Source organism: Candidatus Flexicrinis affinis (genome assembly GCA_016716525.1).
GTDB lineage: Bacteria > Chloroflexota > Anaerolineae > Aggregatilineales > Phototrophicaceae > Flexicrinis > Flexicrinis affinis.
Genome location: JADJWE010000007.1, coordinates 115343 through 173013, shown reverse-complemented (window position 1 = coordinate 173013; position 57671 = coordinate 115343). Strand labels below are relative to the sequence as shown.

General features: G+C 63.3%; 57 protein-coding genes (2 of these 57 running past the window's edge). 24 read left to right on the top strand and 33 right to left on the bottom strand.

Annotated features, from left to right (window positions below; translation table 11 throughout):
* Nucleotides 1-1563, top strand: the 3' portion of a protein-coding gene (locus IPM16_18355; protein ID MBK9125064.1) for an FHA domain-containing protein. Its footprint begins 489 nt before the window's first position; only the last 1563 of its 2052 coding nucleotides appear in the window; its start codon lies off the left edge, out of view; its stop codon occupies nt 1561-1563.
* A gap of 46 nt (nt 1564-1609) precedes the next feature.
* Nucleotides 1610-2821: a DNA replication/repair protein RecF gene (gene recF / locus IPM16_18350; GenBank protein MBK9125063.1), complete on the top strand. Its 1212-nt coding sequence runs from the start codon at nt 1610-1612 to the stop codon at nt 2819-2821.
* 5 nt (nt 2822-2826) lie between these two features.
* Here the strand turns inward: recF and IPM16_18345 are convergent, their stop codons facing one another.
* Entirely contained in the window at nt 2827-3693 is an 867-nt protein-coding gene (locus tag IPM16_18345; protein ID MBK9125062.1) for an LLM class flavin-dependent oxidoreductase, read from the bottom strand.
* Between the two features lie 196 nt (nt 3694-3889).
* On the bottom strand, nt 3890-4444 hold the full coding sequence (locus IPM16_18340) for a GNAT family N-acetyltransferase (GenBank protein MBK9125061.1): 555 nt from the start codon (nt 4442-4444) through the stop codon (nt 3890-3892).
* Between the two features lie 232 nt (nt 4445-4676).
* On the opposite strand from IPM16_18340, the gene IPM16_18335 reads away from it, so the two are divergent.
* The 3 genes from IPM16_18335 to IPM16_18325 all read left to right on the top strand — a co-directional run bounded on the left by IPM16_18335 (nt 4677) and on the right by IPM16_18325 (nt 8609).
* A complete protein-coding gene (locus IPM16_18335; GenBank protein ID MBK9125060.1) occupies nt 4677-5759 on the top strand; it encodes an endonuclease/exonuclease/phosphatase family protein in 1083 nt (360 codons plus the stop codon).
* A 135-nt stretch (nt 5760-5894) separates the two neighbouring features.
* Entirely contained in the window at nt 5895-7091 is a 1197-nt protein-coding gene (locus tag IPM16_18330) for a BMP family ABC transporter substrate-binding protein (protein ID MBK9125059.1), read from the top strand.
* 57 nt (nt 7092-7148) lie between these two features.
* The gene (locus IPM16_18325; GenBank protein ID MBK9125058.1) at nt 7149-8609 is read left to right on the top strand and encodes an ATP-binding cassette domain-containing protein; all 1461 of its coding nucleotides are present in this window, start codon (nt 7149-7151) and stop codon (nt 8607-8609) included.
* On the opposite strand, the gene IPM16_18320 is transcribed toward IPM16_18325, so the two are convergent.
* Nucleotides 8599-9399 carry a class I SAM-dependent methyltransferase gene (locus IPM16_18320; GenBank protein MBK9125057.1) on the bottom strand — a complete coding sequence of 267 codons (801 nt, stop codon included), beginning with the start codon at nt 9397-9399 and terminating at the stop codon, nt 8599-8601. The two genes, IPM16_18325 and IPM16_18320, sit on opposite strands and share 11 nt — an antisense overlap.
* 93 nt (nt 9400-9492) lie before the next feature.
* Here IPM16_18320 and IPM16_18315 point away from each other — a divergent pair, with 93 nt between their 5' ends.
* Nucleotides 9493-9876, top strand: a complete 384-nt coding sequence (locus IPM16_18315; GenBank protein MBK9125056.1) for a DUF1992 domain-containing protein — start codon at nt 9493-9495, stop codon at nt 9874-9876.
* Here IPM16_18315 and IPM16_18310 read toward each other — a convergent pair.
* From IPM16_18310 to IPM16_18275, 8 genes are all read right to left on the bottom strand, one after another.
* Nucleotides 9863-10048: a twin-arginine translocase TatA/TatE family subunit gene (locus tag IPM16_18310; protein MBK9125055.1), complete on the bottom strand. Its 186-nt coding sequence runs from the start codon at nt 10046-10048 to the stop codon at nt 9863-9865. The genes IPM16_18315 and IPM16_18310 overlap by 14 nt on opposite strands.
* Before the next feature lie 52 nt (nt 10049-10100).
* The gene (locus IPM16_18305) at nt 10101-12041 is read right to left on the bottom strand and encodes a hypothetical protein (protein MBK9125054.1); all 1941 of its coding nucleotides are present in this window, start codon (nt 12039-12041) and stop codon (nt 10101-10103) included.
* Between the two features lie 33 nt (nt 12042-12074).
* Nucleotides 12075-12755: a GNAT family N-acetyltransferase gene (locus IPM16_18300; GenBank protein ID MBK9125053.1), complete on the bottom strand. Its 681-nt coding sequence runs from the start codon at nt 12753-12755 to the stop codon at nt 12075-12077.
* Entirely contained in the window at nt 12752-13534 is a 783-nt protein-coding gene (locus IPM16_18295; GenBank protein ID MBK9125052.1) for a hypothetical protein, read from the bottom strand. The genes IPM16_18300 and IPM16_18295 overlap by 4 nt, the downstream gene beginning before the upstream one ends.
* Nucleotides 13535-13540: 6 nt before the next feature.
* Nucleotides 13541-14812: a sigma-70 family RNA polymerase sigma factor gene (locus IPM16_18290; GenBank protein ID MBK9125051.1), complete on the bottom strand. Its 1272-nt coding sequence runs from the start codon at nt 14810-14812 to the stop codon at nt 13541-13543.
* Nucleotides 14813-15059: 247 nt separating this feature from the next.
* Complete coding sequence (locus IPM16_18285) at nt 15060-16508, bottom strand: Gldg family protein (GenBank protein MBK9125050.1); 1449 nt, start codon at nt 16506-16508, stop codon at nt 15060-15062.
* Complete coding sequence (locus tag IPM16_18280; protein ID MBK9125049.1) at nt 16508-17233, bottom strand: ABC transporter permease subunit; 726 nt, start codon at nt 17231-17233, stop codon at nt 16508-16510. The genes IPM16_18285 and IPM16_18280 overlap by 1 nt, the downstream gene beginning before the upstream one ends.
* Nucleotides 17230-18153: an ABC transporter ATP-binding protein gene (locus IPM16_18275; protein ID MBK9125048.1), complete on the bottom strand. Its 924-nt coding sequence runs from the start codon at nt 18151-18153 to the stop codon at nt 17230-17232. Before IPM16_18275 ends, IPM16_18280 begins: the two co-directional genes overlap by 4 nt.
* Nucleotides 18154-18283: 130 nt before the next feature.
* On the opposite strand from IPM16_18275, the gene carA reads away from it, so the two are divergent.
* From carA to IPM16_18260, 3 genes are all read left to right on the top strand, one after another.
* Complete coding sequence (gene carA, locus IPM16_18270) at nt 18284-19426, top strand: glutamine-hydrolyzing carbamoyl-phosphate synthase small subunit (protein MBK9125047.1); 1143 nt, start codon at nt 18284-18286, stop codon at nt 19424-19426.
* Nucleotides 19423-20745: a glycosyltransferase family 39 protein gene (locus tag IPM16_18265; protein ID MBK9125046.1), complete on the top strand. Its 1323-nt coding sequence runs from the start codon at nt 19423-19425 to the stop codon at nt 20743-20745. Before carA ends, IPM16_18265 begins: the two co-directional genes overlap by 4 nt.
* Nucleotides 20746-20897: 152 nt before the next feature.
* Nucleotides 20898-22157: a DNA double-strand break repair nuclease NurA gene (locus tag IPM16_18260; GenBank protein MBK9125045.1), complete on the top strand. Its 1260-nt coding sequence runs from the start codon at nt 20898-20900 to the stop codon at nt 22155-22157.
* Between the two features lie 186 nt (nt 22158-22343).
* On the opposite strand, the gene IPM16_18255 is transcribed toward IPM16_18260, so the two are convergent.
* A complete protein-coding gene (locus IPM16_18255; protein MBK9125044.1) occupies nt 22344-23699 on the bottom strand; it encodes an MFS transporter in 1356 nt (451 codons plus the stop codon).
* Nucleotides 23700-23839: 140 nt separating this feature from the next.
* Here IPM16_18255 and IPM16_18250 point away from each other — a divergent pair, with 140 nt between their 5' ends.
* From IPM16_18250 to IPM16_18235, 4 genes are all read left to right on the top strand, one after another.
* Nucleotides 23840-24937 (top strand): glycosyltransferase, encoded by a 1098-nt coding sequence (locus IPM16_18250; protein MBK9125043.1) that lies wholly within the window; start codon nt 23840-23842, stop codon nt 24935-24937.
* Entirely contained in the window at nt 24934-25692 is a 759-nt protein-coding gene (locus IPM16_18245) for a class I SAM-dependent methyltransferase (GenBank protein ID MBK9125042.1), read from the top strand. Before IPM16_18250 ends, IPM16_18245 begins: the two co-directional genes overlap by 4 nt.
* Nucleotides 25689-26153, top strand: coding sequence for a ribonuclease HI (gene rnhA / locus IPM16_18240; GenBank protein ID MBK9125041.1), 465 nt, complete (start codon nt 25689-25691; stop codon nt 26151-26153). Before IPM16_18245 ends, rnhA begins: the two co-directional genes overlap by 4 nt.
* Before the next feature lie 97 nt (nt 26154-26250).
* Nucleotides 26251-26865: a nitroreductase family protein gene (locus IPM16_18235; protein ID MBK9125040.1), complete on the top strand. Its 615-nt coding sequence runs from the start codon at nt 26251-26253 to the stop codon at nt 26863-26865.
* Here the strand turns inward: IPM16_18235 and IPM16_18230 are convergent.
* Nucleotides 26862-28160: a hypothetical protein gene (locus tag IPM16_18230; GenBank protein ID MBK9125039.1), complete on the bottom strand. Its 1299-nt coding sequence runs from the start codon at nt 28158-28160 to the stop codon at nt 26862-26864. The two genes, IPM16_18235 and IPM16_18230, sit on opposite strands and share 4 nt — an antisense overlap.
* A 160-nt stretch (nt 28161-28320) precedes the next feature.
* Between IPM16_18230 and IPM16_18225 the strand changes: the two genes are divergently transcribed.
* From IPM16_18225 to IPM16_18215, 3 genes are all read left to right on the top strand, one after another.
* Entirely contained in the window at nt 28321-29361 is a 1041-nt protein-coding gene (locus IPM16_18225; protein ID MBK9125038.1) for an NAD(P)-dependent oxidoreductase, read from the top strand.
* 317 nt (nt 29362-29678) lie between these two features.
* The gene (locus IPM16_18220; protein MBK9125037.1) at nt 29679-30110 is read left to right on the top strand and encodes a hypothetical protein; all 432 of its coding nucleotides are present in this window, start codon (nt 29679-29681) and stop codon (nt 30108-30110) included.
* Between the two features lie 139 nt (nt 30111-30249).
* Nucleotides 30250-32052: a threonine--tRNA ligase gene (locus tag IPM16_18215; GenBank protein MBK9125036.1), complete on the top strand. Its 1803-nt coding sequence runs from the start codon at nt 30250-30252 to the stop codon at nt 32050-32052.
* A gap of 148 nt (nt 32053-32200) precedes the next feature.
* Here the strand turns inward: IPM16_18215 and IPM16_18210 are convergent, their stop codons facing one another.
* Nucleotides 32201-32506, bottom strand: coding sequence for a hypothetical protein (locus IPM16_18210; GenBank protein ID MBK9125035.1), 306 nt, complete (start codon nt 32504-32506; stop codon nt 32201-32203).
* A gap of 118 nt (nt 32507-32624) precedes the next feature.
* Here IPM16_18210 and tsaE point away from each other — a divergent pair, with 118 nt between their 5' ends.
* Genes tsaE through IPM16_18195 form a run of 3 tightly spaced genes read left to right on the top strand, consistent with a single transcriptional unit; the run spans nt 32625 to nt 34416 of the window.
* Nucleotides 32625-33125, top strand: coding sequence for a tRNA (adenosine(37)-N6)-threonylcarbamoyltransferase complex ATPase subunit type 1 TsaE (gene tsaE / locus IPM16_18205; GenBank protein MBK9125034.1), 501 nt, complete (start codon nt 32625-32627; stop codon nt 33123-33125).
* A gap of 2 nt (nt 33126-33127) precedes the next feature.
* Nucleotides 33128-33805 carry a tRNA (adenosine(37)-N6)-threonylcarbamoyltransferase complex dimerization subunit type 1 TsaB gene (gene tsaB / locus IPM16_18200; protein ID MBK9125033.1) on the top strand — a complete coding sequence of 226 codons (678 nt, stop codon included), beginning with the start codon at nt 33128-33130 and terminating at the stop codon, nt 33803-33805.
* Nucleotides 33802-34416: a GNAT family N-acetyltransferase gene (locus IPM16_18195; GenBank protein ID MBK9125032.1), complete on the top strand. Its 615-nt coding sequence runs from the start codon at nt 33802-33804 to the stop codon at nt 34414-34416. Before tsaB ends, IPM16_18195 begins: the two co-directional genes overlap by 4 nt.
* On the opposite strand, the gene IPM16_18190 is transcribed toward IPM16_18195, so the two are convergent.
* The 17 genes from IPM16_18190 to IPM16_18110 form a co-directional block, all read right to left on the bottom strand.
* On the bottom strand, nt 34417-35094 hold the full coding sequence (locus IPM16_18190; GenBank protein ID MBK9125031.1) for an HAD hydrolase-like protein: 678 nt from the start codon (nt 35092-35094) through the stop codon (nt 34417-34419).
* The gene (locus IPM16_18185) at nt 35078-36823 is read right to left on the bottom strand and encodes an acyl-CoA dehydrogenase family protein (protein ID MBK9125030.1); all 1746 of its coding nucleotides are present in this window, start codon (nt 36821-36823) and stop codon (nt 35078-35080) included. Before IPM16_18185 ends, IPM16_18190 begins: the two co-directional genes overlap by 17 nt.
* A 3-nt stretch (nt 36824-36826) precedes the next feature.
* The gene (locus tag IPM16_18180) at nt 36827-37786 is read right to left on the bottom strand and encodes a phosphoglycerate dehydrogenase (GenBank protein MBK9125029.1); all 960 of its coding nucleotides are present in this window, start codon (nt 37784-37786) and stop codon (nt 36827-36829) included.
* Nucleotides 37783-38469: an acylneuraminate cytidylyltransferase family protein gene (locus tag IPM16_18175; protein MBK9125028.1), complete on the bottom strand. Its 687-nt coding sequence runs from the start codon at nt 38467-38469 to the stop codon at nt 37783-37785. The genes IPM16_18180 and IPM16_18175 overlap by 4 nt, the downstream gene beginning before the upstream one ends.
* Entirely contained in the window at nt 38466-39209 is a 744-nt protein-coding gene (locus IPM16_18170; protein ID MBK9125027.1) for a sulfotransferase domain-containing protein, read from the bottom strand. Before IPM16_18170 ends, IPM16_18175 begins: the two co-directional genes overlap by 4 nt.
* Nucleotides 39209-40174 (bottom strand): glycosyltransferase family 2 protein, encoded by a 966-nt coding sequence (locus IPM16_18165; protein MBK9125026.1) that lies wholly within the window; start codon nt 40172-40174, stop codon nt 39209-39211. Before IPM16_18165 ends, IPM16_18170 begins: the two co-directional genes overlap by 1 nt.
* A 9-nt stretch (nt 40175-40183) precedes the next feature.
* On the bottom strand, nt 40184-41113 hold the full coding sequence (locus IPM16_18160; protein MBK9125025.1) for a sulfotransferase domain-containing protein: 930 nt from the start codon (nt 41111-41113) through the stop codon (nt 40184-40186).
* Complete coding sequence (locus tag IPM16_18155) at nt 41110-41991, bottom strand: hypothetical protein (GenBank protein MBK9125024.1); 882 nt, start codon at nt 41989-41991, stop codon at nt 41110-41112. The genes IPM16_18160 and IPM16_18155 overlap by 4 nt, the downstream gene beginning before the upstream one ends.
* On the bottom strand, nt 41988-42764 hold the full coding sequence (locus IPM16_18150) for a 3-deoxy-manno-octulosonate cytidylyltransferase (protein MBK9125023.1): 777 nt from the start codon (nt 42762-42764) through the stop codon (nt 41988-41990). The genes IPM16_18155 and IPM16_18150 overlap by 4 nt, the downstream gene beginning before the upstream one ends.
* Nucleotides 42765-42856: 92 nt before the next feature.
* Nucleotides 42857-43882 carry a sulfotransferase gene (locus IPM16_18145; protein MBK9125022.1) on the bottom strand — a complete coding sequence of 342 codons (1026 nt, stop codon included), beginning with the start codon at nt 43880-43882 and terminating at the stop codon, nt 42857-42859.
* Nucleotides 43879-44904, bottom strand: coding sequence for a sulfotransferase (locus IPM16_18140; protein ID MBK9125021.1), 1026 nt, complete (start codon nt 44902-44904; stop codon nt 43879-43881). Before IPM16_18140 ends, IPM16_18145 begins: the two co-directional genes overlap by 4 nt.
* 104 nt (nt 44905-45008) lie before the next feature.
* Nucleotides 45009-46313: a hypothetical protein gene (locus IPM16_18135; GenBank protein ID MBK9125020.1), complete on the bottom strand. Its 1305-nt coding sequence runs from the start codon at nt 46311-46313 to the stop codon at nt 45009-45011.
* Nucleotides 46314-47633 (bottom strand): ABC transporter ATP-binding protein, encoded by a 1320-nt coding sequence (locus IPM16_18130; GenBank protein MBK9125019.1) that lies wholly within the window; start codon nt 47631-47633, stop codon nt 46314-46316.
* Nucleotides 47634-47642: 9 nt separating this feature from the next.
* On the bottom strand, nt 47643-48599 hold the full coding sequence (locus tag IPM16_18125; protein ID MBK9125018.1) for an ABC transporter permease: 957 nt from the start codon (nt 48597-48599) through the stop codon (nt 47643-47645).
* Between the two features lie 115 nt (nt 48600-48714).
* Complete coding sequence (locus IPM16_18120) at nt 48715-50223, bottom strand: PD40 domain-containing protein (GenBank protein ID MBK9125017.1); 1509 nt, start codon at nt 50221-50223, stop codon at nt 48715-48717.
* Nucleotides 50224-50248: 25 nt separating this feature from the next.
* Nucleotides 50249-51745 carry a PD40 domain-containing protein gene (locus IPM16_18115; protein MBK9125016.1) on the bottom strand — a complete coding sequence of 499 codons (1497 nt, stop codon included), beginning with the start codon at nt 51743-51745 and terminating at the stop codon, nt 50249-50251.
* Between the two features lie 41 nt (nt 51746-51786).
* Entirely contained in the window at nt 51787-52638 is an 852-nt protein-coding gene (locus tag IPM16_18110; protein MBK9125015.1) for a phosphatidate cytidylyltransferase, read from the bottom strand.
* A 157-nt stretch (nt 52639-52795) separates the two neighbouring features.
* On the opposite strand from IPM16_18110, the gene IPM16_18105 reads away from it, so the two are divergent.
* Nucleotides 52796-53710, top strand: coding sequence for an aldo/keto reductase (locus IPM16_18105; GenBank protein MBK9125014.1), 915 nt, complete (start codon nt 52796-52798; stop codon nt 53708-53710).
* A 65-nt stretch (nt 53711-53775) separates the two neighbouring features.
* Here the strand turns inward: IPM16_18105 and IPM16_18100 are convergent, their stop codons facing one another.
* Nucleotides 53776-53931: a hypothetical protein gene (locus IPM16_18100; protein ID MBK9125013.1), complete on the bottom strand. Its 156-nt coding sequence runs from the start codon at nt 53929-53931 to the stop codon at nt 53776-53778.
* A gap of 61 nt (nt 53932-53992) precedes the next feature.
* Between IPM16_18100 and IPM16_18095 the strand changes: the two genes are divergently transcribed.
* From IPM16_18095 to IPM16_18085, 3 genes are all read left to right on the top strand, one after another.
* Nucleotides 53993-54856, top strand: a complete 864-nt coding sequence (locus IPM16_18095; protein ID MBK9125012.1) for a sulfurtransferase — start codon at nt 53993-53995, stop codon at nt 54854-54856.
* A 108-nt stretch (nt 54857-54964) separates the two neighbouring features.
* Entirely contained in the window at nt 54965-55417 is a 453-nt protein-coding gene (locus tag IPM16_18090; GenBank protein MBK9125011.1) for a SufE family protein, read from the top strand.
* A gap of 84 nt (nt 55418-55501) precedes the next feature.
* The gene (locus IPM16_18085; protein ID MBK9125010.1) at nt 55502-56053 is read left to right on the top strand and encodes an inorganic diphosphatase; all 552 of its coding nucleotides are present in this window, start codon (nt 55502-55504) and stop codon (nt 56051-56053) included.
* A 212-nt stretch (nt 56054-56265) separates the two neighbouring features.
* On the opposite strand, the gene IPM16_18080 is transcribed toward IPM16_18085, so the two are convergent.
* Nucleotides 56266-57342, bottom strand: a complete 1077-nt coding sequence (locus IPM16_18080) for a cytochrome c (protein ID MBK9125009.1) — start codon at nt 57340-57342, stop codon at nt 56266-56268.
* Nucleotides 57343-57588: 246 nt separating this feature from the next.
* Between IPM16_18080 and IPM16_18075 the strand changes: the two genes are divergently transcribed.
* On the top strand, nt 57589-57671 hold the start of the coding sequence (locus IPM16_18075) for a copper oxidase (GenBank protein MBK9125008.1). 955 nt of this gene lie beyond the right edge of the window; only the first 83 of its 1038 coding nucleotides appear in the window; the start codon lies at nt 57589-57591; the stop codon falls past the right edge of the window.

Here is a 57671-nt window from a genome sequence, read left to right as displayed (position 1 = left end):
GTGCAGGGCGTCCCACAGAGTTGGGTGCGCGTCAACCGTCCGGCGGTCGTCGTTGATTCGGGCGATACCAGCCTCATCCTGATCAACCTGCGCCCGATCCGGCACAGCGACAGCCGCCCCGGCAACTACCCGGTGCAAGTCACCGTCACGCCAGACCGCGATCCGCGCGCCGCCCTGCGGGCCATGCTCACTGTGCGGATTCAGCCGTTCAACGGGCTGGGAATCGCGCTGAGCGCCAGCCGGGTCAACAGCGGCTCGAACTTCCGTCTTCACTTGCACAACCACGGCAGTGCGCCGCTGGCCCTGCGGCTCACCGCACAGGACACGCACGGCAAGCTCAACCTGCGCCTTTCGCAGACCTTTGCGCAGCTCGGGCCGGGCGAACGTATCGTCGTCGGCGGGTCGGCCGCGCTGAAAGAGAAGCGCGCTTTCGGTATCGATGTCGAGCACGCGTTTGTGATCACCGCCCATGCCGATGCCCAACCGTATTTCACGGTCGCCGTGCCGGGCAAGGTTGTCGACCACCCGCCGCTGCCTGCGTGGAGCAGGCTCGCCGCGGTCGCCGGTGCGCTGCTGGCCATTCTGCTGATCGCGTATGGCGTGTGGGGCCTGCTGGCCAACCGTACCGTGACGCCGGTCATTACCACATTCGCGGCGCAGCCTACCGAAGTCGTGCGCGGCCAGCCCGTCGAACTGACGTGGGATGTGCGGGACGCACAGCGCGTTGCGCTGATCCGCGACGGAGGCGAGCCGCAGGTGCTCGACGAACCGGGCGCGGGGTCGTGGACGATCGACTCGAACATCCTGCCGTCCCTGTCGACATTCGTGCTGATCGCGATGAACGGGAGCCAGCAGGTCGACGCTACAGTGCAAGTGTCCGTCTACACGCCGGCCGTGGTTGAGACGCTCAGCGTGGAGCCCGGCCTCGTGTTCCGCAACGTAATCCAAGACCTGACGATTCGCTGGTCGGCCATGGGCTTCAGCGGCACGCCGGTGCTGCGTGGTCTCGAATCGCTGGGGCTGCCGCCTGAGATCCCGCTGGCGCCCGAACAGACCGCGCTCTCGACCGGGCCGATTCTGCCGCAGACCGATTTCACCGTGCGAATTGTCGTGATGGACGAGCGCGGGACGGAGGTCGAACGCACCGAAGACGTGCGCCTTACCGATCCACAGTGTACGACCATCCGCGGTGACGTGCCGCTGCTGATCGCGCCGGACGATGGCGCGGCGGTGTTGATGCGCCTGCCGCCCGGTGTGGCGTCGATCGTCGACGGCCGCACGTCGTCGGGGGACTTCCTTTCAGTGCGGATCGACAACGGTGCGACCGCATGGGCGCACACGGAGGACTTTGTGTGCCCGACCGATTTGTTCCGCGTGATGAACTTGCGGGAGGTTGTCGTCGCGCCGTTTACGCCGGCACCGACCGTCACCCGCGAGCCGCCGCCGCTGACGATCGTGCCGACCCCACTGCCCACGCAAACGCCGACCAACACGCCGACTTCACCGCCCCCATCGGCGACACCTTCACCGCTTCCGACAGCATCGGCGACGGTCGGCGGCTGAGCTTCGCCTCAGCCCCGTTCGCTCTCACCCCCGGACCCAGCGCCTCATGCAACTGGCTTATCTTTCGCTGACGAACTTCCGCAACTATGCCCGTTTGGAGACGGCCCTGCCCAACTCCGCGCTGGTGCTGCACGGCGAGAATGCGCAAGGCAAGACGAACTTTCTCGAGTCGATCTACTATCTGGCGACGATGCACTCGCCCTATACGTCGATCGACCGGCACCTGCTGCATTGGGCGACCGAAGACGAGCCGTTGCCGTACGCACGCGTCTCCGCCGACGTGCAGACGCGCCGCGCCCGTGAACGGCTCGAGGTCACGCTGATGATCGAGAACGGGCCGGATGGTTCGCCGCGCTTTCGCAAAGTCGTCAAGGTCAACGGCGTCGAGAAGCGAGTGGGTCAGGCTGTCGGCGTCGTGACGGTGGTGCTGTTCCTGCCGCGCGATCTTGCGCTGATCGAAGGCGCGCCTGCCGACCGCCGCCGCTTCATGGACGTGACGCTCAGCCAGATCGTGCCGGATTACGCGGAGGCGCTCGACCAGTACGAGCGGACGCTGCCGCAGCGCAACGCCTTGCTGCGGCGCATTGGCGAGGGCGTGTCTCAGCCGAAGGAACTGGCCTATTGGGACGAGCAGTTGGTCGAGGCCGGCGCGCGGCTGATCGCCGGGCGGCAGATGTTTCTGCGGGAACTGGAGATCGAAGCCCAGCGCGTGCATTACGACCTGACGGGCCGGCTCGAAACGCTCACACTGCGCTATCAGCCGAGCTTCGTACCGACCGCCGAAGGCGATGGCCAGCGCTCGTTCGAGGTGCTGGGGTTCGACTTGCACCGCGAGGTCTCGGCGGCCGAGGTCGCGCCGCAGTTCGCCGAGCAGCTCGAACTGGAACGCGGCGAGTCGATTCGGCGTGGCGTGACCCTCAGCGGGCCGCACCGCGACGAACTGCGCATCCTCATCAACGAGCGCGACGCGGGCCTGTACGGAAGCCGCGGGCAGGCCCGTACTGCCGTGCTAGCGCTCAAGCTGGCCGAGCGTGCGTGGATGGGTCACCGCGCCGGCGAAACGCCGATCCTGCTGCTAGACGATGTGGCGGCGGAACTGGACGCCAAGCGCCGCGAGTACCTGCTAGAGCGCGTGCAGGATGCCGGCCAGACGCTCATCACAACCGCCGAACTCAGCATTTTCCCGGACAGTTTTCTCGGCCGTGTGCCGGTGTGGACGGTCGAGGCCGGCCGCATCCGCAAGCCGTCATCCGCTTAGCTCGATCACTTGGGCGGCCCCGCCGTGATGCGCGCTTCCATCTGCCCGTACGCCTCCTCCGGAATTGGCGCTTCGTAGCTGTGGCCGAACCGCCACGGGTCGACACTTTCGACCCACCATGTGACACCGGCAGCCGCGTAGTCACCGGTGTCGTGAGGCGTGCCGTCCACGCGCGTTCCGGTGGACGTCCCGCCGTGAACAAAGTCGAACGGTGAGTCCGATGTGCGGCGCGCACCGATGTAAGTCTGTATTGCCGCCCATTCATCCAGTGTGAGCTGCTCACCCCACTTCAGCGGGACATAGCCGTCGAAACGGGCAGCGCGCCGCTGCGGGGCGAGTTTGTCATAGGTGCCGCCGATCCAGATGGGGATGCGGGGCTGCTGCACGGGAGTCGGCTCGAACCGCATCGGCGCTATCCGGTACTGCTGACCCTGATAGCTAAACATCTCGCCTGTCCATAGGCCGGTGAGGATGTCCAGACCCTCGTCGAGCTTGGCCGCGCGAATTTTGGCGTCCTGGTCCTCGTCAAACCACCCGTAATCCCACTGCACGGGATCACCCAGTCCGGCACCGAAAATCAGCCGTCCACCGGACAAGCGGTCAAGCGAGACGGTCTCGCGCGCCAGCTTCCATGGCCGCCGGCGCGGGACAGGTGTCACCATCGTGCCGAGACGGATGCGCGTCGTGCTTAACGCGACGGCGGCGAGCGCGACCCACGGGTCGGCCATCGGGTTGAATGTCGGGTCGAAGATCACGTGATCCCAGATGAAGAAGGCATCCCATCCGGCATCCTCGGCACGTCTCGCGAGGCTGGCAAGCTGGTGCGGGTCACTATAACGACCAAACGCAGGGAGAGAGACAGCATAGCGCATGTTAGACATCCTTCACCGCCTTCGTGTGCCATCAGCATGTCACTCCGTGTCCTGTAATTGCCCCAATCGATAGCGTGTTTCGTGGTCGTGCGCTACGCTATTCACTGGTGAGGGCGGGATTTTACGCCCTCGTTTTGTGTGTGCCGCCCACCCGAAGCAGAGCACGACTCGACCCCTTAGCCGCATCCGCAAGCCGTCATAGTCTCAGCGCGTTCCACTCGCGGCGCAGCATGCCGTACACGTGCATGTCCAGCAGCGTCCCGTAGTGATTGAAGATCTCGCGCAGCACGCCTTCCAGCTTGAACCCGAGCCGCAGCGCGACCGCCTGACTGCGCACGTTGCCGGACGCAGTGCGGATTTCGACACGGTTCAAGTCCCAGCGCCGGAACGCATCGTCAACGAAGACGCGCGCGACGTCGGTCATGATGCCCTTCTTGCCGTGCGTCTCCGCCAGCCAATAGCCGAACTCGGTCGACCTGTTCTTGCGATTGACGTAATGCATCCCGATCGTGCCGACCGGCGTCCCGTCGAGGATGATGCCCCCTTGATAACCATCGTCGCGTGACCACTGCGTCGTGCCAGTCTCGATGAAGTTGCGCACGTCGTCGGGGCCGTGCGTGTCGTCGAGCCAGGTCAGCCACTGCCGCAAGTAGGCACGGTTGGCATCGACGACCGCATACAGCGCCTCGGCGTCGTCAGCGACAAGCGGGCGGACGATCAGACCGGGCCGGACGTGAAGAGTAATCGACATGGCGACCTTCCTTGAGCATGCTGCGGAACACTGCGCCGTTGGCTCTCTGATTGTACGCCTTGCGTCGAATCGCTGTGGGTGCGCGGGCGAATCCGGCGCGTGACATGCGTTTGCCGTTCGCGCCCCGGCAGGGTTGAGGAGTTGGGTCCGACTGGCGTGTACCATGAGATAGTGCGGACATGCGCGCGGTGCGCGTGGCAGTTCGCGGTCGAAGGAGCGAGAGGCGCGGCTTATGCAGCGAGATCTGCCGGTGACGTCGAACCGTTCGGGGCGCGGTTGGCTCTATCACCTGTTCGGCATGATGGCGCTCGTCTACGGGATTGGTGTGTCGATACCGCTGGCTGTCAACCTCGTTATCGGCGAGGGGTGGCCGGTCATCGCGCTCTACAATACCTTCGCGCATTTCGCGTGGCTGCCCGCGTTCGGCCTGCTGGCGGTCGCCGTGGTGTGGCGGCGCTGGTCGTTGGCCGGGTTGATGCTCGTCCCTGTCGTGGCGTTCATGGTGATATTCGGTGTCCGCTACCTGCGGCCCGCGTCTGCCGCCGCATCGCTTGTTCTGCCCCAAAATGATGCGATTACGATCTCAGTGATGACGTACAACATCCTGTCGCGCGGCGGCAGCTACGCCGATACACTCCGGATCATCGAGGAATCCGACGCCGATGTCGTCGCGGTGCAAGAGCTGGGGTTCGCCGCGGCCGACTTCCTTGCCGACGGACTGCGCGAGCGCTACCCGTTTGCCGCGCTGCATCCGCACGAAGTGGGCGTCAACGGACAAGGGCTGTTCAGCCGCTTTCCCATTCTCGAAAGCCAATTCTGGCAAGCGCCGGGAATCCTCGGCGCGCAGTCCGCGATCGTCGTGGTCGAGGTCGCGGGTCGATCCGTCGAGGTCGCGCTGCACAACATCCACACGCGGCATCCAGTCTCGGGCGGGTTCGGGTTCGACCCGCAGCGGCGCATCGTCGGAGTCGACGCCGTCCTCGCGCACGTCGCCGCCGACACGGCCGAACATCGCATTCTGTTGGGCGATTTCAACATGCCGGAGCTGAGCAGCGACTACGCCCGCATCAGCGCGGCGTGGATGGATGCCTTTGGCCTGCACGGGCGCGGGCTGGGCCTGACGTTCCGACCCCGCCTATCGTGGTTCGGCGGGCTGGCGATCCCCATTCTGCGAATCGACTACATCTTCGTCGACGGCCCGATCGCGGTGCAGTCTGCGCACGTCGTGGCGGACACGGGCGGCAGCGATCACCGTGCCGTCGTGAGCCAGTTGGTCCTGATGACGGGCGACCCGCCGGGCACGACCGGCCTTTGATGCGCGCCGGTGTGACGTTTGGTTCCTTTGCATAATGCGGCCGGTTGAATCCTAGTACCGCTTGCATCCTGAATGTGCGCTACGGATTCGTTACAATACGGACGTCAACCCGCACGATCAACAAGGAGATCAGGGATGCTGCGTAAGCTGGTGTTGGGTGCTGTATTGTCGGTGCTGCTTGTCATTGCGATTGCCCCGGCAGGCGCACAGGACGAATTCGTGTTCGGCATGGTGCTGGTCGGGCCGAGAGACGACCGTGGATGGAGCCAAGCCCACTATGAGGGCGGCGTGTATGTCGAGGAGAACGTCGCCGGTGCGCGTATGCTGGTGTTCGAAAGCCTGAACGCTGCCGACAAGCCCGAGGCGACCCTCGCCGATGTCGTCAGCCTGTTTGTCGAGGAGGGCGCAAAGGTCATCTTCACGACCTCCGACGCGTTCGAGGAGGATACCGCCGCCGTTGCGCCGATGTATCCGGACGTCGTGTTCATCAACGTGTCTGGCGACGATGTGCTGGCAGGCACCGCCCCGGCCAATCTCGGCAACCTGATGGCGATGATGGAGTGGCCGCGCCTGATCGCGGGCTGCGCCGCCGCGCTGACCAGCGAGACGGGCAAGCTCGGTTACGTCGGACCGCTGATCAATGGCGAAACGCTGCGGGTGTCGTCGTCGGCATACCTCGGCGCGAAGCACTGCTGGGAGCAGAAGGGTGGCGATCCTGAGGCGTTCGAATTCGCCGTGACGTGGATCGGTTTCTGGTTCGCGATTCCAACGGTGACGTTGGATGTGACCGAAGAGTCCAACCGCTTCTTCGACAGCGGCGCAGACGTCGTCCTCAGCGGCGTCGACACGGCCGAAATGGTGCAGGTCGCCGCGCAGCGTCAGGCCGATGGCCAGAACGTATTCGCCGTGCCATACAACAGCATCGCGGGCTGCACGCAGGCGCCTGAGGCGTGTCTCGGCGTGCCGTTCTACAACTGGGGTCCGTCGTACGCCGGGATCGTGGAAGCGGTTCAGGCCGGAACGTGGGAACAGTCGTGGGATTGGGTGCCGCCGGTGTGGGACGAAATCTCCGACCCGGAAAGCAGCACCATCACCGGCTTCTACTACGGCGAGGGCCTGAGCGAAGAGAACCGCGCGCTGCTGGAAGCGTTCGTGGCGGAGGTCGTGGCATACGCGACCGACGAGGCCAACGAGGGTTCCATGTATCTGTGGCAAGGTCCGTTGGCGCTGCAAGACGGCACCGTGCTGGCCGAAGAGGGCGAGAACGTGTCGCTTGAGGACATTTGGTATCTGCCGCAGCTTCTCGACGGCATGATCGGCTCCAGCGAATAACACAGGCCTGAACAGGGACGGGGCGCGGAAATCACACGCGCCCCGTTTGATTAAGCGATGCATATCGAACTGCGGAACATCACCAAGCGCTTCGGGTCGCTGGTGGCCAACGACGCCATTAGCCTCACTCTCGACAGCGGCCAGATTGTCGGTGTGCTTGGCGAGAACGGCGCGGGCAAGTCGACGCTGATGAAGATCGTCAGCGGCTATCAACCGGCGGACAGCGGCCAGATCTGGCTGGATGGCCGGCGCGCGCCGTATTCTACGCCGCATGGCGCGATTGCAGCCGGCATCGGCATGCTGCACCAAGACCCGCTCGACGTTGCGGCCTTCACCGTTATCGAGGATTTCGCGCTCGGGTTTGGCGGTGCGCTCGACTACGCGGCCGCGCGTACGCAGCTTGGCGAAGTGTGCGGGCAGCTCGGCTTTTCGCTGCCGCCGGATGCCGAGATTGCGTCGCTCTCGATCGCACAGCGGCAGCAGCTCGAAATGGCGCGCCTGCTCGCGCTGGGCGTGCGTACACTGATCCTCGACGAACCGACCACCGGCATTAGCGCCGAGCAGAAGGACGCGCTGTTCGCCGCGCTGCGCAAACTCGCCAAGCAGGGCGTGACGATCCTGCTCGTCAGCCACAAACTCGAGGACGTGCTGCAGTTGTGCGATCGGGCGGTGGTTCTGCGGCGGGGCCAGCTTACCGGCGACGTCATGCTGCCGGTGCCGCATTCCGAGCTGGTCACGCTGATGTTCGGCCAAGCGCAGCCCCCGCTGGAACGACGCACGACCCGGCGTACCAGTGACCGCCCGGCGCTCACTCTGCACGATCTCACAATCGTCGACCACCGCCTGCACATTGAACGCTTCTCGCTGACGGTCGCCCCCGGCGAAGTGATCGGCGTCGCAGGCCTCGACGGCAGCGGGCAAGCGCCGATTATGCGCGCGGCTGTGGGCTTGCAGCCTGTCGTGCATGGCGAGATCACCGTTGGCTCGCAGCCCTTGACTGGAAGATCGTATCGCGCATTTCTCGCGGCGGGGGCAGCTTTTGGCGCGGCGGGACGGTTGGAGGAAGGCCTTGTACCGGGTCTTTCGCTGACCGAGCACTTCGCGCTCATCGACGAGAATTCCGCACGCATCCGGTGGGGGCGCGTCCGGTCTCGCGCGCAGAGTCAGATCGACCACTATCAAATCAAGGGGCTGCCGGATTCCCGCATCGACTCGCTGTCAGGCGGCAATCAACAGCGCGTGCTGATGGCGATGCTGCCCGAACGGCCCACGATCATGGTGCTGGAACAGCCGACGCGCGGCTTGGATGTCGAGTCGGCACGCTGGATCTGGAGACAACTGCTCGACCGCTGCGAAGCAGGCGCGGGACTGATCTTCAGCAGCGACGATCTGGATGAGATTCTGAATTACAGCGACCGCATCGTCGTGTGCTTTGCGGGTCGCACATCGATCCTCGACAATACGCCGGAGCTGACCACCGACGATCTGGGTGCCCTCATCGGCGGTGCTACGGCCTGAACACCGCGACGTGAAACTCGTGGCTGACCTCGAACGAACGGTCAGGGTCGGGGTACTGCCGGGCGACGATGTCCTCGACAGCAGTGACGCCTGCCTGCCACGTCTCGTCATCCATCTTCCACATCGACGAGTAGATGCGCCCGCGATAGCGATCGAGTTTAGTGCGCGGCGTCAGGGTCGTCGTGAATTCCAGAACGCCGGATGTCGCTTCCGTCCACCCATTTTGCTCGAGGACGACCGCGCCGGTGTCGCGATTGTCTTCTCCTTTTCGCCAACGCCGCCACTGCTCGCCGGTGGCGGCTTCCCACGCTTCGCTCATCGCCTCCAACCCGTGCTCGTAGCTGCGATTCCAGCCGACAATCGCGATCCCTCCGGGCTTCACAACGCGACGCAGTTCGATCGCAGCCTGCTCTGGTTCCGAGACCAGATGCAGGATATGCACTAGAACCGCCGCGTCCAATGACTGCGACCGCAGCGGTAGCCGGGTTACGTCGGCAAGCGCGAGGCGGACATCGGGCGCGCCGTAGGCGGCGTGCTTCTGCCGCAGCACCGACATCATGCCGCTGGACAGGTCGAAGCCGAGATACGGCCCGGTATGACGCGCCAGCGGAAGCGCAAGCCTCCCCGTGCCGACACCGATCTCTGCGACGACCGACTCGCCGGTGATGCCGCCCAAGCGGGCCATCAAGTCGGCGGCTTGCTGATCGACGCCCGGCGGGAATCCGCGCGTCTGGTCGTAGAAGGCGGTCGCGCGGTCGAAGACGACGCTCTTGTCCGTTTGTTCGGTCACGATGCAGGGGCCTCCGTGGCGTACTGCTTGACAGGGATCCCGGTTTCCGTGAAAATAATCACAAATTGGGGTTCTGCCGGGGAGACTGCCAATATGGACTGGGAATCAGGCTTGGACGAACTCGTCCGGCGCGCGATCGGCGATGGATCGAATCTACCGAACGCTGGCAAGCGCCTCGAACTGGACGACCCGTATACCCCGGACGAGCTCAAGTTAGCACACAAGCTGTTGAAAGACAACGACCTTACGCCGGGGTGGATCCTCGAAGGTCGGGAGTTGGACGATCTGCTGGCGCAGGCGCGGCAGCGGTTGGTGAAGGTCTTGACGCCGGGGGGTTCCCTACCAGAATCAATCAGCGCCGACATCGCGGCGCTGAACAAACGGGTGCTTGCCTACAACCTTAAAGCGCCGCCCGGCATCGCGCACAAACGGCTAATCGACATCGCGATGGAACGTCGTCGTCTTACTTCTGGATGACCTTCTCGTCTTCGGGAAGCTTCTGCTCTTCGGGCGAGCCTTCCTTCAGACCTTTGCGGAATTCCGCAATCCCACCGCCGAGTTCACCGAACACGCGGCGGATGCGGCCCGCGCCAAACACGACCAACACGATGACCAGAATGATCAACAGCTCAGGAAGACCGGGCTTCATCGTAAACGTTTCCTCTCAACCAACCGGGGGCGTACCGCCCGCGTTGCGGTCATTATAGCACCGATTTCGACTCACTTTCAGTAGCCTCTTCAAGCAACGCATCCGCCTCCATCCGCAGCAGGCTGTCAGCGACCGCCTCGATCGCCAGATTCTGCTTGCGATATAGGTTGGCATCGCTCATGTATAGGCGGTTAGCCACCTCGCGCACACGCTGTTTCTTGATGTAGCGCAAATCGAGGATGTTGTAGATCAACCAGTCTTGACTGCGCCAGTCGCGCTCGCCGGGTGGGCGCTGCAGTTCGATGGCGCGATCGAGCACCGAGCGCAAGGCGCGCACCGGCTCGTTGACGTTGAACTCGAGCGCGCGCCGTACGATGGTTAAGTCCAGTAGGCGGCTCTTGGTCATTCCCGGCCCGCCGTAGTAATGGCGGAGTGCGGCCTGCACCTGTTCGACGATCTGATCGCGGTCGGGCAAGGGCGGCATGTTGGGCTCGGCGGTCGATATACTGCGCGGCTGATACTCGTCCTCGCGGCTTGACTCGCGCGATGTAGCGAACTGCGGCAGCAAGCCCTCCAGCGCGGCGACGACCTCGGACTGCAGCAGCATGTCGTCCAATGTGCGGGCGACGCGGCGGCGCACACGGGCGATCACGGCCATCTCGTCCGCCGTGGGAACCGAATCGTGTGTGGCTTGCAGCCCCAACACGCCAATCATCTGCCCACCGTTGACCAACCCGCGCTGGCGGCTGAGCGGGAGCAGCCAAAAGCCTTCCCACAGCATCGGCTGGGCGACCGTAGCGACCTTCAGCCCGCCAAGCGCCCCGCCCAAGTCGCTGGGGCGGCTTTCGATATCGTGGCCGCGCCCGGTCGCGCTGACGATCTCCGGTGTGCTGTCCGTTAGTGCCGCGACGAACGCGCCGGATGTACGCAGCACGTTACGTGCTTGCGCAAGGATGCCTTCCATCAGCGACAGCAGATCGGCCCGGGTGAGCAACTGCCTGTTCAGCTTCTGGATCTTGCTGAATTGATCGGATTCCTCGCCGTAAATCAACCATCGGTCAAGCAGCGGCAGCGCGAGGTCGATCACCCACTGCCAGCACAGCACAACCGCGACAACCGCAAACACCGCGAACTCGCTGCTGACGAGGCCGAACACGCGGGTCGCGCGGCTTGTGAAGAACAGCACGGCGACGATCAGCATGCCGGTGGCCGGACCGCGCAGCACCATGCGCAGCAGGTCGGCCTTGACCGCGCGGTCGGGAATTCGACTGCCGAAAAACGATAACGGATAGGCGAGGAACAGCAGCATCAGCACGACGAAGACGTTGGCGACGATGACCAGCACAAGCGCGCCGGTGGTGAACTCGCCGCCGGGGTCGAAGAACGCGCTAAACGGGAAGACGCCGACAATCGGGGTCAGCAGTGCGATTTCAAGATAGCCCATGCGCCGGCGCGTGGAACGCGTCAGGCAGCGCCGACGTGCGCGTTCGACGTTGATCAGCGCGAATCCCGAGGCGACCACCGTATACGCTACGAACACCGCCATCAGCGGCATCGCACGCAGGGCGGGCCGGCCCGCGCTTTCGATCGGGCCGACGAGGATGTCGGAGAACACGGCGGCGATCACGAAGGCCGCGCCGATCAGGTACATCAGCCGTAACGTGCGACTGCGCCGCCCGCGCGAGGGCAAGCCGGTCGTGTCGAGCAGCGCGTCGGACAAATGTACGAGCGCCGCGGGCGCCAGCGCGATCCCCAACCACTGCGCGCGCAGCAGGCGCATGACCGCCTCGTCGGTCGGGCGCAGGCCGGTGAGAACGTCGCATACGTAGGCCGCCGTGACGGCGAACAGTACCATCGCCGACGCGCGCGCCACCCGGTCATGGAAATTGCGGGTGATTGTATACAGCAGGAGGGAGGCCGCGACGATTACTATCGCCGCCGCCAGCGTCTCGTTCATCAGATCGAGAAACGAAACGAACAGATCGGAAGTCAATGCAGACCGCTTTCCGTCGCCCGATACGTTGCTTTATTCTACACGCCCGCGGCGGGCCAGCCTTAGACCGAAAAACACGGCGATATCGTGGTTGGGGAAGTAATGGTCGCTGTAACCGCAAAAGCGCAGGCCCAACGCCGTGACCAATTGAATCATCGGCACGTGCTTGGTCGGCAAGGCGACCAGCAGGTGATGCGCACCCTGCTCGCGCGCCCACTGCCGTACGCCGTCGACGAGTCGGGTTGCCACGCGCTTGCGGCGGAGGGCCGGTACCACAGCCAGATCGTCGATCCACACGATCTCCTGCGAGTCGTCGTAGCGCGCGACCACGTAGCCAATTCCAGGCGGACGCGGCGGCGGTGGCGGCGGCAGGACCAGTTCGGGATTGTCGGAATCATAGTCGCCGCCGTACTCGACCGGCAACGGCAGCGGCTCGGGTTCGGGCGACAGGTCAGGAACCGGTTCATACTTGCGCGCGACCACCCACAGTCGCCCGGAGTCCGGGTTGTCGTACAGGCGGTGCCGTGCGATCTGATGGGTCAATTCGACCGGACGCGGGAGGAACTCCTGCTTGAATGTTACGCCAAACACACTGAGATCGCCGTGGGGCAGGGTCATCTGCCATACGCGATCCGTTTCACAGGTGTGATCCATGGTCAGGCACGTCTCGATATCGGCGTACGTGCCCGGGTGAAACGTAATTTCGAGCGTCATGACAGATAGGCGTCGCCGAACGTGCCGCGCAGGTAGATGTCGACGCGGGGCGACTCGTCATTGGCTTTGATCGCCTCGTAGATGCCGGGTTCGAGCACCCGGTAGCGCGTCTCGTTGACCTGCACGCGGAACAAGCGCGTCGGCTTGACGTGGACGCGGGCAGCTTGCCCTTCCGGCACGATGACGTGGATATCGCCAGCGGCGGAACGCACGCGCACCGGATCGAACGCTTCCGAGGGCGAAACAAGACGGATATCACCGACACCGGTCGCCAGGGTAACGCCTTGCACGATGAGCCCGCCAAGGTCGGCGTTGATCTGGCCGATGGATGTCGAAATCAGGACGTCCCACGGCAGGTCGTCGGCAAGGCGCATCTGCCAGTCGGCAAACGACAGCCACGGCGTGCGGCTGCGCAAGAACTGCAGGTGGGCGTGGGTGTCCTCCACATCGAGCGAGGGGCGGCTGTTGCGGGCGAACTGGCCCTCGACCAAACGGCCGTCGCGGGCGCTGCCACCGACGATGACGTCGACTTCGCCCGCACTGATCTCGAGCGTCCCGCTTTGAACGCTGCCACGCGTGATGCCGAACGTGCGGGCGGTGCGCGTGCCGAGATCGCCGCGGATTAGAATCCAAGCCCCCAGTGCGACCAGCACCAGGGGCAGGAGTGCGCTGACCCGGAAGTCTCCGAGCAGCAGAAAGTTCTCAAGCAGAAGGGCAACGCCGAGCGCTGCTACCAGCAGCGGGAGGACGATCGGGCCGCGTGCTGCCTTCGCCTGCACCGGGGTCTACTCCCCGTACAGGTAGTCGCGCAGGATAATGTGCGCGCTCGATTGGCGCAGGCGGTTCAGCGCCTGTGCCTCAAGCTGACGCACGCGCTCGCGGGTGACACCGATGGTCTGGCCGACCTCCTCCAGCGTGTAGACGCGGCCGTCTTCCAGCCCGTAACGCAAGCGCAGGATCTGCGCCTCGCGGCTGGGCAGGCGGTTGAGCGCGCCCTGAAGCTGTTCGTGCAGCAGGTGAGTCGCCACCTCGTCGGCCGGGGCCGGCGTGCTGGTGTCCTCCACGAAATCGCCGAAGGTGCTGTCGCCCTCTTCGTCGATCGGGGTTTCGAGGCTCACCGGGCGGCGGCTGATCTCCATCAGATGCTCAACCTTGTCCGGCGTGGTCTCCATGCCGATGGCGAGCTCCTCGAGCGTCGGCTCGCGGCCCAGATCCTGCAGGAGCTGGAGCTGCACGCGGCGCATGCGGTTGAGCTGATCGCCCATGTGCACTGGCACACGAATCGTGCGGCCCTGATCGGCCACGGCGCGGCTGACGGCCTGGCGAATCCACCACGTGGCGTACGTGCTGAACTTGTGACCGCGGCGGTATTCGAACTTGTTGGTCGCGCGAATCAGGCCGATGTTGCCTTCCTGGATCAGATCGAGGAAGTGCACGCCGCGCCCGATGTATTTCTTTGCGACGCTGATGACCAGACGCGCATTGGCGCGCACGAGGTGCTCCTGTGCGGCCTCGGCGTCCAACAAGTAGTCCTTCAGGGTGTAGACGTCATCGGGAGACAGGCGGTCGCCCATCTCATCGAGCTTCTTCTGAGCCAGCACGCCGCGCTCCATGCGCTTGGCGAGCTCAACTTCCTGCTCGGCCGTGAGCAGGGGAACGCGACCGGCTTCCTTCAAGTACAGGCCGACGACATCGTCGGTATCGAGCGCCTGCTGGTAGCCGGCGTCATCGATCAGTTCGGTCGCCCAGTTGTACGGATTGCCGCCTTCCGCGGCGATCTCCATATCGATGCCGTCCATGTCGGCATCGAGTTCGGCATACAGGTCTCCTTCAGACAGGTCATCCGAGGACGGCACGCGCTGGCCGATCTCGATCCCGTCTTCCATGAGTCCATTCATCAGGTCGTCGAGAAGCGCGATGTCATTCTCGGCGTTGGGCATGACGGCAAGGATGTCATCATGCGTGATGCCACCCTCGCGCTTGGCCTTGTCCACCAGCTGTGCGCGGATGTCTTCGATTGGTGTGATCTGTGCGATTGCAGCCATAGCCATAGTCATACGTGCATAAAGCCTTGCGAGCGTTGGCAGGCAAGGCGCTGACCCTCGTGTGTGCTTGGGGAAGGTACCGACGGCACATACACCTTCCCAGGTCGTTAGGCAAACAATCCTCGCCGGTTGACGAGGATTTCACCGTCGTATGTTACCCCTATAAAGTATCCCGATGCCGGAATCTTGTCAAGCAGACCGCTTCGGCCGCACAATCAAGTCTCATCGGGCTCTCAGTGATCCGTATGGCAATCGGCGGTCAGGCGCGCCGCCGCATCCACCACACCGCTAGTCCGATCAGCAGCAGGCCGACAGGCATCGCGACCACGGTCAGTAGTGCGATTTGGTCAAGCTGCTGCGTGCTGAGGAATACCGTAGGGAGGTTGGTTGCGCGTCCTTCTGGCGCGAACACCAGTTCTTCGCCGAAGCCTGTCAGCCAGCGGATCGCGTCTGTAAATAAGATGCTGTTACCCACCGGGTTGCTTACCAAACCGTTGGTCGCCCAGTCCGTATCGCCGACCAGCACGATGCGTGCGCCGGTCGTTTCATCGAAAGCCCATGCCGCGAGGTTGACCGGCCCAGCGATGTCGTCTTCGAGGCTGAACTCGTACTGATTGGCGTTCAGGACGCTGGCGAAGTCGGTCTCGGCGTAGCTGAGTTCGCTGGTCGCGATGATCATGCCGTTCGAGACCGGTGGGGTGTCGTCGATCTGAACCACACGCGACACGCGGAACATTGCCCGTGTCGAGGTGTCCTCGGGGTCGTTTAGCCGCGCCGTAATGGTCGAACCATCCGACAGCGCATAGCTGAGCAGGTCCAGCTCGCTGCCGGCGTTCGAAAGCGCGTCGATGGCGATGCCGTCCAACATACGGATGCCGAAGTTCTGCCACAAGAACGCGTTGAACAGACTGTCCTCGGCCAAGAATGGCGCTTCGGTGAAATCGGCATCGGTCAGGATCAAGAGCGATCCGCCCCGTTCGAGGAATCGCGCGAGTACGGCGATCGCGTCTGGCGGTAGCTGCTGGCGGGTGCGGGCTAGTACTACAGTATCGATATCCTCTGGCACGTCCTCGGCGCGCGCCGCCAACCCTGCCAGATCAAGCGAGGTCGTCAGGATACCGTTCGCGCCGAGCCCGTTGAAGATTCCGGTGAACCCGCGCGCCGTCGTGTCGAATGGGTTGATGTCGCTGTACGTCGAGTCGAACGCCACGGTGAACCGGTTGATGTCGAGCAAGCGCACGAGCGCGCTGGTGATGTTGCGCTCCTGACTGTTCTCGGTGACGACCCGTACGATCGTGTCGAAGTCGATCTGGCCGTCGTCGGTCAAGTACGAGACGAACAGCTCGCCGTCGTAGGTCAGGTCGAACTGCGTGGCGAGCGCCGGGTTGTCGTCCGGGTTGTAGTACGCGCTGCGGATCAGCCCGTCAGTCTCGTCGACATACAGCCGCACGATCATGTCGTCCAGTTCGCGGAACCGCAGCGCCTCGGACGAGTAGAATCCGGTGACCTGAATCGGGCGATCCACACGTTCGAGGATGCGCAGCGTCTCAGGCGTCAGCGAAAACTGCCGGCTTTCGGTCATATCGAGCGTGAGCGCGGCCTGCTCGGTGCGCGCATACAGGAAGCTGACGGCCAGCATGAGGACTGCGGTCAGCACGACCGTGATGACGATATGGCGAAGCGCCCTGCTGCGCAGCATCGCGGCCATCAGCGCAGCCTCCGCAGTTCAACCACTCGCAGCGTGATAAACAGCGCAATCGCGATCACCCCGGCGTAGTAGATGATGTCCTCGAAGCGCACCAGCCCCGACGCGAACGAGCCGATGTAATGACCGGGCATCGACAGGCGGCGCAGCAGGTTCGCCATGTCGATGCTGGCGACGATCTGGCCGGCCAGTTCGCCGAGGTAGAACAGCAGCAGTACGGCGACGCTCAGAAATGCCGCGACGACTTGGCTTTCGGTGAGCGCCGAGCACAGCAGGCCGATCGCCAGCGACGCGCCGCCGTAGAGCCAGATGCCGATATAGGCGGAAATCGCCTGCCCCGTCTCAGGTTGGGTGACGCTCGATAGGGTGACTTGATAGACCAGCGTGGCGCCCAGCAGCAGGCTGTAGAACACCCACGCGCTCAGGAACTTGCCGAGGACGATGGCGACTTCCGTGACGGGAGTCGTCAGCAGCAGTTCGAGCGTGCCCTCGCGCGCTTCCTCGGCGAACAGGCGCATGGTCAGCACCGGGCCGAAGAAGATCAGGAAAAACGACAGCGAGTTCGGCACGATGGCCGGGTTGACCGGCTCCTGCGTGAGCGCCAGCGTGAGGTTGCTGTTGAACACCAGCGCCGTGACGAGTAGGAACGCCGCGCCGATCAGATAGGCGACCGGCGAGGTGAAGTAGGCCGCCAGCTCGCGGCGGAAGACGGTGCCGACGCCGATCATCGCGGGCCTGCTTTCGTCACCAGATTGAGGAAGATGTCTTCCAGCGTGAGGGCAACGGGCCGCAGTTCGACGATCAGCCCGCCTGCCGCGGCGATCTTGCCGGCGACGTGCGGACGGGCATCGATGTTGGGCTGTCCGTAGACGAGGTATCCGCTGCCGCTGGGTTCAACGCGGGCCACGCCGGTCGCACTTTTGAGCGCCTTGAGCGCGGCGTCCGCGTTGAGCTTGCCGACCTCGACATACAGCCGATCGCCGGCGTACAGCGTGGCGCGCAGCTCGGACGGCGTGCCCTGCGCCACAATGCGGCCTTGATTCAGGATCACGACCCGGTCGCAGACCTGCTCGGCTTCGGTCAGGATGTGCGTGCTGAACAACACGGTGTGCTTGGCACCCAGTCCGCGCACGGCCTGACGCACGTCGATCACCTGCTGCGGGTCGATGCCGATGGTCGGCTCGTCGAGGATCACCACAGCAGGGTCGTGGACGAGCGCCTGCGCCAGCCCCAACCGCTGACGCATACCTTTCGACAGGCTGCGCACGAGTGAGCGGCGGCGATCCCACAGGTCGACCTGTTCGAGCGCCTGCTGGGCGGCGGCTTTAGCCTTGCGGATGCCGCGCATCTGCGCCCAGAACGTAACGTAGCCGACAACCGTCATGTCGGGGTACAGCGGGACGCGCTCCGGCAGGTACCCGACCGCTCCACGTGCTTGCATCGACTGCGTTTGGACGTCGAATCCGGCGACCACCGCGCGCCCCGACGTGGGCGGCATGAAGCCAGTCAGGATGCGCATGGTGGTGGTTTTGCCTGCGCCGTTCGGCCCCAACAACCCGACGACCTCCCCGGGTGCTGCTTCGAAGCTGATGCCGTCCAACGCCGTATGCGGGCCGTAGCGCCGGCACAGGTTTTCGACCTGAATCATGGTCGTGTCTCTTGGTATACTCTGCCGTGCATACTAATCCCGGGCCGCCGTTCAGTCAACAATCTGGACGTGTGCCGGGACCAGTCGTAAACGACCGCTAACAATTGAAGTTGCTGAGGAAGGCTCCCCGATGCAGGGACTGCTTGCCCTTGAGGATGGATCGCTCTACGCCGGCACCGGATTTGGCGCCAGCGGCGTACAGACCGGCGAGATCGTGTTCAACACGTCGATGACCGGCTATCAGGAAATCCTGACCGACCCGTCGTACTATCGCCAGATCATCACGATGACCGTGCCGCATGTCGGCAATACCGGCATCAACACCGAAGACCTCGAGTCGCCGCGCAGTTGGGTGTCGGGGTTCGTCGTGCGCTCGCTCAGCCCGGTCGTGTCCAACTGGCGCAATCGCGGCGACCTTGACGGCTTTTTGCGCGAACAGGGCGTCATCGGCCTGTCCGACGTGGCGACCCGCGCGCTGGTGCGGCATATCCGCGAGAAAGGCGTCATGCGCGCGGCGATTGCGCATGGCGAGGTGGCGGGCGACCCGCAGGCGCTGATCGAGATGGCGCGCCAAAGCCCGGACATGAGCGGCGCCAATCTGGTCGACGACGTCACCTGCGAAGAGCCGTACAACTGGAATCAGGCCAGCGACGGCTCGTGGTATATGGGCGCGGTTCGCAACCAGACCGACGGCGGACCGCTGATCGTCGCCTACGACCTCGGCATCAAGCACAACATCTTGCGCATGCTGACCGATCGCGGCCTGCGGGTACGGGTCGTGCCGGCGCAGACCCCGGCCAGCGAGGTGCTTGCACAGCAGCCCGCTGGCGTGTTCCTGTCCAACGGCCCCGGCGACCCGGCCGCGGTCGACTACGCCATCGACAACGTGCGCGGCCTGCTCGGCAAGGTGCCCGTGTTCGGCATCTGCCTCGGCCATCAGATCCTCGGTCTGGCGCTGGGCGGCCGCACCGAGAAGATGCGCTTCGGCCATCGCGGAGGCAATCAGCCGGTCAAGAACTTGCTCAACGGCGTGGTCGAGATCAGCGCGCACAACCACGGCTTCGCCGTCACGCCCGACAGCGACCTAGGCGGCGCGGAGGTCACGCACATCAACCTGAACGACAACACCGTTGAAGGGTTACGGCACACCGAACTCGGCGCGTTTAGCGTGCAGTATCACCCCGAAAGCTCGCCCGGCCCGCACGACTCGCTGTATCTGTTCGATCAATTCGTGGACGCGGTGCGCGCCAACGAGCCAACCGAGACAGCATGAAAGATCCGAGCGCCGGTCGGTTAAGGTCGCCCCGCTGGGTGCTGCCGTCGCTGCTGGCGATTCTCGCCCTCTATCTGATCGTCGCCGTGAGCTATGCTACCGCGACCCCGCCGTGGCAGGCACCTGACGAACCAGCACACTACAACGTCGTCCGCCAACTTGCGGAGGATGGCGCGTATCCGCTGATCGAAGATGGCGACTGGAATCAGGCGTACCTCGAACAGCTCAAGGCGGCACGGTTCGCGCCTGAACTGCTCGCGCGGCTTGACACGGTGCAGTTCGAAGACCATCAACCGCCACTGTACTACCTGCTGCTCGTGCCAGTCTACAACGTCTCTGGCGGCGACCTCGTCGCCTTGCGCGTCGCCTCCGCCGCGATGGGCTTGATCGTCGTCCTGGCCGCCTATGCCGTGGCTGCCCGTACCATGCCCGACCGGCCTGCGGTGGCGCTTGGGACTGCCACGCTGGTCGCGTTCGTCCCGCAGCACGTGCACATCCTGGCCTCGGTCAACAACGACGCGCTCGCGTGGGCGCTCGTCGGCTGGATTCTGTGGGCCAGCATCAGTCACGCAGCGGGAGGCCGCGTCCCGGCATGGGCGCTTGGCGTGCTGGTGGGAATCGCGCTGCTGACGAAGACGACCGCCTACCTGATGGCCGGCGTTGCGCTGCTGGCGGTGGTACTGCGCCCGCACGAGCGAGGCCTGCGCGGAAGGATGACCGCCGCCTCCGCATATCTTGTCGTCGCGCTCGGGATCGGCGCGGTGTGGTGGTTGCGCAACATTGGTGTCTACGGCTTTCCCGACTTCCTCGGTCTGGCGGCGCATGACGCGGTCGTAATCGGACAAACCCGCACCGCCGACTACATGGCCAAATTGGGTACCGGCCCCTACTTCGAGATGGCGTTCGAGACCACAGTGACGAGCTTCATCGGTCAATTCGGCTGGATGGCGCTGCCAATTCAGACATGGGTGCTGGCAATCTACGGCGCGATAGCAGCAGTCGGCACCGCGGGCGCGATCGCGCTGCGCGCGCTCCGCCATTCGACGCCGCGAGCGTGGCTGCTGATGGGCGTCACCGGCGTGCTGGCCCTGCTCATGCTCGTCTACTACAACATGCAGTTCGTGCAGTTTCAGGGACGCTACGTCTATCCGATCCTCATCCCGTTAGCGGCGCTGGTGTGTGCTGGACTGGATGCCATCCGTCAGCGCCTTCCGATCGTGAAGCATCTCCCTGTGCTGCTGCCTGTCGCCCTCAGCGCTTTCGCGGCCCTCGACCTGTGGCTGCTCACGCGCGTGCTCGTGCCCAACTTGACACCCTAGAACAACCGTGCTACTGTCTCGGTAAATCAGTTATGTCCTGCGGGGCAGCGCCCTACACCCCGGCAGGAGTTCTCACTCCTGCACCTCGCTGAAACGGGAGTCCAGCGGGCGCAAGCCCTTTGGAGATTCATTGGGCAGACAAAGGCCGGCGCATGAGCATCGAATTCAACAAACTGCTGGATCAGGTACGTAAGATGGGGGCGATGATCTCGCACCTCGACTTCGACATGACCGACAAGCTCGCGCTGGCTCGCGAACGACTGATGTCCGCCGATGACCTCGACGCGATCCGGCAGAAAATCGCGTACGTGCGCGGGCCGGAGATCAGCGGCTATCGCGGCGCAGCCCCGCTCGAAGGCCCGGACGCCGAGAACCTCAACTGGGTGTATCCGCCCCCGCCGCTGCCGTCGCACGCCACGCTGATCGCCAGCGACGGGTCACAGGTGTATCCCAACGAACAGTCGCCGGTGCACTACTACCTGCTCAATATCGGCATGTTCGTGTATCAACACGGGGAAGACCACGTCCCGCAGACGATCACGCTGCCGATGCTGGCCTATCACAAAGACATCGTCCACGACCGCAACCGCCTGCTGATCAGCAACCGCACGGTGGACGCGCGCCGGACCGTGACGGAGATGCAGCAGTTGGCGCAGCAGGCGTGGAAGATGCACCGTGAAGGCGCGCGCGATCCGCTGATCACGCTGTTCGACAATCAGCTCCTGTTCTGGGCCAGCGCGGACGTCACCGACGGCGATAAGCTGCTCACCGACTACTGGACAGGCATGGGCCAACTGCGCGATGCCGACGCCGTGCTTGCGGGTTATGTGGACAATCCGGCGCGCAGCCGGCAGGTGCTGCGACTGCTATATCTGCTCAGCCTCGGCAACGAGGCCGACATAAAGGCCCACGAGGCGCAGCTCGCGACCGGCGGGGACTTGGAAGGGCTGCGCGACATGCACCTGTTCGATAACGTGCTGGAACCCGGTGAGCGCAGCGCAATCATGGTGCAGAATTCGCCGCGTAACCTCGCCTACCGGCAGAAGAACGGCAGCTTTGAAGTCGCGTTCTTCTACGTCAAGGTCGCCAACGGGTATCAAACGGCCATCGCGCGCGTCGACATCCCGATGTGGGTCGCCCGCGAACGCGACGCGGTCAACTCACTCCATGCGCTGATCCTCGATCAATGTCAGATGCAGGGGCGTACGCCCTATCCGTACGCGTTGGCGCGCGCCGACGAATTGGCGCTGGTCAGCGGGCAAGACCGGCGCAAGCTAGACGAACTGATCCGCATGGAGCTGCGCAAGCAGGGCGTCGAGCCCGGCAGCGCCGCCCCCAAGCTGCAGAGCAAACGCGCCGCCCGCTCGGACAAGCGCAGCTTCCAAAGCCGTCCCATCCGCCGCGCGACCTAGGCCGCGACTTTGCCCTGACCGAGCGTCGGATCGTTATCCGAATAATGGGGGCGCTGCCCCCGGCCCCGGCAGGGGCTTGCACTCCTGCACCTCGTTACACGCGAATTGACGACGCACGCGCCGTCAATTCGCAGATAAGGGAGTCCAGAGGGTGCATGCCCGTTGGCATGAATTTCGGCGAAACCCCTACTCCACAGCAGCGACTGGCTCAAGCGCAAGCTCCGGGTCATCCGCGACAGGCTGGGTGTGCGGAGGTGCCGCGAGGGCCTTGTAGTCGGGTAGATTGGCCTCCATGTGCCGGATCGACGGAAGCGCATAGACCAATGCGCTGCTGACGGCCATCAACACGCCGGCCGTGAAGATGATCACCGCCATACCCGATCCTTGCCCGCTGCCGAACAGTCCGGCGAACGGTTCCCACGCCGCCGTGCCGACGGCCGGCTCGAGCACCTGATCGGCGAGGAACCCGTAGAGCAGGTAGGCAATCGGCGTTAGCACCAGCGAGATTTGGCCGAGCACGGCAAATACACGCCCCTGCAAGTCGGGCGGGGTCTTGGCTTGCATGATGCTCATCACGGGCGCGTTGACGAACGCCAGCGGGAACATCAGGCCGAAGATCGCCGCGCCCAATGCCACCGGTGACTGGCTCAGGCCGAACAGCGCCAGACAGATGCCGGACAGGATGATCGCCGGCATGATGGTGTGGATGCGTGGACGCGTGCCGCCCCAGATGCCCATCACGATGCCGCCGATCAGGCCGCCCGCGCTGCTGATGCCGATCAGCAAGCCAGCGGTCGCCTCACTGCTGGTGCGGCCCAGCATGTAGGCCATCGCCATGCCCATCGACCCGGCGATGCAGAAGTTGACGAGCCCGAACTGCATCGTCAGCACCAGCATCGGCCGCCGCTCACGCAGGAAAGCCAAACCACCGGTGAACGACGCCCACACGCTGGCGTTGGCACGCCGTCCGTGCTCGGTCTCGGTCGGCGCCGGGATCGACACGACGAGGAAGACACCGGCCGCTGCGATGAATGTGAAGAGGTCGATTGCGATCGTCCCGATGACGCCGATGCTGCCGTACAGCAGGCCGGCGATGATCGGCGCGATGATGCCGGCGGCCGGGCTGGAAAGCTGGGTGAGGGCGTTAGCGCGGTCGCGCTTATCGTCTGGCACCAACATCGTGATCGACGCAGCGAAAGCCGGGTGTTGGATGCTGCCCAGCAGCTGTGAGACGAACACCAGCGCATACAAGTGCCACAATTGGAAGCTGCCGGTAGCAAAGCTGAACAGCAGCAGGAGCGTACAGGCCGCTTGACCGAGGTCGGCCACTAGCATCAGCTTGCGGCGGTCCCACCGGTCGGCCAGCACTCCGCCGATGTTCGCAGCGAAGATGCTCGGCAGCATGGAGAACAACGAGATCAGCAGCAGAGGCGTAGCTTGTCCCGTTTGCGCGAAGATATAGAATCCGACGGCCAGACCGCTCAGCCGCGATCCGATGATCGAGAAGGTCTGCGTTGCGACAATCAAATAGAAAGTGCGCATGTTCTTTTGTGCATTCGTGTCCATAATGATCCCTCGGCGGTATGGAGCCGTGTGTATGACACGTAGTACGTACGGCGTGGACCTACGGTTCCATCAAAATCTATCGGATCATTGAAAATTTGTCAAATGGTTGATTTCGCATGACACCATCGATCGACGGCTCGAAGGGGCTCCGAATCGCAGTAATCGGCGTCATCGATCGACGAAATCCTCGGCTCGACGAGTTTGTGAAGGGGTGGAGGGATTTGGGCGCGGACGTCAAGTTCGTGCGTATCCCCGCCAAGCGGCATGCGATCGTCCAGCTTTCGGCAGCCGTCCGCGGAATTCGACGGCTGCGTTGGGCGCAGGCAATCTATGCGGCACCGCTGCACATGCGCTTAGGCCCCGCCTACTGGCTGTTGGCGAAGCTGGTTCGCCGTCCCCTGCTGCTGGACTACATCGTCGGGCTTTCGGACTGGATCGAAGATCGCAGTGCGCGTTCGGCCCGGCACAAGCAGATTGCGCGTTGGATCGACATCTTCAATTTGACTCGCTGTGACGCGATCTCCGATACGGAGCAGCATCGCGCCCAACTCGAAACCCTGCTCGGCCGGCCGTTCCCGCGCTTGACCGTAATACCGATCTCTGCGCGATCAGGCATCGTTCCGCTGCCGCCGCCACCGACCGATGCGCTTAAGCATGTCCTGTTTGTCGGATCGTTCATCCCGTTCCACGGCATCGAAGTTATCGTGCGCGCCGCCCACCTGCTGCGCGACCGGCCCGATATCCGGTTCGTGCTGATCGGCAGCGGGCAGACGCTTCCTCAGATCGAACAGTTGATCCGCGAGCTTGACCTTTCAAACGTTGAACTCCGCAAGGGTTTCTTCCCCTTGGACACGCTGCGGGGCGACTTTGAACGCGCCTCAGTATGCCTCGGCGTGTTCGGCACGGGCGAAAAACGGAATGTGGTCGTACCGAACAAGATCCTCGATGCCATTCTGCTCGGCAGGCCGGTTATCACCGCGGCGTCTGCCGCCGTAGAAGCGGTGCTCACGCCGGGCGAACATCTCGTGACTATTCCGCCCGGCGATCCTCGCGCGCTGGCGGAGGCCGTCTCCGCTCTGCTGGCGGAGCCGGCGCGCAGCCGCGCACTAGTAGACGCGGGGCGGAAGTGGGTCGCCGCCGAGCGAGACGCCAAGACCATCGCGCAGCGGGTCCTGAACCAACTTCAGCAGATGGCCTCCGGGAGGATGTCATGACCAACGATTCATCGAATCCGCTGCGGCTGATCGCACGCGGACTCAAGGCATGGGTCAACCGCCGCCGCTACTGGCGCGAATCGGCTGCCGAACTCGAACAGCGGCTGAACGCCGCGTCGACGCTGGACGGGCTGATCGACGCGGTGTGGAACTACAAAGGCCGCGGGCCGTACAGCCGGATTCGACCGCTGCAAGCCAAGTCTGAACTGCGCCAGCTTCTGCAGCGCGTCGCCGACTTGCAGCCGAAACGGATCATCGAGCTCGGCACGCGTAACGGCGGGACGCTTGCGCTCTGGACACGCTGCGCGCCGTCGGTCGAACACGTCGTCAGTGTAGATCTGCCGGGCGGCATTTTCGGTGGAGGCTACCCCACAGTGCGCGTTCCGCTGTATCGGGCGTTCGCGGTCGGCCGGCCACATACGACCGTAACGCTGCTGCGGCAGGACAGCCAGACCGAGGCGACCCGCGACGCGGTCGCGCGGGCATTCGCCGATCAGCCGGTCGACTTTCTCTTTATCGACGCCGACCACCGCGAGGCCGGCGTACGGCGCGACTATGCGCTGTATGCGCCACTTGTCCGGCGCGGCGGGCTAATTGCGTTTCACGACATTCGGCCCGATCCCGATCACCCGGACGTCGGGGTGTACAAGCTGTGGGACGAACTGAAGGCGTCTAATCCGACTGCCGTCGAGTACGTCAAGGAACCCTATCGCGGTCACTATGGGATCGGCGTGATTGAAAAGGTGGATGAATGACCGAGTCGAAGCGCCCTCACGTCACGATCTACACGGATGGCGGATGCCAGCCCAATCCCGGCCCCGGCGGATGGGCGGCGCTGCTGCTCTTTGGCGACGCCGAGCGCGAACTTTCCGGCGGCGCGCCCGACACCACCAATAACCAGATGGAGCTGAGCGCCGCAATTGAGGCCCTCGCGGCCCTGACCAAGCCGTGCAGCGTCACGCTGCATACCGACAGCGTGTACGTCAAGAACGGCATCACGACGTGGATCAAGGCGTGGAAGAGCAACGGCTGGAAGACGTCCGACAAGAAGCCGGTCAAGAATCGCGAGCTGTGGCAGCGCCTCGATGAACTCGCCCGCAAACACAAGATCACGTGGCGCTGGGTCAAGGGTCATGCCGGCAATGCGCACAACGAACGCGTCGACAAGCTGGCGACCGCCGCTCGCATCGCCCAGCAGGGCGGCACCACGCCGTAGCTGAGAAGTCCATGATGGCTGGCCGTTTCGGTGCGGGTTAGGCACGCGGCTGATGTACACTTCTGCCTACACCCGATGATTTGACGGAGGCCATGCCGTGCAGAAGACGGCCCAAACCGCAGTCCCGATTCACCCGCTGTTGGCCAAACGCTGGAGCAGCCGCGCGTTCAGCGACGACCCCGTTGCGCCCGAGCTGGTCACCAGCTTGCTTGAGGCGGCCCGTTGGTCGGCGTCGAGCTTTAATGAACAGCCATGGCGCTTTATCGTCGCCACACGTGACGACCCCGACGAGCATGCCCGGCTTGTCGCGTGCTTCTCGACGTCCAACCAGCGTTGGGTGCCGCGCGCGTGGGTCGTCATGATCGCGCTGGCGGTCGATACCTACGGCGTCGACGGCAGCAAGAATCGCATGGCGCAGTACGACGTCGGTCAGGCTGTGCAGAACATGGTCGTGCAGGCCAGCGCCCATGGATTGAACGTGCGGCAGGCGGCAGGCATCGATGTGGCGCGCATCCGCGAGGAATACGCCGTGCCGGACGGCGTTACGATCTTGTGCGGCGTCATGGTCGGTTATCCCGGCGACCCGGACACGCTGGTCGATCCGCTGCCGGAGCGCGAACGTCAGCCACGCACGCGGCGCGCGCTGAGCGACATCGTGTTCGGCGGCCGGTATGGCGCACCGCTTGAGGACGAGCGGGACGAAACGCCTTAATCCGCGCTGGCGACTGCTATCCCGGGCCTCATCCCCGGTTGGCCGAGGTATCGGATCGAGACGAACAGCGCGACTCCGGCCATGGCCAGCGCCACAATGAACAGGGTCTCGTAGCCCGGGCCTTGCGCGATCGTCCCGGCGATGAACGGCGCGATCAGCGCGATCACGGCGGCGAACGTATTGAACAGCCCGGCGTAGACTGGCCGCTGGTCGATCGGCGCGTGACTGATCACGTAGTGCAGGTAGCTCAGGAATAGATTGCTCAGCGTCAGGCCAGACATCAGGAACCCGAAATACAGGGGCCACGGCGCGCCCTGCGTCGAGGCCAGGGCGCTGATCGGCAGGGCGGCCGCGCCGATCAGCGCCAGCCGGATGAACAGCAGATTGTTGCGCGCACCGAGCCACGTATACAGCATCGCTCCGCTCAAGCCGCCGATGGTCTGCATTGCCAGCAAGCCCGGCACGGCCGTCTCGCTCGACAGGCCGAGCGTCGTGGTCGCATAGCCGATGTAGAACGGGCCGGCCATCGCGAACAGTGTCGTCAGCATTCTCGTGGCGATGATCGCGCGGAAGGTCGAATCCGTCCGCAGCAAGCGGCCCAGATCGGGCAGGAATTCGCGGAGCGACGGCAGCGTATCGACCGCTTTGCCCCCCGGCAGTTCGCGAATGAAGAAGGTCGGGATGTTCGAAATGACGAACAGCAGCCCGGCAACGATGAACAGCATCGCGTAATTGTCCGGGAACGCGGGGCCGCTGTTGCTCAGGATACGCTCGATCAGCGGCGCGACCAGCAGCATGATCAGCCCGGCGATCGCCGACTGCAGGCCGAACATGCGCGCCCGCCACTTGTCGCCGAGGCTGGTGCCGGTCAGGTCCGCCCACGGCACGCCGACAATGCCGTCGCCGAGCGCGGTGATGCCGTAGCAGATAAAGAACAAGGCGAGGATCGTGCCGCTGTGACTCGGACCGAGCAGCAGCGTGGCGATACCGAAGGCCAACATCACGAAGCGCACCGGGATATTCGGCCCGATGAACCACCACTTCTTCCACGTCGAGCGAACGATATAGCGCGCGATGAACAACTGCGGCAGCGTCCAGCCTAATTCGAACAGGCTTGCCGATAGCCCAATCAGTATTTCAGAGTCGGTCAGGCGTCGCACGAAGTCGGGGATGACGGTTGTCGTCCCCATGATGCCCATCGCGACCGTAAACAGGATGCCGTCGGACAGGAAGAAGAGAAAGTTGCGGCGATAGACACGCTCGTGGTCGACGGCGGAAGATATGGGCTCGCTCATATGGGCCTGTTCGTGTGCAGCAGGAGAGGACAAGTGCGGCAACACAGGCAATTCTACACGGCGCACCGGCGCCCGAATAGCGCCACCAGAACGCCTATAGCCGAATGGCCGCCCCGCCCCTAAAATAGTGAAACTTCGCACAAGCAAAGGGGCTTGACCCATGAGCCAGACGTACCTGATTACCGGCGGGGCCGGTTTTCTCGGAATCAACATGACGCGCTACCTGCTGGCGCGTGGGCACAAGGTGGTGTCGCTCGACATCGCACCGTTCGACTATCCCGAGCTTCCACAGATCACCGACGTGCGCGGGGACATCCGCAACCGCGCCGATGTCGACCGCGCCATGCAGGGCGTCGACATCGTGATCCATACCGCTGCCGCGCTGCCGCTCTACAAGAAGGAAGACATCTTCAGCACCGACATCGACGGCACGCGCACGGTCTGCGAAAGCGCGCAGGCACATGGCGTCAAGCGCTTCATCCACATCTCCTCGACGGCCGTATACGGCGTGCCAGACCATCATCCGTTGTATGAGGATGACACGCTCATCGGCGTCGGTCCGTACGGCATCGCCAAGATCAAGGCCGAGGAGGTCTGCCTCGAATACCGTGCCAAGGGCATGTGCGTCCCAATCATCCGGCCCAAGTCGTTCATCGGGCAGGAGCGCCTCGGCGTGTTCGCGCTGTTGTTCGACTGGGCCAAAGACGGCAAGAACTTCCCCATCCCCGGCAAGGGCGACAACCGCTACCAGTACCTCGACGTCGAAGACCTGTGCGACGCTATCTACCTGTGCGCCACGCTGCCGGAAGACACCGTCAACGACACGTTCAACGTCGGCGCCAAGGAGTTCGGCACGTTCAAGGGCGACTTTCAAGCCGTGCTCGATCACGTCGGCAAGGGGCGCAAGGTCGTATCGATCCCGGTCGCGCCGGCCTTGTGGGCGCTGCGCATTCTCGACCGCCTGAACCTGTCGCCGCTGTACCCGTGGGTGTACGAGACTGCCGTCAAAGACTCGTTTGTGTCGATCGAGAAGGCGGAGCAGAAGCTGGGCTGGAAACCGAAGTTCAGCAACAAGGACGCGCTGATCCGCAACTACGACTGGTACGTGGCGAATCTGGCGCAGTTCGAGAACAAGTCCGGCATCAGCCACCGCGTGCCGTGGAAGCAGGGCGCGCTGCGCATCGCCAAACTGTTCTTCTAGGCGCGGAGAGGCTTTGCCTCCATGCCGTGACGAGGGGCAAAAGCGTTCAGCCGGGACTTGGAGCAGCGCCACGACGCCGATGACACGTGGTGCGGTCTCTAATGTAGTTCTAACGCAATCACAGCCATAGCGAACTCGCGATCGTCGCGTGCGACCCGGGGGTGGATCGCCTGAATCGTCCGCCAGAGTCTGGCAGTTTGAGAGGATTGTCTTGGTTTGCTTGACAACTTTTCACAAACTGCCTATCGTGATTTTATATTCAGTCCGACCGTGGGTAGCGCGTTCGATAACGAGCGTTACCTATAAGGAGCCAACCTGTGAACTCGCTCAATCTTCCTGACATCGACCGCGTATACATCGAGCGCCACGCGGACAACAACCACGCGTGCGATGTCATTGTGAAAATGTCTGACGGCACAATCTACACGTGCCTGTTCGTGACTCTGCAGTACCTTCGCCGGCAGATGGAGATCAACTACCTGTTCTGTCGCCAAGTCGAAGATTCGGTGCCTGTGCGCTTCGCTGCACTCGACACCCCCCATTTATTGGTTGAAAAGCTCGATCGTGACACGATCGAGGACACGATCGACAATCTCCTTGCGCTCGATGTCTTCGAGACGCTGTTTACGCGTGTCACGCAGGTCGAGGGGGAGCACCCCACAGCCGAGGCGCCCGCGGTGGATTCCGGACGAACTACGCAGGAGGTGGCCGCCGTGGTGATCTCCGAGGTCCTCGTCGTATCAGGCTAACACCGGTCATCTGCACAACTCCATAGCCGAACCCGCATACAAGCGCGAGGACCGTAGGCCGCTGTTTTGGCGTGCCTGTCGTGGACTCGCGCTTGTCGCTTTTGTATCATAGCCTCCGTGCTGCAATTCAGGAGCTGTCATGTCTCAGCCATACGAAGAAAGCCAGTTGTACCGGATCCGACATTCGGCGGCGCATGTCATGGCGCAGGCGATGTTGGAGCGCTTCCCCGAAGCGCACATCGCCATCGGCCCGCCGATCGAAGACGGGTTTTACTACGATTTCGGCCTGCCGCGCCCCGTGCAGGAGGAAGACCTTGCGTGGGTCGAGGCGCGCATGAAGGAGATCGTCAAAGGCGACCATCCTTTCTCGGTGCGCGAGGTCGAAGTCAGCGAGGCCCTCGACCTGTTCCGCGATCAGCCGTACAAGGTCGAATTGATCAACGACCTCGTCCACGGCCGCACGGACGAGAACGGCGAGGAGATCGCCGCGCCAGCCAGTAAGCTCACGGTGTACACGCAAGATTCGTTCACGGACCTGTGCCGCGGGCCGCACGTCGCCTCGACGAAGGACATCAACCCGGGCGCCATCAGCATCACGTTCAAGCCGCCCGCCGGTGCGTACTGGCGCGGCGACGAGAAACGCCCGATGCTGACGCGTATCTATGGTACGGCGTGGGAGTCCCCCGAACAGTTGGCCGAGTACCTGCACCGCCTCGAAGAAGCCAAGCGCCGCGACCATCGCTATCTGGGCGAGAAGCTCGACCTGTTCATCCTCGATCCGCTGGTCGGTAAGGGGCTGCCGCTGTGGCTGCCGAAGGGCGCCATCCTGCGTGACACGCTCGAGCGCTGGCTGCGCCAACTGCTGCTCGACAGCGGGTACGAACCGGTCGTCACGCCGCACATCGGCAGCATCGAGCTGTACAAGACGTCCGGCCACTACCCGTACTACAAGGACACGCAGTACGCACCGATCGACGTGGACGGCGAGCTGTTCCTGCTCAAGCCGATGAACTGCCCGCATCACATCATGATCTACAAGTCCGAACTGCGTTCCTTCCGCGACCTGCCGGTGCGCTATGCCGAGTACGGCACGGTCTACCGCTACGAGAAGTCCGGCCAGCTTCACGGCCTGACGCGTGTCCGCGGCTTCACGCAGGACGACGCGCATCTGTTCGTGACGCCGGAACAGCTCGAGGCCGAGTACATCTCGACGGTCAAGCTGGCGCAGTACGTGATGGGCACGCTGGGCATGACGGACTTCCGTGCACGGGTGGGCATCCGTGACCCGAAGAGCGACAAGTTCATCGGCGACGATGCCCTGTGGGAGACGTCGACGAACGCGATCATCAACGCGTGCGAGGTGCTTGGGCTGGAATACACGATCGAAGAGGGCGAGGCCGCGTTCTACGGGCCGAAGCTCGATCTGGTGTTCCACGACGTGCTCAAGCGCGAGTGGCAGCTCGGCACGGTGCAGGTTGACCCGAACCTGCCGGAACGCTTCGAACTCGAATATGTCGACTCTGACGGCCAGCGTAAGCGCCCGGTGATGATCCACCGCGCTCTGTTCGGCAGCGTCGAACGCTTCATCGGAATCATGATCGAGCACTTCGGCGGCGCGTTCCCGACGTGGCTCGCACCAGTGCAAGCCGTCTTGATCCCGATTGCCGACCGGCACGTCGAGTACTTGCAGGGCGTTGCATCCAAGATGCGCGCGCGCGGCCTGCGCGTCGAGGTCGACACGAGCAACAACCGGATGGGCGCGAAGATCGCTATGGCGCGCGAGCAGCAGGTTCCCTACATGCTGATTGCCGGCGACCGCGACGTAGCGGCAGAGGCCGTCAGCATGCGCTTGCGCACGGACGAAGACCGTGGTCAGATGCCGGTCGAAGACGCCATCGCGCACATTGCCAAGGTCGTCGAAAGCCACGCACTCGAACTGTAGCGCACGTCAGCAGGCAGCTCAAGCGGGGTAGGGCCAATGCGTCCGCCCCGTTTTGATTCGGCCTGTGCGTACTGTCCTCTGGCGGGGCTGCTCTGACCGGCGCAGCACAGCGACCATTTGTGCGGGATGACCGGTTCAGGAATGGAGCTCATGGGCGGCGCAAACGGCGAACCAAACGCCTGAACCCGTTGGATGTCTGCTGCTCGAACACGCCGGAGACGACCGCGTGCAGTGTTTCGATCACGTTCGGTGGAGGCGTACGGCCATCAGGCGGGCCGGATGAGAGAAAGTCTTCGGCGGTCTGGCGCCAGCCGTCATCGTACTGAGGGCCGCTGCTTGTCTCGACCCAGCACGACCAGATCAACCCTTGCTGTTCGGGAAACCAGCGCACGCTGGCATGCGCGCGGCCGTCCTGCCATGTCCATTCGTTGTCGGGGAACTTACGGTGCGACATTACGAAACACCAACCTGCCGGGCCGCCAGTATACCATGCGGCATTCAGGTATGCCTGCGATTAGCACGTGAGGTATAATGACCGGCGCAACCTTGTGCTCCGCAGGATACGGCTGATCGTGCCCATCCTCAAAGCAGGTGAACTCGACCTCATCAGCCACAGCGCTGAACAGACACACCGCCTCGGCCAGCGCCTCGGCGCGCTGCTCCGGCCGGGCGACGTGATCTGTTTGTCCGGCGAACTGGCGGCAGGCAAGACGGTTTTCTCGTCAGGGATTGGCGTCGGATGGGGCACGTCCGAACCGGTCGTCAGCCCGACGTATACCATCGTGCATCAGCACCGCCGCGAGGTCGACGACGTGACCCTTTTTCACCTCGACTGCTACCGCCTGATCGGGCCGGACGACGCCGACTCGATCGAGTTCGACGATCTTGTCGACAGCGGTGCGGCGCTGGTCATCGAGTGGCCGGAACGGATCGAAACGCGGCTTCCGCGCGAACGGCTGTGGATTCACCTGCGTACCATGGATGCGACCCACCGCGCGCTGAGCTTTGTCCCCAGCGGCGTGCGCTATTTCGGGTTGGTCGAGCAGTTCCGCACACGCGTGTTGGGGGATTAGCCGTGCTGCTTGCGCTCGACACTGCGACCCGCCAGCTCAGCTTGGCGCTCCACGATGGAACGTCGGTGCTTCTGGAGCAGACGTGGCCGTCCGACAATCAACACAACGTCCAGCTTGCCAGCGCGGTCTCTGACGCGCTCGAACGATGCAAGCTGTCGCCAGCCGACTTGACCGCGTTCGCCGTGGCGATTGGCCCCGGGTCGTTCACCGGCCTGCGCATCGGCGTGGCAGCGGCGAAAGGGATGGCGATGGCGAACCGTGCGGCGCTGGTTGGCGTGAACACCCTCGACATTGCGGCGGCGGGCTTTCCCGGCGGGGGTGCGAGTGCGCTGGTGGCCTGCGTCGCGGCCGGGCGTGGGCGGGTTGTGGTCCGCAGCTATGCATGGCGCAAAGGCGAGTGGCGCCCGCGCAGCGACATGCGCCTGACCGACTGGGTCGGGCTGGCCTCGAGCATCGACGGCAGCGCCGTGGTGACCGGCGACATCGACGCCGCCGGTCTCGAGACGCTGGCCGATGCGCAGCGGCAGGGCATCCCGATCACGATTGCGCCTGCGGGTTACCGCCTTCGGCGGGCAGGCATTCTCGCCGAGCTGGCGTGGTCGCAGCTTCACGGGCAATCGCCGGACACGTTCGACCCGGCTCAGGTCGTTCCTGTTTACGTGAAAAGCGGTGCTCTTTGACCCTCTATTTGCGCCCCATGCACCCCGACGACATCGCGCAGGTGATCGCCATCGAGAAACGGTCGTTTTCGACGCCGTGGTCGCCGCGCACCTATGCGTATGAGATCAGCGAGTCCGAGAACAGCCACATGGTCGTGCTGTCGAGCATCAGGGTCGATCGGCCGCGCGTGACGACCGGCATGCTGCGCCTGCTGCGCGCGCTCGGCTACCCGAGCGACCTGCGTACGTCGATCCTTGCCTACGGCGGCTTGTGGCAGTTGGTCGAGGAAGCGCATATCAGCACCATCGCCACCCACCCGGAGCAGCGCCGCAAGCGTTACGGGGAGGTCGTGCTGGCCGCGATGATGATGCGTTCCGTGATCCTCGACGCGTCCTACATGGCGTTGGAAGTTCGCGTCTCGAATGCTGCCGCGCAAGCGCTCTACCGCAAATACGGCTTCGAGGTCCACGGCACAAAATTCCGCTACTACCTCGACGACCTCGAAGACGCCTACGACATGCGCATCAACCTCACCGATTCGAATCGCCAGCGTATTCAGGCCGCGTTCCAGACGCTCATGCAGGACATGTCGATCCTCGACAGCTACACGCAGGCGCCGTTCCACGGCTGATTACGCCCCGTTCACGATATCCAGCAGTTCGATCAGCGAGTCGATCAGGTAGTCCGGCCCGGCGGCTTGGAGGTCGGCGCGCGGCTGAAACCCGGTCGTGACGGCGGTGACGCGCAGGTCGTTGGCGCGCGCGCATTCGATGTCGGCCACGGTATCGCCGACGACCATCACGTCGTGCGGGGCAAAGCGGCGGCCCGTCACTTGCAACGCGCGGTCGAGGGCCAGCGGTGGCAGGTCGTTGCGGCTGATCGCTTCATGGCCATAAGCCCCGACGGGAAACCACGCCGGGTCGAAGCCGACCGCTTCCAGTTTGAGCAGCGCGGTGGTCTGCACGTTGCCGGTCAGGATGCCGAGCGTGTACGCGCCGTGATCGCGCAGTGCCGCGACCGTCTCGAGCGCACCGGGTAGCGCCCATGTCGGGATTTCGCGCATCAGATCGACCATCCAGCGCCGTTTGATCTGCATGTACTCCGGCAGCTTCGAAGCGATCATCTGCTCGGTCACGCCAATCGGTGTCAGCAGCTCGATCAGGCTGAACCAGTCGGTCTTGCCGCCGAACCAGTGTCCGTCTAGGTCGACATCGAGGCCGAAGGTATCGCGAATGGCGTTCTGCGTCACCGGCCTGCCGAGGCCCTTGCCACGGATCAGCGTGCCGTCGATATCAAACAGGATCAGCATCGCGCAGCGCGGCCTCCGACACAAATCGAATACGGTCGAGATAGTCCGGATCGTCCAGCGGGTCGTATCCGGGGCGCAGGTGCGCGTTGATGAAGTATGCGGCGATCTGCGGCTTGGTGGTGGCGAATCCACGGTCCAGTTCCCACTGCGCCTCTTCGAGCAGCAGCGCCGCCAGCGCGCAGTCGGTGAGGACATCGGCCAGCCGGCGTGCGTGCGCCTGCTGCGCGTTGACCGGCAGGGCGGCGATGCGGGCCAGTAGATCGGCTCCGCGCTCCACCGCCAGCGCGACTACCGCCCTGTCATGTGCCAATGCCGGAGCGGTCACGGCGTCGAGTCGCTCGCCCAGCCAGCGCAGGAACGGCTCGTGCAGTCCGTATCGCTGCATGTCGCGCTGCACCTGCAAACACAGCACGTTATGGGTGCCTTCCCAGCTTTCGAGCACGACCATGTCGCGGTACAGGCGCGGCAGCACGCTGAACGACTCGATCGCGCCGTTGCCGCCCAGCACCTCGATGGCGCGGTGGACGACGTGCGAACCGCGTACGCTGGTGACGTACTTGTTGAGGTTGACCAGCACGCGGTACACCGCCTGTTCGTCCTCGCTGGCCCGGCCGGTCTCGATGCGGTCGAGCAGCGCTGCGAGCGCGAACCCGCTGGCGACGGCGGCGGTATATTCGCTCACGCAGTCGGCAATCGCTTCCTGCACCAGTGGGTACGACCCGATCGTCTGCCCGAAGGCCGTGCGATGCGCGGCGTAGCTGGCGGCTTCAATCGCGGCGCGGCGCATGACCCCGGCGCAGCTCACTGCGTTGAGCAATCGCGACGTGTTGAGCACCAGTTCGACCGTCGTTTTGAAGCCGTGATCGAGTGGGCCGAGCGGGTAGGCGACCGCCGCGTCGAAATCGAGTTCGGCGCTGGCGAGTGTCCGCGTGCCGAGTTTGTCTTTGAGCCGCCGGATGAAGAAACTGTTGGTTGTGCCGTCGTCCAACAGGCGCGGCACGACGAACACGGCCAACCCGCGCGTGCCGGAAGGTGCGCCGTCCGGACGAGCCATCACCAGAAACTGGTCGGCGTTGATGTTCGAGCAGAACCACTTCTCGCCCGTCAGGCGGAACGTGCCGTCGCCGTGACCGGTCGCGCGCAGCGCATTCGCGCCGACATCGCTGCCGCCTTGAACCTCGGTCAGGAACTGCGCGCCGTGCTGCATGGTGTCGTAGTTCGGGTCGACCAGCGGGGCGAGGAAGCGTGCCTTGAGCGGCTCGCTGCCCACGGTTTGCAGCGCGCGGATCAAGCCGGCGGTACAGGCGATCGAACAGCAGTGGCCGCCCTCGCCATTGTGCGAGAGCAGGTAGAACAGCGCCATCTGTTCGACGGTATGCCCGGGCTTGGCTTGCAGCGCGAGTATGTCGGACGCCCAAATCAGCGCCCCGGCGCGGTCGTGATTGGGATGAAACTCGATCCCTTCGGTGCGCCGGCCGATGCCGTCATAGCGGTCGAGGCGCGGGTGATTGCCGATCAGGTCTTCATCGCGCGCCCAGCGGTCGAGGGCGGTAGCGGCCTGCCCGCCGAACCGCGTCAGGTTCGCTTCGGCCCGCGCGTAAGCGGCATCGCCCATCGTGCGGCGCAGGACGGACTGCAAGTTGGTGTCTGCCGCGAAGAAGTTGGCGGGTTTGCCCGCTTCCCACGCGGCGAGATCGGCACGGCCCTGTGCCGCGGCGTCGACGGTCATCGCTCACCCCCGATCTGGAGAATTCTCCAGTACGTCGAACAAGTTGCGGATGGTGTTCTCGTGCACGCGCTCCCAATGGCGCGGCGAGCTGTTGGTGTTGTGCGGCGACAGCATCACGTTGTCCATCTTGCGCAGCGGGCTGTCGGCAGGGAGCGGCTCGTGCTCGAAGACGTCGAGGGCCGCGCCCGCGATCTGGCCCGCCTCGAGCGCGCGGATCAGCGCCGGCTCGTCCACGATCGGGCCGCGCGCCGTATTGATGAATACAGCGGTCTGCTTCATCAACAAGAAGCTCTCGTCGCTCATCAGGTGATAGCTGGTCGGGTTGAGGTCGCAGTGGGTGGTCACGAAGTCGCTTTCGCGCAGCAGGTACGGCTTTTCGACCATCGTCACGTTGTGCTTGGCGATAAATTCCGGGTCGATCGGCTTGTTGTCGTTGCCGAGGATGCGCATGCCGAAGGCCGCCGCGCGCCGGATCACCGCCTTGCCTACGTCGCCCACGCCGATCACGCCGAGCGTCATCTCGCCCAGCGTGCGTCCGTTGATCTTGTGCCACACGCCGGCTTTCATGCTGCGGTCGAGCCACGGCAGGTTGCGGGCGTAGGTCAGCATGTAGCCCAGCGTACTATCGGCGACCGGCTCGCTGAAGGCGTTGGGGGTGTTGCGCACGGCAATCCCGAGGTCGGCGGCGGCTTCGCGGTCGATCGAGTCGATCCCGGTGCCCCATTTGCTGATGACCTTGAGTTTGGTCGCCGCTTCGAGCACGCGGCGTGTGAAGCGATCGTCACCGGTAATGGCCCCGTGCATTTCGCCGATAAACGGCAGCAGGTCGGCCTCTTCGAAGCGCTCGTTGACCGGCGGGATAAACAACTCCGCGCCGCGCGCCTCCATATCGGCGCGAAAGCGGTCGATTATGGGCTGCATGTAGGGGGCAGAAATCAAGACGTTCCAACGTTTGTCATTCATGACAGGTCGTGCTCCAAGCGGCGCAGAAAAAGGAACTCTCCGACGACAAAATCCAGCTCCTCGTCGATGTCCCACGCTTCGACGCGGTCGATCTCGAACATCAACGGGCGCTCGCCAACGCGGTTGCGCCGCCGTTCGAGGTCGGCGCGGGTGAATACGTAGAAGTTCGAGTTTTCGAGGAACATCGGCGGCAAATCCTGTGTGCGAAGCAGGATTGCCGGGTTGTGGTTGACCGGCCTACCGAGCTGATCCCACAGCCGCGTCTGTAAGCGCGTGACGCTGAACATCGAGTCGCACGCCGGGTACTGGCCGAGGAATGCATCGAGCGCGCGGTCGATCGTCTGTGCGCGCAGCAGCGGGTTGGTGCTGTGGGTCTGCAGGTAGAAATCGGCCGGCACCTGCGCGGTGGTATGCAGCAGCACCTCGTTCATCGGCGTTTCGCCCGCGCGCAGGTGCTCCGGGCGCTCGACCACGACCACTTGTGGGAAGTGCCGCGCCATTTCCTTGGCGATCACGGCGCTGTCGGTGTCCACCACAACGCGCGTAATGCGCGGGCACGCGCTGAGCGTCTCGACGATGTGGTGGCACAGCGGCTTGCCGGCGAACGGCCGATAGTTCTTGCCGGGTACGCGCCCGCTTTGGTGGCGCATGGGAATCAAGGCGGCGATGGTCGGTGAATTCATGGCTTTACCAAACGTTTGACACGACGGGCAGCACGGTACCATGGGGCTTGTTCGCGGCGCGCGCGCCGCAGTTGACGGTCGAGATCGGCGAGCATGGCGGTGTCGAAGTGGTCCTGCCAGTCGTCGATTTCGCCTGCGCGGAACAACTTGTCCTCGGCTTCAGCCTCGCCGTAACGCTCGCGCAGGCTGTCGATGTGGGTCGCGGCGCGTATCTCTGCGATCCGCTCCGGCGTGGCCTTCGCCCCGACGAACCACGCAATCTCGCGCACGTGGTTTTCGAAGTCGTATTGAAGCCGTTCGTACGACGCGACGAAGACCTGCCGTGAGCGCGGCGCCGCCCAAAGCGCGTGATAGCGGACAACGTTCAGCGCCAAGGCCCGCCCCAGCGACCAGTAGTAGGTGGCGAAGTTGCTGGTGTAACCCTCGGTCCGCCGGCGGTGATAGTACGCAGAAACGACCACGTCGCGGATATCGAGCGTGATGTCGAAGACACGCACCGACGGATGCGCCAGCAGCAGGTCGCGCTGGGCACGCTCACGAGCGTGATTCGTGGCGAGGTAGTTGTCGTCGGGCTTGAGGACGGTCAGAAAATCGGCCAGCTTGTCTGCGCGCAGCGACGGATTAAGCCACGACGATTCGAGATACTCCGCCGGCGGCGTCGGAAAGTCCGTCAGTTCGCGCAGGATATAGAACAACCACGTCGAACCGTTCTTCACGGCCCCGTTGGCGACGATCAACATCAGGACGTCCGCTCCTGTTCGGCTGGCGGTGCGTCGTAGTGGATGCGCAGGTCGTCTGGGCGCGTGGGCGCAGGCGCAGCAGCCAGCCGACGATCGGGATAGTAGAAGCGCCGACGCAGGTGGTCGTCCAGCGTGGCCGTCGACCGATACCCCTGAAGCGTGCCCCAGAACTGCGCCAGCCGGAATCGCAGGATACCGTACGCTTCGCGCGGGAGGACGCCAGCGCGCAGGGCTGCCGCCCAATCGGCGGCGGTATTCCCCAGCCACAGTCTCACGAAGTCGCCGACGTCGAACGTAGCCTGCGGGAAGATGCGGCGATAAGCGATGGCTTCGCGGCGGTAGCGGTTGGCGATCTGCTTCCATGTCTCTTCGTGGACGTGGACGATTTCGGCGTGCGGCTCGTACGTCAGGCCCCATCCTGCCGCCAGCGCCCGGCGCGCCCAGTCGAGATCTTCGAGGCCGGTCAGCGTTTCGTCGTACGGCATTTGCTCCCACACCGACCGACGAACGGCGCAGTTAGCGTTGTTGCAGAACGGGTGTTTCTGATATTCGGTGCGTTTGTCGGGGAACCAGCGCGCGAAGACGCGATGTTCGGCGTAACGTGTCCGCTCATCGCCACGCTGTTTGCCGTAGACCAGCGCGATCTGCGGGTCGGAAAAATGCGCCGCCAGAGTCTCCAGCCAATCGCGGTAGACGGGATAGACATGTGCGCTGGCGAATACGAGCACATCACCCGTTGCGGCGGCGCACCCGAGGTTGAGCGCGCGGCCAAAGCTGAACGCCGACGGCTCGATCTCCACCAGCTTCACCGGGTAGCGCGAAACGATGTTAACCGTCGCGTCGGTCGAACCTGAGTCGACAACGACGATCTCCACGTCCGGCCATGTCTGTGCGAGGATGCCGCTCAGCAGTCGACCGATGTGGCGCTCTTCGTTGTAGCAGCGGATGATGACGGAGACACGCATAGTCTTGCCTCACCGGCGCATACGGCGGGCCGCGCTGCGCAGCATGCGGTGCAGGACGCGCGGCGGCGCGGGTGGCTGACCAACCTTCGCGACCAGATCCACCGGGATTGGCGTGGGAAGGGCAGGCAAGCGCGTGTCGGTTGCACTCATCGGGTAACCCAACAGCGCCATCAGTCCGCCGGCCTGCCGCAGCACGCGCTGCTGCTGCTGGTAGGTCAACCCGGTGACCCATTGGCGCGCTGTGCCCTGCCGCACATGGCCGGGGCTGCTGGCCTGCATCGACTCGAACTGCACGTCGGCTTGCACGCCAGCGATCAGGTCCGGCGTCGGCTCGATGCCCAGCCCGTGGCACAAGGCTTCGAGCTGGCCGGGTAGATCGTCAAGCAGGCGCTCATAGAATAGGATGATGATGTCGAAGGCCGCCGCGGCCATGACATGGCCGGCAACGTGTCGGCGCCATGCCGAGATGTGCTTGTCGAGCCAGGCGTCCAAGTAGGCTTCCGGCGTGGCGTGTTCGGTCGGGTAGAACTGCTGCATGTACGGCGTGAACGCGAAGCGCGACATGGACTGAATGACGTCTCGCGGATCGCGGATGATGTAGACGATTTTGTCGAATTTCGGGAACAGGGTACGGCTGAGCGGGGTCACCTGCGAGTGCGTCCACACGTGCGTCGTGTGTGCCAGATACGCGTCGATATCGTCGACCGGCCAGCGATAGATCGAGCTGATGCGATACCACACCTGCGTGTCAGTGATGTCGATGGTGTCGATCGACGCCTGTTCGGGGTAGCTCAGCGGCCATGCGCGCGCAATCGGGTAGATCGGGTCGGTCTCGATGTAGGTCGATAGTTCCGCGCCGGACCGCCGGAGGATGCTCTGGATGATCCGGTACAACCAATAATTGCCGCTCTTGGCGACTCCGGACTGCAATATCTTCACGGCTGTTCCTGCCTCAGGGTCAATACGGCGCGGTATGATTCGTAGCATGCCTCGACGTCGTCTTGATGGCGCTTGAACAACTCGCGGGTTTCGGCGGGGTCGTCACTCGAGCGGTTAATGCGCTCGCTGATGAACGGCGTATTGCCGCGGCGCTTGCGGTCGGTCACCGCGGCGATCTCGGCCAGCAGGTCCGGCTCTACTGCCCGCTTGTCCGGCCAGATGGACCCGAAAATCCGTGTTAGTGTGCCTTCCAAGCCATCTTCGAGTTCCTGGTAGTCCACAATCAGGCCGGGGTAGCTGGCGGCACAGCGGTGCATCGAGTCGAAGATGCGGCGCATGTGTGGGAACACCTCGTCTGGCGAGATGTGCCAGTTCCACTCGGGATTGCGCGCCTTGTACGCCAAGAACGACAGCAGCGAAGCACGCGGGTCGCGCACCTGATACACCATGCGAATGGTCGTTGTCGCCTCTAGTTGGCGCAGCTTGCCAATGAATTTGTCTAAGTCGTGTTGAAAAAAGTGCGGGTGAAACTTCTCAAGAAAGAACGGCGGCAAGTTGCGGGTCGGGCTGGTCAGCGCCGACATGAGCGCAAAGCGGGGCAGCAGTTCCCATTCGTTGGGCCGTACCTCGACGCGCGTTGCGTTCTCGACGTTGCCGCGCAGGTCTTGCGGGTAACGACGGCCGCGCAGCCCCAGATACGAGAATACGTCGGCCTCGGTCTTGAGCATGATCGCCGGATGACAGCGCATGGCATCGAACAGCCACGTACTGCCGGAGCGCGGGTTGGTGAGCAGCAGGGCCAGCCGCTCCGGCAGCCTTCCGGTGCGCTCGCGCTGCTCCATCTCGCGGCGAAGCCGCCGCACGACTCGACCGATCACTGGCGGCTCCGATATGAGTCGAGCAGCGGATCGACGGCCATCAGGGCTTCCACCTTCGCGCGATCTTCCTCGGTGTCCACGCTGTAGACGTCGTACTGCGTATACACCATGCGGACGTCGTACCCGTGTTCGAGCACGCGGTTCATGTCGACCGACTCGGCGATTTCCAGCGGCGTTGGCTCCAGTTCGTTGAACTCAAGCAGGAATTCGCGCCGGAACGGGATGATGCACACCTGCTTCAGCTTGGTGACGCCTTCACCGCCCTTGCGCCGAGACGGGATTGCCTCACGCGAGAAGTACAACGCGTTGTTGTGGCGATCCACAACGACCTTGACCTCGTTGATGTCGTCGTGTTCCTCGCCGGTCTTGAGCGGTGCCATCAGGTTGACGACACGCACGCTGTCGTCTTCGATCATCGGCTTGAGCGCCTCGTCGATCATCTCCGGGCGCAGCATCGGCTCGTCGCCTTGGATCATCACGACGATGTCGACCGGCCGGCCGGTCATGTGCTCGATCTTGACGAGCGCTTCGGCGGTACGGTCGCTGGCGCGCTGGTGCGACTCGCTGGTCATGATGGCCGTCGCGCCGATGGTATGCGCGTAGTCCGCAATCTCCTGATCGCAGGTGGCGATGTACACTGCGTCGAGCGTCTCGCTCATGGCGCTGCGGAAGTAACAGTGCCCGACCATTGGCACACCGGCGATTTCCCGCAGCGGTTTGCCGGGGAAACGGGACGATCCCATGCGGGCGGGGATGATACCGACGATATGCAGGTTGTGGCGCATTCGATGTCCTCTTTAGCGTTCTGCGCGGGGACTTTAGCCAGCCCCAACGCCGAAAGTCACTGCTTGATTATACCGTTTGGCTAGCGCCGTTTCGCGGGTCGCAGTCCGAGTGCCTGCAATACCCGTTTGCCCGACCGCTTCACTCGCTCCATTACGGACGGGGCAACCGGCTTGGACCGGCGCGCGGCGCGTTCACGTTGAATACGCGAGACGAGCGCGTCGTCTGGCGCATTGTCGGGCGTATAGCCTTTTGCCTGCATCGCGTTCCGGCACACCGTGTCGATGATGACGATCTCTTCGGCCGCCATGCGCTGCCGGTAAATTCCGCGCCGGTCGACAATCTTGCCGGCGCTGTTGAGCTGCTTGCGCACGCTCTCGCGCTCGATGGTGACCTGCGCATACGTGTCGCTGAAGCGGTCCAGCACGGTGAGGTCGGTGAGCAGGCCGGCGTGCTGCATTATCGCCTCAAGCACGCGTTCGGTGTCGCCGATCAAGTCCTCGTAGCGCACCGTGATCATGCGCGACTCGGACACCAGCGCGTCGGTCAATGCGACGACGTCGTTCCAGCGGTGGCCGCGTTCCAGTACCAGCACACTGCGCTCAAGTCCCGGTTCCAGCTCGCGGAAGCGCACCGGCGAACTGGCGACATCGCGCGGGTCGCGCAGGACGTGGATAATGCGCGCGTCCGGAAATAAACGCAGGATCGCGTCGATGTGATATACGTGCCGCGGCGTCTTTTCCAGCCATCGCGACGCGGTGCTGTCGGCCGGCTTGAGGTCGCTCATAACGACATCCAGTAGGCGGGCCGCGCCCAATTCACCGCGATCGGCAAGCGAGTCCAGTGTGCCGCGCGCGGCCGCGCTAAGCTCGATTCCCGGTTTGCCGGCCAACCGCCGAACGATCTGCGGCAGATCCGCGCGGCTGATCGAGCGGGTGTCCCACTGCGGCACGCCTTCGAGCACGTGCGTGTACAGGTGTGTCTCCGGGCCGCTCCAGATGTCGGGGTGTGCCGACAGAAGCTGCTGCGCCAGCGTCGTACCTGAGCGTGGATGTCCAACGATGAACACCGGGCGCTGGCCGTCGAGAACCGGCGAGAATTCACTCATTCACACATCCCGAGCACGCGCTCGTACAGCGCCTTCGCCGTCGTGTCGATGAACTCCGCTTCTTCCGGCGGGAGCATACTGCCCCGTTTGCGCGGTTCGTCGATGACGCCGTAGTCGGTGGTGCGGAAGGCGGTATTGGCCTTGATCGGCTGGCCTTGAAAGGTCGGCTCGGTCAGGCTCGGATGCCAGTCGAGGCCGGACCAATCGGCAAGACGGCGCATGACGCCTGCGGTATCGCGCAGCAGTTCGTCGAACGAGACCAGGCGCACCTTGTCGGGATAGTTCGTCTTGTTGGCGATCATCGACTCGGCCGATTGCATCCAGATCGGCAGCGATGCCTGCGGGTTCGGGTAATTCTCCGGCCCCTTGCGATGCGACGAGGCGTACCACCCTTTCGGCTCGCGAATCACCGACACAAGCCGCCCGTCCGGATAATCGCGGAAGAAGCGGTCGACATTATCGGCGCGCATGCTCACGCGCGGCACGAATGCGGTCACATACGTCTTGGCTTGGAACAGCCCCTGATAGTCGAGCCACGCATTGAAGTAGCTGGTGAAATACGCGTCCAGCACGTCACGCTGGGTCGACGCCCTGATGAGGGTATCGCACGTCACCGAGAAGATCTCACGCTGCAAATTGCTGAGAAATACGAACGGGAAGATATCCGCCTTGTCATAGCTCGCGGTGTCCGGCGACTTCAGGTAGCCAGTGACAAACAGCCTCTGCACACGGCGCTCGAACAATTGCTCGAACCACTGATCGGCGTCGGCGGTCATGCTGAGGTCGGGGTAGGTGTACTTGTCCGGGCGGCCAATGTTCAGCTCGTCCGGGTGGGCGAGACACTGGGGATGGCCGTCGAACAACTGACTCATCAGCGTGCCGCCGGACCGCTGCACCTGCGACATCAGCAGCAGCGGCTGATTGACCGGCACAATATGCGCAAGGCGTAGTTTATAGATCTGGGCGATCTCGTTCACCGGGTCGCGAAACACACCCAAGTATCCCGGTCCTTCTGGGGGCATCTCGGGATTCTGCTTCCACGGTTTGTTTGAGCCAGTTGACGGCTTAGAAAGGGGTGCGCCTGCGATAATTCGGCCGAGTCTGCGCCGCGCACGCTGGACTATCGTCATGATTTGCCCTCGAGTCGCGTTATCAGCATGTCGACATAGCGCTGAAGCACGTTCTGGTCCGGGTAATCGATCATCTGTGAGAGAAACCGGCGTCGATCCTCCTCGCTGTAGAGCCGCAGCGTTTTATTTCCGCGCAGCGTAACGATTGCGTCGTACAGTTGATCTTTGTAGTTGAGCGCGACAGACGGAATGTAATGGGCGACGGTCGACACGTTGGCGTGCAGGTATTCCAGCGCCAGCAGCGGCTTGTTGAGGCGGATCGCTTCAAAGGAGATGCTCGTTCCCAGCTCAAGCACGGCATCGCACCACGCCAGCAGCGATCCGCTGTGCACGTCGTTGTAGACGACCTGCAAATTGGGCGCGCTCATCTGGTTCAGGCGGCTGACGTCTTCATTGGTGATCATGTGCTTATTGTCCGGCCGGCCCCCGCGTGTGTGGTGCTTGACGACGAGGAAGACGTCCGGAAACTGGGTGCAAATCCTGACCGCTGTACGCACCTCGTCCCAGAAGATCGGGAAGACCGTGTTGCGCAAGAACATGACCAGCTTGAGCTTCCCCGCGGCCGCCGGATTTTCGTATACCGGCATGATCCCGGCCAGTACGTCCATCCATTCCTTGTTGTAGCGCGCCGAACCCAACACCTTGAGCTGAGAGTCGTCGCGGAACGGTACGTAGCGCTCGGCCGTCAGCGGGTTCGGCACCACCACGACATCGGTCGGATTGTTGCCGAAGTGCTCGACGGACGTGTAGTTGATGTCCGCCAGTTTGAACATTTTGTTGTAGTACGGACTGTCGCCATGCGGAAGCGCGACGTTACCAAATCCGAATTCCCTTCCGACATTGCAGAGTAGTTCAGCGAAGCGTCGGCTTCCTGGCGCAAGGGAAACCCAGTCGAAGACGATCAACCCCTTATCAACGCCGGAAAACAGCGTAGCGAGCATTTCACGAATCGGTTCGGGTTCAAGAATGACCTTGACTGACGGCTTCGTTCGTTTGAGTCCAAGCAGGCGCCGGAAATACCCGCGTATGCGCATGCTCAGTGGACGCGCGGCGGATTTTTCGATCTGTTCCTCGCCTTCGACTGGCGCAGCGGCGCCAAGAAACTCCCTGATGTGATGGACTTCGACCCGTGGCAGGGTGCGCATAAAATCAATCCGGTAGTCTTGCGCAAACTCGGACCCGGTGCGCATGACTACGGTAACGTGTACGTCGGTCGACGTCGACAGCTTCCACACAACGGGCGTCAGGTGGTCAACGTCGTTATATGCCCGCATAAACACGACGACTTTGCGGACTGCCATCTACAACGCCTCAGGCTTTCTATTATCGACCTGAACGGAGTCCCATACCGCTCGTGGCCAGATCAGGCCGGACCCATCGCTCGGAATACGTCCGGTGCCGTGAATGTCGGCCGGCGCGACCTCAAACGTGATCGCCTGCGAGATCTGATCGACCGTCGAACCGCCCCGCTCGTTCGCGGTGCTGTTGGTTCGTAGAGCGATATCAACGTTGTACTCTCCGGGGCTGAGGATGCACTCGGGCCACGTGCATGTATGGCGCTGCTCGCCGAGAAAGGTTAGGCCGCGGTTGAGCTGCACCTCGGTACTGAACTTCACCATTCGCTGTTCGCGTTCGGTATTGATCGACAGCGTAATGTAACTATTCGCGTAACTGCGGTCTTCCGTGTTGAGCGACACCTCGAGCGTAAGCGGGTCACCGACGCCAATGACCGGGGTCGGTTCTCCCGCCCCGTTAAGTACTCGTACGCGTGTCAGCGTAGGCGTTGAGCCGCGCTTGCGGCCCGGATGCGCCGTGAGGTCGGCGGTGGAGGTCGCCTCGCCGGCGTGGTTCCGGTTCAGGTACTCCATAATGACGCGCTCGGCGTTGTCGAGCATCGCTATCCGACCGCCCTCAAGCAGTATCGCGCGGTTGCACAGGTTCTGGATCGACGCCATGTTGTGGCTGACGATCACGACCGTTCGGCCCTTGCCGGTCACATCGCGCATCTTTCCCAGCGACTTGCGCCGGAATTCGACATCGCCGACCGACAGCACTTCATCGACCAGCAGCACTTCGGGCTCGAGATGGGCGGCGACGGAAAACGCGAGGCGCACCTGCATGCCGCTCGAATAGCGTTTCACTGGCGTGTCGATGAACTCTTCGACGCCGGAGAACGCGACAATCTCGTCGAACTTCGCCTTGATCTCGGCGTTCTTCATGCCGAGGATCGTGCCGTTCATAAATACGTTCTCGCGGCCGGTCAGTTCGGGGTGGAAGCCGGTGCCCACCTCGAGCAGCGAGCCGACGCGCCCGCGAATGAGTGCGCGCCCTTCGGTCGGTGCGGAGATTCCAGTGAGGATCTTGAGCAGCGTGCTCTTGCCGGCGCCGTTGCGGCCGATGATGCCCATGACCTCGCCCTCTTGGACATCGAACGAGATGTCCTTGAGCGCCCAGAATTCTTTCTCGGCGAAGTCGGGAAGTTGGTTGGCGATCAGCGAACGCACGCGGCGAAACGGTCCGGTCAGCAGGTTGACGAACGCAGTCGTCAGGTCGGTGTCGGCCAGTTGGGCTTCGCCGATGCGGAACATCTTGCCGAGGTTCTGTACTTCGATGGCGTTCATGCAGAGGCCCTAGATCAAATCCGCGAACGTGCTTTCCGTCCGCCGGAAGTAGTACAACCCGCCGATCAGCAGCAGAATGGACATCGCGGCTGAGATGAGCACGTAAATGCCGGGAGCGGTGTCGACCCCGAGCAGCGCCCAGCGAAATCCTTCGATCACGCCGGTCATCGGGTTGAGCGCGGCCAGCACCTGAAAGACACCATCCAACCGGCTGATCGGGTAGATGACCGGTGTCAGATAGAGCAGGATGCGCACCAAAAAGCCGATCGCCACGGCCACGTCACGGAATCGCACGTTGAGCGCCGCGAACCACAGGCTCAGCGATAGCGCGACAGTGAACGACAGCAGCAGCAGCAGCGGAAGCCAAACGACGTTGGCTGTGATCTCGTAGTTGCGTACGGCGTGATTGAAGGCGTTCAACGCCAAATCGGAGTTGATGAACGGGATCGCGTGATTGACGACAAGCGGCGAGACGGGCGCGACCGCCGCAGCAAAGTAGATGTAAAGGATGGCGAGCATGACCGTGCCCAGGAAGAAGTCGACCAATCCGGACAGGATAGCCGTGACGGGCAGGATCAAGCGCGGGAAGTAGATTTTCTTGATTAGGCTGCTGTTCGAGTTCAGGCTGGTTGACGCTTTAGAGAGGCCGCTCGAGAAGAAATTCCACGGCAGCAGCCCGACATAGCTGAACAACGGATAGGGAATGCCGTCCGACGGCATGCGGGCGATGCGGCCGAACACGAAGCTGAACACGATCATCGTGATGAACGGCTGAAGGATGGCCCAGAAGATGCCCAGCACGGTCTGCTTGTAGCGGATCTTGAGTTCCCGGAAGATCAGAAACAGCGTCATTTCGCGGTACTGCCACAGTTCACCGAGGTTCAGCGGCATCCAGCGTTTGGGCGGCTCAATAACCCGAATCACCGGTTCGGCGGCTTCGGTCACAGGAGGTGTAGCAGTTGACATAGTGCGATGCGGTGTCCGGTCAAGCTGAACGGCAATCATAGCATACGGCCCCGGCACCGTCTATTGCGGCGGCCGGGGCCGTAGTCGTCGTTCAGTCAACGCCTACCGCACGCGATCACTCCACCCACGCGCCGGGGAAGTACATTTCGTCGTCGAACGTGAGCTGGGCGAAGCCGTTGGTCAGCAAGTCGTAGATGAAGATGTTGTAGCCCTCGAGGAAGTTGCTCGCATAGGCCATGTAGCGCGTGTCCGGGCTGAAGACCGGGTGGATTTCATCGATGTCGGGCGTGCGCGTAACCGGGATGATGGTGATCAATCCCTCAATGGTGCGCAGGACGATGTCGCCGTTGCCGGTCTCGGGGTTTTCGTTGACATACGCCACCAGCTTGCCATCGGGCGACCAGCGCGGCATCTTCTCGATCGTCGCGTTGCCGTCCGTCGTCCAGTCTTCACGGTTGCCAGTCAACAGGTCGAACATGACGAGGTCGGTGCCTTGCGATGTCGAGATGCCGTCCGTCCGCACAGCGACAACCTTGGTTCCGCCCGGGGAGATGGTCGGCATATCGTAGTTGAAGCCGTCGGCCGGCGTGATGCGCAGGATCTTATCCCCCGGCCGCTGTGAGTCGAAGACGTACACGCCCCGGTTCTCCTGCGCGTCCAGCGCGCTGAAGACGATCAGCCGGCCATCGGGCGTGAATTGCGGCCAAGTCGTCTCGGAGAACACGGTACCCGTCCCTGCCCATTCGTCTTCCAGCAGCGTACTGAAGGTCGTGATCGGGTCGACGACCGACAGCTCGTTGGCGAAGATGTCCGGGAAGAAGCGGCGGTACACGATGCGGCTTGTACTGACCGCGCTGACCTGATCGCCGCGGTTGGTGCCGGACACTTGGCGAATTGTGCCGTCGTCGACCGAGATGAAGATGACCGGGAAATACCCATCGTTGGTCGCGGCACGACCGCCCCACCCGATGATTTGGCCGGGGAGGCCTTCAGGCCGGGGCACGGGTGTCTCCGTCAGCGTCGGGGTGATGGTCGGGGTTGCCGTGTTTTCCGGCGGCAAGGTCGGGCGCGGTGTGAACGTGTTGGTCGGAACCGCCTCGTAGGTCGCCGTGATGTCGATGATCGCCTGCACGGCGGCTGTTGCGGTAGCGGCGTCCAGCAGCGCGACGGCTGTCGAGGTGTTCCGCTGATCGACCGCGAACTGGGTGAGTTCGAGCAACTCTTCGCTAAGCTCTTCCTGACGAGTCAGGATATAGACGCCGATTACCACGATGGCGATCGCCATGATGGCGATCAGCGCCACGATAACCCGGCGCATACAGCCTCTGTCGCGCTTCTGTGTGGTCGGGTCCTCGCCGATCGAACGGCTGATCGCGAGCTGACCCTCCAGTTTGGCCAGCGCTTCCTGAGCCGGCGCGTTGAACGGCTCGAGATTGACGATGTTCATCAGCGCCACGCGCCGTTCGTCAATGTCGGTCGTGATGCGGGCCAGCAGCGTCCAGGCGCGCGCGTTGCCTTCGTCCTGCTGCAAGACTTTCAAGATCAGCTCGCGCGCTTCGTCACGCTTATTGGCTTTGGCGAGCTCGATCGCTTGTTTCAGCAGGGCGTCGTGGGATGGCGGCATAAGGAGTCCTCAGCAGTTGTTGCGGTTAGTTCGGGTCAAGGCTGCGCGGCCGGAACACCGCGGACAGATCGATGCGGAAGCTCGACGTGATACGCTGCATCTCCGTGCCGTTGTCACGCATGACGTAGGTCTGGAAGCTCGCTTCCTCACGATTGGAGACGAACACAATCCAACGTCCATCGGCGCTGTATGACGGCGACTGGTCTTCCGCGCCGCCGTCGTCAATTGTGACCAGTAGTTCGTTGTTACCGGTGGCGTCCATCGTGTAGATGTCGCCGTCTCCGCGGCGGTCGCTGGCGAACACGACAGTCGATCCATCAGGCGACCACGCGGGCGAGTAGCTGCTGCTGCCGGCATCGGTGGCCTGCATCGCACTGCCGATCGGTTCGCCGGTCTCGGTCACACTCAGGAAGAACAGCTCGGTCGTGCCGTCACCGGCGAACTCCGCGGAATACACGATCATATCGCCCAGCGGCGACCACGCCGGATCGAACTCGGCGAAGTCGGTGTTGGTCACGCGCTGCAGCCCGATGCCGTCCACACCGACCACCCACAGGTCGGCAGCCGAACCCGGCCCGCTGCTGCTGAAAATGATGTACTGGCCATCGGGCGAGAAGGTCGGGCTAGAGGTGTCGAGCGCGCCGGTCTGCGTGATCGGGCTAGCGGCGTTGGGATCGGTGAGGTTGCCGACGAAAATCTCGGAGCTGATCGAACCACCGTCTTCGCCGAGAATGTCGCGAACGAACGCGAAGTTCTGCCCATCGGGGGCAAATGCCAAATCGCGTATGCGCTCGGCGATCAAACCGTCATCGCTGCCGTCCGCACGCACCGCATACAGGGCAGGCTCGGCGACTGCAGGGTCTTGACTGACGTAGTACACATCGAACGTAGAAAGCTCGAGCGGCGGCGTGACCTGCGGCGTCGGCGTCGTGGTGGGCGTGACGGTCGGGGTAACAGTGGCGGGAAGCGTCGGCGCCGACCGCGTGATCAATTCGATCGGGACAGGCGTCGTCGAAGGCAGAGGGAGCGGCGTTTCGGTTGGAAGAGCGGTGTTGTTGATCTGCGCAGAGACGCGTCGGGTCGCGGTTGGGGTTGGCGTGCTGGGGTTCAGCGCGCCGCTGCCGAACAGAATGATGCCGACACCGGCTAACAACAGGGCGAGCGCGGCGATCACGAAAATAAGCCCGGTCATGCCGCTGCGGCGCCGCGGCGCGCCCGGCGTTAGGTTTGCCGGTCGCCCCCCGCCGACGTTGGCGGGTCGCAGCGTCGATTCGTCGCCCAAGCGCGAAAGCGCCTCCCGCGCACGCTGGTTCCGCGGGTTGATCTCAAGCACACGGCGCAAGTAGTCGCGACGTTCGTTGGCATTGGTCGCAACGGTCGCCAACCAGATCCACGCCAGTTCGTTACGTTCATCTTGGCTGACGACTTCTTCCAACAAGCGGCGCGCCGTCGCGCGGTCGCCCGACTTTGCGGCTTCGACGCCTTGGTTCAACTTGCGCTGGATGTCCGAGTTACCTGCCACGCAAAGCTCCTTCGCGTAAGTCGAGCTTTCCTAATAATACCCTACAGCATACCAATAATCGTCAATACTATCGCAAGGAAGGGCGCAACCAGAAGTAACGAATCTGTGCGGTCGAGCACGCCGCCGTGCCCCGGGATGACATTGAAACGCGGCAGGTGCGAGTCTTTGACATCGAAGTACCGTTTCAGGGCGCTTTCAAGCAGGTCGCCTATCACGGCCAGCGGTGGGCCAAGAAGCGGGATAATCAGCGACGACAGGGTGAGGCCGCCGGCCATCGCCAGTACAGCCGCGGCCAGCACGGCGCCGCCGACCAGACCGATCACCATGCCTTCGACGGTCTTCTTGGGCGAAATCCGCGGCGCGAGCGGGGTCCTGCCGAACATCCGTCCACCGAAATACGCGAACGTGTCGCTGCCCGCGGTAATCATAAGCGCCAGCAGCACGCCGAATACGCCCAGTTCGCGGCGCAGCAGCACCGTGATTCCGAGAGGGACAGCCACGTAGACCAAACCGAGAATGGTCATGAGTGCTGCGCCGGATGTCCGCTGCAAGAACCGCGCACCGATCAGCGCGCCGACCGCCGCGGCAACCAATGCCCCGACGACGACCGCAGTCTCACCCAGTTCGAACCCGACAACGATCACAGCCGCCGCCGGAGCACCGACCCACGCCACACCCTCGATCGGACGGCCATGCGCCAAGGCGCAGAATTCCACCACACCGACCATAGCGCCAAACGCCACGAAGATTGTCCACGGCCACTCGCCCCACGCGAGGCATGTGAGCGCGACGACGAGCCAAATCAGGCCGAAGACAAAGCGCTGCCCCATGTTGGACAGCGCCGAACGGCCTGCCGTCGTCGTGGCGGAAGTCGTCGATTTGGGACGTTGCATGCTGCGCACTGCCCTTCGCGGGCGGCCGAAAACCTCACCGAATTATAGCACCGAGATGAATCGGTACGTCAATCATGCCGGGGCAGCGCCGGGGGGCCGGCAGTGGTGCGGTACACTGTGTCACGCAAGTGCACAGAGGGATGAAGGAGACTGCGGAATGAAGTATCGTCAACTTGGAAGCCTATCGGTGTCGATCGTCGGCATCGGATGCAACAACTTCGGCGGGCGCATCGACGAACCGGCCGCCCATGCCGTCGTGCATGCGGCGCTCGACACCGGCATCAACTTCTTCGACACGGCGGATGTGTACGGCAGCACGAAGAGCGAGGAGTACCTCGGGCGGGCGCTCGGCGATCGGCGCGGCGAGGCGCTGATCGCCACCAAGTTCGGACATCGCATCGATGACCAGCGCAAAGGAGCGCACCCCGAGTACATCCGGCAAGCAGTAGAAGACAGCTTGCGCCGTCTTGGCACCGATGTGATCGACCTGTATCAGCTCCACACGCCCGATGCGACCGTTCCGATCGCCGATACGTTGGGCGCGCTAGATGACTTGGTGAAGGCTGGCAAGGTGCGCCAAATCGGGTGTTCGAACTTCACCGTCGAGATGCTGCAGGAGGCCGAGGCTGCGGTGAAGCCGGGGGCGGCGCGCTTCGTCAGCGTGCAGAACCACTACAGCCTGTTCCACTTCAAGCCCGAACTGCCTGTGATCGCTGAGTGCGCCCGCGCGAGCATCGGTTACTTGCCGTATTTCCCGCTGGCCAGCGGTCTGCTGACCGGCAAATACCGGCGCGGCGAGCCGGTCACCAGCGGCCGGTTAGCGAATTCGCCGCGCAAAGACCAGCTTCTCACCGAGGAGAACTTCGACAAGGTCGAACAGCTTACGGCGTACGCCGAGCAGCGTGGTCACACGATTCTGGATTTGGCGTTTGGCTGGCTGTTATGGCATCAAGTCATCCCGTCGGTCATCGCCGGGGCGACCAAACCCGAGCAGGTGCATGCCAACGCCGCGGCTTCGTCATGGATATTGACGGACGACGAGGTAGCCGAGATCAACGCGATCATGGCGTAGCGACCGTACCTGTATCGTTACCGGCATGCGCCGTGGGGCAGTCTTGCGCATGATCCGGGGGCGTGTTAAACCATTAGGCATGGAGACGATGTTGACCGCTTCGTGTTGTTGTACCGCCAAAACGCGCCGCTGCGGCGTGCGCATTGGCTGAGCAGCACCCGCAGGCGGATCACATCTACGCCTGCGACGATGTCGAGCCAGCCAAGCCCAGGCTGGCTCATTTCATTTCTACCGAGGAAGTCCACCGAGTTCGCACCGAGCGATATGGGAGGAATACGAAGCATGAATGATATTCAAGGCCGTGGTTACGCCAATCCTGATGTGTTGGTCTCGACTGGGTGGCTCGCCGAGCACCTTACCGATCCCAGCATCCGCATTGTTGAATCGAACGAAGACCCGCTGCTGTATCCGTCCGGCCATGTGCCCGGCGCGGTGCAGATCGACTGGACACACGACCTGAACGACCCCGTTCTGCGCGACTACCTCGACAAAGCCGGGTTCGAGGCGTTGATGTCCCGCAACGGCATCGGCAACGACACCACGGTCGTGTTTTATGGCGACAAGAACAACTGGTGGGCGTGCTATGCCTTCTGGGTCTTCCAGCTCTTCGGCCATACCAATGCGAAGGTGGTCGATGGCGGCCGTGCCAAGTGGGAGCTGGAAAAGCGCCCGCTGACGCGCGAAGTGCCGACCTATCCGGCGACATCCTACACAGCCCCTGAACGTGACGATACGGTAATCCGCGCGTTCCGCGATCAGGTGCTGGCGCACGTACGCGCAGGCAGGCCGTTGGTAGATGTCCGCAGCCCCGGCGAGTACTCCGGCGAGCTGCTGCACATGCCCAACTATCCGCAGGAAGGCGCACTGCGCGGCGGTCATATCCCCGGCGCGGCAAGCGTGCCGTGGGCGCGCGCTGCCAATCCGGAAGACGGCACCTTTAAGACAGCCGACGAACTGTGTGCGATTTACGAGGGCGAAAAAGGCCTCAAGGCCGACGACGATATCGTCGCCTACTGCCGTATCGGCGAACGCAGCAGCCATACGTGGTTCGTGCTCAAGTATCTGCTCGGCTATAAGAACGTGCGTAACTACGACGGCTCGTGGACGGAGTGGGGCAACTCGGTCGGCGTGCCCATCGAGAAGTAGCCATGTAGCGACGCGAGAGCGCAGGCCCGGAAGAAGATAAAGTCTGCCGGGCCTGCGTTTGCGTTTGGTACAATCGAACGTGACGATCACCACAACCTAAAGAGTCCCATGAGCAACTATCCACCCAAACTTGCCGAGCTGGTCGAGGACTTTCAGTCGATCACCGACCGCTCCGAACGTGCCGAAGCTCTGATTGAAATTGCCGACCGCTTCCCGGAGGTGCGCGTCCCGGCGCACGTCGCGCAGAAGCCGTATCCCGAAGAGAATCACGTGACGTTCTGCGAAAGTGACGCCTACGTGTGGGCCATCGACAATCCGGACGGCACGGTGAAGTATTACTTCGACGTGCTCAACCCGCAGGGCTTGTCGGCGATGGCGATCTCGGTCGTGCTGGACGAGGCGTACTCCAATCAGCCCGTTGAACATGCCGCGGCGCTCGATACCGAGCTGGTATTCAAGCTGTTCGGGCGCGAAATCTCGATGGGCAAGGGGCAAGGGCTGATGGGCATTATCGCCATGGTGCGCGGCGAGGCCCAAAAGCGCATGCAGAAGTCGAACTAGCCGGCCCCAAGTCTTCGCTATAATGATGCCGGGCAGAGGCCGCCACGGTGCCTCTGGCGAGCTGCGCAGACAGGACAACCCTCCATGACCCTCCATCTCTGGCACAACTTGGCTTCGGGGCCGTCCGCGCCCGACGTGATCTACGCGGTTGTCGAAGTGCCGAAAGGCAGCCGCAATAAGTACGAGTACAGCAAGAAGGCCGGCGTCATCAAGCTCGACCGCGTGCTGTACAGCCCTCTGCACTACCCGGGCGACTACGGGTTCATTCCGCAGACGTTCTGGGGCGACGGAGACCCGCTTGACATCCTCGTGATGATGAACGAGCCGACCTTTCCGGGCTGTGTGATCGAAGCGCGACCGGTCGGCATGTTCAAGATGATCGACAAGGGCGAGCAGGACTATAAGGTGCTGGCCGTCCCGGCCACCGACCCCAACTTCGACGAATACCGCGACCTCGACGACTTGCCGAAGCACTTCCCGAAGGAAGTCGCGCATTTCTTCACCGTATATAAGCACCTTCAAGGCACGGAAGTGACCAACGAGGGCTGGGTGGGCGCGGCAGAAGCCAAACAAGCCGTGTTGGAAGGCATTCGTTTCTACCGCGAGACGTTCCCGCCGGTCGGGCAGGGCGTTTGACTTAGGGCGCCGCCCCAAACCCCGCCAGAAGGCTTTCGCCCGCTGGACTTCCATTCATGCGATATTGGCCGCACGCGGCCGATTTCGCAGAACTTGGGTCAAGAGAGGTATGCACCCCTTGTCGCGATGTGGAGGCAAAGCCTCCGCACGAACGAAATCAAAAGCCCCGCCGTGCAGCGGGGCTTTTCTGTGTGCCGTGATGTCAGTGAACGCTATCGCTGCACGCCGGGCAGCGAGTACAGGTATCCGATCAACCCCAGAAGCTGCTCGTCGGTGAGCTGCGGATAACCGCCGCGGTACGGGTGCATGAAGCCGTCCGTTTCCGGATTGGCCGGCGGGTGGGCCGTAGTGAACATTTCAAACAAAGCCGCCCCGTTGGCATCCTGCAGCAGTTGGCTGTCCGCGAGAGCGGGGCCGTTGCTGGACACCCCTTCGCCTTGCAGGCCGTGACAACCCGCGCAGGCAAAGTTGTAGTTGAACTGCGCGCTGGTGAAGAACGCGTCCTCGCCACGATCGGCCGTTTCGTCACGCGGGGCGGTAATGCCCGTGAGCGGAATCGGTACGAATTCGGCTGCTTCAACAGGCTCCGTGACTTCTGGAGCGTCTGTCGCTGCGGCTTCGACGGTGGTATCGGTGGTCGAGGCGTCGGTTGTCGTATCCGTCGTCGACGTATCGGTCGTGTCTGATGTCGTATCGGCCGGGGCATCCTCGACGATCGGCACGTCCGGATTCAGGCTGCGGAGGTAGACGATCACCGCGGCGAGGTCTTGGTCGGTGAGCGATGGGTTGCCGCCGCGTGCCGGCATCGCAACGCCGGTGGTGTTCGCCGGGTCGGTCACTTGACGCCCGACTTTGACGAATTCGAGCAGTGCGGTATTGGAGTGCGTGTTCACGAACTCGTTGCCGATGAAGCTCGGCCCCAAGCCGCTGATGCCGCCGCCGTTGAAGCCGTGGCAGGCCGTGCACGCCGACGAGAAGATGCGTTCGCCAATGCTCCGGCGCGACGGGTCGAACATACTGACCTGTGTGGGCGCCGGTGTCGGGGTATTGGTCGGGCGCGGTGTGGGTGTCGACGTCGGCGGCGGGGTCGGCGTCGGCGGGACAGGCGTCGCTTCTGTGGCGCGCCGCGCGATGGCCGTCAAATCCGGCGTTGGCGGTTGAGGTAGCGGCGGTACGTACAGCGCGGCAAGAATCACCAACACCACGACAAGATTGATGATCAGGATGAGCGCGGCGAAGTTGCCTAGACCCGCATCGCGCGAGGAATCGTTCTGGTTGTGATCGGACATTGGGCTTCCCTGCCAATTTGAGACAACACATCATCACGTGGCATCCCGGTGGCTGCCACGACAGAAATCTATCTTATGCGGAGTGGCGAACTAATCTCAATGACCTTTGTCACAAAAAACCGGTGACGTTTAACCGCCAGAAATTCAGACCACAAAAGTACACTGTTCGGATGCAGGAGGCAAGGTCTCCTGTTATCATTCCGTCTTTGTGGAGCGCGCTGCTCCATGTCGTAGCACCGAGGAGAAATGAGCATGTCGAAGTTAGACCGCCGGAGCTTCATGAAGATCATTGGTGCGGGCGCGGCCAGCATCGGCGCAGGTGCGCTGAT

Bases quoted from the DNA above. Each gene is read 5' to 3' on its own strand.
- recF (MBK9125063.1), top strand. From the start codon at position 1,610: ATGCAACTGGCTTATCTTTCGCTGACGAACTTCCGCAACTATGCCCGT.
- IPM16_18345 (MBK9125062.1), bottom strand. From the start codon at position 3,693: ATGCGCTATGCTGTCTCTCTCCCTGCGTTTGGTCGTTATAGTGACCCG.
- IPM16_18340 (MBK9125061.1), bottom strand. From the start codon at position 4,444: ATGTCGATTACTCTTCACGTCCGGCCCGGTCTGATCGTCCGCCCGCTT.
- IPM16_18335 (MBK9125060.1), top strand. From the start codon at position 4,677: ATGCAGCGAGATCTGCCGGTGACGTCGAACCGTTCGGGGCGCGGTTGG.
- IPM16_18330 (MBK9125059.1), top strand. From the start codon at position 5,895: ATGCTGCGTAAGCTGGTGTTGGGTGCTGTATTGTCGGTGCTGCTTGTC.
- IPM16_18325 (MBK9125058.1), top strand. From the start codon at position 7,149: ATGCATATCGAACTGCGGAACATCACCAAGCGCTTCGGGTCGCTGGTG.
- IPM16_18315 (MBK9125056.1), top strand. From the start codon at position 9,493: ATGGACTGGGAATCAGGCTTGGACGAACTCGTCCGGCGCGCGATCGGC.
- IPM16_18310 (MBK9125055.1), bottom strand. From the start codon at position 10,048: ATGAAGCCCGGTCTTCCTGAGCTGTTGATCATTCTGGTCATCGTGTTG.
- IPM16_18300 (MBK9125053.1), bottom strand. From the start codon at position 12,755: ATGACGCTCGAAATTACGTTTCACCCGGGCACGTACGCCGATATCGAG.
- IPM16_18290 (MBK9125051.1), bottom strand. From the start codon at position 14,812: ATGACTATGGCTATGGCTGCAATCGCACAGATCACACCAATCGAAGAC.
- IPM16_18285 (MBK9125050.1), bottom strand. From the start codon at position 16,508: ATGGCCGCGATGCTGCGCAGCAGGGCGCTTCGCCATATCGTCATCACG.
- IPM16_18280 (MBK9125049.1), bottom strand. From the start codon at position 17,233: ATGATCGGCGTCGGCACCGTCTTCCGCCGCGAGCTGGCGGCCTACTTC.
- IPM16_18275 (MBK9125048.1), bottom strand. From the start codon at position 18,153: ATGATTCAGGTCGAAAACCTGTGCCGGCGCTACGGCCCGCATACGGCG.
- carA (MBK9125047.1), top strand. From the start codon at position 18,284: ATGCAGGGACTGCTTGCCCTTGAGGATGGATCGCTCTACGCCGGCACC.
- IPM16_18265 (MBK9125046.1), top strand. From the start codon at position 19,423: ATGAAAGATCCGAGCGCCGGTCGGTTAAGGTCGCCCCGCTGGGTGCTG.
- IPM16_18260 (MBK9125045.1), top strand. From the start codon at position 20,898: ATGAGCATCGAATTCAACAAACTGCTGGATCAGGTACGTAAGATGGGG.
- IPM16_18255 (MBK9125044.1), bottom strand. From the start codon at position 23,699: ATGCGCACTTTCTATTTGATTGTCGCAACGCAGACCTTCTCGATCATC.
- IPM16_18250 (MBK9125043.1), top strand. From the start codon at position 23,840: ATGACACCATCGATCGACGGCTCGAAGGGGCTCCGAATCGCAGTAATC.
- IPM16_18245 (MBK9125042.1), top strand. From the start codon at position 24,934: ATGACCAACGATTCATCGAATCCGCTGCGGCTGATCGCACGCGGACTC.
- rnhA (MBK9125041.1), top strand. From the start codon at position 25,689: ATGACCGAGTCGAAGCGCCCTCACGTCACGATCTACACGGATGGCGGA.
- IPM16_18230 (MBK9125039.1), bottom strand. From the start codon at position 28,160: ATGAGCGAGCCCATATCTTCCGCCGTCGACCACGAGCGTGTCTATCGC.
- IPM16_18225 (MBK9125038.1), top strand. From the start codon at position 28,321: ATGAGCCAGACGTACCTGATTACCGGCGGGGCCGGTTTTCTCGGAATC.
- IPM16_18215 (MBK9125036.1), top strand. From the start codon at position 30,250: ATGTCTCAGCCATACGAAGAAAGCCAGTTGTACCGGATCCGACATTCG.
- IPM16_18210 (MBK9125035.1), bottom strand. From the start codon at position 32,506: ATGTCGCACCGTAAGTTCCCCGACAACGAATGGACATGGCAGGACGGC.
- IPM16_18190 (MBK9125031.1), bottom strand. From the start codon at position 35,094: ATGCTGATCCTGTTTGATATCGACGGCACGCTGATCCGTGGCAAGGGC.
- IPM16_18185 (MBK9125030.1), bottom strand. From the start codon at position 36,823: ATGACCGTCGACGCCGCGGCACAGGGCCGTGCCGATCTCGCCGCGTGG.
- IPM16_18180 (MBK9125029.1), bottom strand. From the start codon at position 37,786: ATGAATGACAAACGTTGGAACGTCTTGATTTCTGCCCCCTACATGCAG.
- IPM16_18175 (MBK9125028.1), bottom strand. From the start codon at position 38,469: ATGAATTCACCGACCATCGCCGCCTTGATTCCCATGCGCCACCAAAGC.
- IPM16_18170 (MBK9125027.1), bottom strand. From the start codon at position 39,209: ATGTTGATCGTCGCCAACGGGGCCGTGAAGAACGGTTCGACGTGGTTG.
- IPM16_18165 (MBK9125026.1), bottom strand. From the start codon at position 40,174: ATGCGTGTCTCCGTCATCATCCGCTGCTACAACGAAGAGCGCCACATC.
- IPM16_18145 (MBK9125022.1), bottom strand. From the start codon at position 43,882: ATGAGTGAATTCTCGCCGGTTCTCGACGGCCAGCGCCCGGTGTTCATC.
- IPM16_18140 (MBK9125021.1), bottom strand. From the start codon at position 44,904: ATGCCCCCAGAAGGACCGGGATACTTGGGTGTGTTTCGCGACCCGGTG.
- IPM16_18135 (MBK9125020.1), bottom strand. From the start codon at position 46,313: ATGGCAGTCCGCAAAGTCGTCGTGTTTATGCGGGCATATAACGACGTT.
- IPM16_18130 (MBK9125019.1), bottom strand. From the start codon at position 47,633: ATGAACGCCATCGAAGTACAGAACCTCGGCAAGATGTTCCGCATCGGC.
- IPM16_18125 (MBK9125018.1), bottom strand. From the start codon at position 48,599: ATGTCAACTGCTACACCTCCTGTGACCGAAGCCGCCGAACCGGTGATT.
- IPM16_18120 (MBK9125017.1), bottom strand. From the start codon at position 50,223: ATGCCGCCATCCCACGACGCCCTGCTGAAACAAGCGATCGAGCTCGCC.
- IPM16_18110 (MBK9125015.1), bottom strand. From the start codon at position 52,638: ATGCAACGTCCCAAATCGACGACTTCCGCCACGACGACGGCAGGCCGT.
- IPM16_18105 (MBK9125014.1), top strand. From the start codon at position 52,796: ATGAAGTATCGTCAACTTGGAAGCCTATCGGTGTCGATCGTCGGCATC.
- IPM16_18100 (MBK9125013.1), bottom strand. From the start codon at position 53,931: ATGAGCCAGCCTGGGCTTGGCTGGCTCGACATCGTCGCAGGCGTAGAT.
- IPM16_18095 (MBK9125012.1), top strand. From the start codon at position 53,993: ATGAATGATATTCAAGGCCGTGGTTACGCCAATCCTGATGTGTTGGTC.
- IPM16_18090 (MBK9125011.1), top strand. From the start codon at position 54,965: ATGAGCAACTATCCACCCAAACTTGCCGAGCTGGTCGAGGACTTTCAG.
- IPM16_18085 (MBK9125010.1), top strand. From the start codon at position 55,502: ATGACCCTCCATCTCTGGCACAACTTGGCTTCGGGGCCGTCCGCGCCC.
- IPM16_18080 (MBK9125009.1), bottom strand. From the start codon at position 57,342: ATGTCCGATCACAACCAGAACGATTCCTCGCGCGATGCGGGTCTAGGC.